Origin of the sequence: Pseudomonas sp. HMWF032, from assembly GCF_003060885.1 — a bacterium.
In the GTDB taxonomy this organism is placed as follows: domain Bacteria; phylum Pseudomonadota; class Gammaproteobacteria; order Pseudomonadales; family Pseudomonadaceae; genus Aquipseudomonas.
In genome coordinates this window covers 168,660-224,151 of record NZ_QAIG01000013.1, presented here as the reverse complement: position 1 = coordinate 224,151, position 55,492 = coordinate 168,660, and the positions used below count along the sequence as shown (strand labels likewise).

Annotated in this window: 55 protein-coding genes, 2 tRNA genes and 1 other RNA gene (2 of these 58 only partly in view); 25 read left to right on the top strand and 33 right to left on the bottom strand. The window is 59.3% G+C overall.

What is annotated here, in order from left to right; genetic code table 11:
• From trxA to DBR00_RS18735, 4 genes are all read left to right on the top strand, one after another.
• Positions 1-153, top strand: the final stretch of a protein-coding gene (gene trxA / locus DBR00_RS18750) for a thioredoxin TrxA (protein WP_108489119.1). 174 nt of this gene lie to the left of the window's left edge; 153 of the gene's 327 nt are visible here — the last part of the coding sequence; its start codon lies off the left edge, out of view; its stop codon occupies positions 151-153.
• 291 nt (positions 154-444) lie between these two features.
• Positions 445-1,704 (top strand): transcription termination factor Rho, encoded by a 1,260-nt coding sequence (gene rho, locus DBR00_RS18745; protein WP_108489120.1) that lies wholly within the window; start codon positions 445-447, stop codon positions 1,702-1,704.
• Between the two features lie 135 nt (positions 1,705-1,839).
• A complete protein-coding gene (ubiD, locus tag DBR00_RS18740) occupies positions 1,840-3,306 on the top strand; it encodes a 4-hydroxy-3-polyprenylbenzoate decarboxylase (protein ID WP_108489121.1) in 1,467 nt (488 codons plus the stop codon).
• Positions 3,306-4,274 carry a CDP-6-deoxy-delta-3,4-glucoseen reductase gene (locus DBR00_RS18735; protein WP_108489122.1) on the top strand — a complete coding sequence of 323 codons (969 nt, stop codon included), beginning with the start codon at positions 3,306-3,308 and terminating at the stop codon, positions 4,272-4,274. Before ubiD ends, DBR00_RS18735 begins: the two co-directional genes overlap by 1 nt.
• Positions 4,275-4,327: 53 nt before the next feature.
• On the opposite strand, the gene DBR00_RS18730 is transcribed toward DBR00_RS18735, so the two are convergent.
• On the bottom strand, positions 4,328-5,305 hold the full coding sequence (locus DBR00_RS18730; RefSeq protein ID WP_108489123.1) for an NADPH:quinone oxidoreductase family protein: 978 nt from the start codon (positions 5,303-5,305) through the stop codon (positions 4,328-4,330).
• Between the two features lie 156 nt (positions 5,306-5,461).
• On the opposite strand from DBR00_RS18730, the gene DBR00_RS18725 reads away from it, so the two are divergent.
• A complete protein-coding gene (locus DBR00_RS18725) occupies positions 5,462-5,878 on the top strand; it encodes a flagellar basal body-associated FliL family protein (RefSeq protein ID WP_256583078.1) in 417 nt (138 codons plus the stop codon).
• 23 nt (positions 5,879-5,901) lie between these two features.
• Here the strand turns inward: DBR00_RS18725 and DBR00_RS18720 are convergent, their stop codons facing one another.
• On the bottom strand, positions 5,902-6,351 hold the full coding sequence (locus DBR00_RS18720) for an EVE domain-containing protein (protein WP_108489124.1): 450 nt from the start codon (positions 6,349-6,351) through the stop codon (positions 5,902-5,904).
• 168 nt (positions 6,352-6,519) lie between these two features.
• Between DBR00_RS18720 and DBR00_RS21205 the strand changes: the two genes are divergently transcribed.
• Positions 6,520-6,651, top strand: coding sequence for a hypothetical protein (locus DBR00_RS21205; RefSeq protein ID WP_256583077.1), 132 nt, complete (start codon positions 6,520-6,522; stop codon positions 6,649-6,651).
• Positions 6,652-6,691: 40 nt separating this feature from the next.
• Here the strand turns inward: DBR00_RS21205 and DBR00_RS18715 are convergent, their stop codons facing one another.
• The 4 genes from DBR00_RS18715 to DBR00_RS18700 form a co-directional block, all read right to left on the bottom strand.
• On the bottom strand, positions 6,692-7,288 hold the full coding sequence (locus tag DBR00_RS18715; RefSeq protein WP_108489125.1) for a 5-formyltetrahydrofolate cyclo-ligase: 597 nt from the start codon (positions 7,286-7,288) through the stop codon (positions 6,692-6,694).
• A 49-nt stretch (positions 7,289-7,337) separates the two neighbouring features.
• Positions 7,338-7,516: non-coding RNA, 6S RNA (ssrS, locus tag DBR00_RS18710), on the bottom strand.
• A gap of 33 nt (positions 7,517-7,549) precedes the next feature.
• The gene (locus DBR00_RS18705; protein ID WP_108489126.1) at positions 7,550-7,864 is read right to left on the bottom strand and encodes a cell division protein ZapA; all 315 of its coding nucleotides are present in this window, start codon (positions 7,862-7,864) and stop codon (positions 7,550-7,552) included.
• The gene (locus tag DBR00_RS18700) at positions 7,864-8,070 is read right to left on the bottom strand and encodes a TIGR02449 family protein (RefSeq protein WP_108489127.1); all 207 of its coding nucleotides are present in this window, start codon (positions 8,068-8,070) and stop codon (positions 7,864-7,866) included. Before DBR00_RS18700 ends, DBR00_RS18705 begins: the two co-directional genes overlap by 1 nt.
• A 305-nt stretch (positions 8,071-8,375) precedes the next feature.
• Between DBR00_RS18700 and DBR00_RS18695 the strand changes: the two genes are divergently transcribed.
• The 5 genes from DBR00_RS18695 to DBR00_RS18675 are packed head-to-tail and all read left to right on the top strand — an operon-like array spanning position 8,376 to position 13,223.
• Entirely contained in the window at positions 8,376-8,930 is a 555-nt protein-coding gene (locus DBR00_RS18695; protein ID WP_108489128.1) for a YecA family protein, read from the top strand.
• Between the two features lie 49 nt (positions 8,931-8,979).
• Positions 8,980-10,314 (top strand): Xaa-Pro aminopeptidase, encoded by a 1,335-nt coding sequence (gene pepP, locus DBR00_RS18690; RefSeq protein ID WP_108489129.1) that lies wholly within the window; start codon positions 8,980-8,982, stop codon positions 10,312-10,314.
• A 3-nt stretch (positions 10,315-10,317) separates the two neighbouring features.
• Positions 10,318-11,505: a 2-octaprenyl-6-methoxyphenyl hydroxylase gene (gene ubiH / locus DBR00_RS18685; protein ID WP_108489130.1), complete on the top strand. Its 1,188-nt coding sequence runs from the start codon at positions 10,318-10,320 to the stop codon at positions 11,503-11,505.
• 3 nt (positions 11,506-11,508) lie between these two features.
• The gene (locus tag DBR00_RS18680; protein WP_108489131.1) at positions 11,509-11,991 is read left to right on the top strand and encodes a DUF4442 domain-containing protein; all 483 of its coding nucleotides are present in this window, start codon (positions 11,509-11,511) and stop codon (positions 11,989-11,991) included.
• Between the two features lie 14 nt (positions 11,992-12,005).
• Positions 12,006-13,223: a 2-octaprenyl-3-methyl-6-methoxy-1,4-benzoquinol hydroxylase gene (locus DBR00_RS18675; protein ID WP_108489132.1), complete on the top strand. Its 1,218-nt coding sequence runs from the start codon at positions 12,006-12,008 to the stop codon at positions 13,221-13,223.
• A 167-nt stretch (positions 13,224-13,390) separates the two neighbouring features.
• On the opposite strand, the gene dctM is transcribed toward DBR00_RS18675, so the two are convergent.
• The 5 genes from dctM to DBR00_RS18650 form a co-directional block, all read right to left on the bottom strand.
• A complete protein-coding gene (gene dctM / locus DBR00_RS18670) occupies positions 13,391-14,674 on the bottom strand; it encodes a C4-dicarboxylate TRAP transporter large permease protein DctM (protein WP_108489133.1) in 1,284 nt (427 codons plus the stop codon).
• Positions 14,671-15,303, bottom strand: a complete 633-nt coding sequence (locus DBR00_RS18665) for a TRAP transporter small permease (protein WP_108489134.1) — start codon at positions 15,301-15,303, stop codon at positions 14,671-14,673. Before DBR00_RS18665 ends, dctM begins: the two co-directional genes overlap by 4 nt.
• 126 nt (positions 15,304-15,429) lie before the next feature.
• Positions 15,430-16,419 carry a C4-dicarboxylate TRAP substrate-binding protein DctP gene (gene dctP / locus DBR00_RS18660; protein WP_108489135.1) on the bottom strand — a complete coding sequence of 330 codons (990 nt, stop codon included), beginning with the start codon at positions 16,417-16,419 and terminating at the stop codon, positions 15,430-15,432.
• Between the two features lie 288 nt (positions 16,420-16,707).
• Complete coding sequence (locus DBR00_RS18655) at positions 16,708-18,102, bottom strand: sigma-54 dependent transcriptional regulator (RefSeq protein WP_108489136.1); 1,395 nt, start codon at positions 18,100-18,102, stop codon at positions 16,708-16,710.
• Positions 18,099-19,913: an ATP-binding protein gene (locus DBR00_RS18650; RefSeq protein WP_108538098.1), complete on the bottom strand. Its 1,815-nt coding sequence runs from the start codon at positions 19,911-19,913 to the stop codon at positions 18,099-18,101. Before DBR00_RS18650 ends, DBR00_RS18655 begins: the two co-directional genes overlap by 4 nt.
• 161 nt (positions 19,914-20,074) lie before the next feature.
• On the opposite strand from DBR00_RS18650, the gene DBR00_RS18645 reads away from it, so the two are divergent.
• The gene (locus tag DBR00_RS18645) at positions 20,075-21,700 is read left to right on the top strand and encodes a methyl-accepting chemotaxis protein (RefSeq protein ID WP_108489340.1); all 1,626 of its coding nucleotides are present in this window, start codon (positions 20,075-20,077) and stop codon (positions 21,698-21,700) included.
• On the opposite strand, the gene rfbD is transcribed toward DBR00_RS18645, so the two are convergent.
• Genes rfbD through rfbB form a run of 4 tightly spaced genes read right to left on the bottom strand, consistent with a single transcriptional unit; the run spans position 21,697 to position 25,038 of the window.
• Entirely contained in the window at positions 21,697-22,563 is an 867-nt protein-coding gene (gene rfbD, locus DBR00_RS18640; protein WP_108489339.1) for a dTDP-4-dehydrorhamnose reductase, read from the bottom strand. The genes DBR00_RS18645 and rfbD overlap by 4 nt on opposite strands.
• Positions 22,560-23,105 carry a dTDP-4-dehydrorhamnose 3,5-epimerase gene (gene rfbC, locus DBR00_RS18635; RefSeq protein WP_108489338.1) on the bottom strand — a complete coding sequence of 182 codons (546 nt, stop codon included), beginning with the start codon at positions 23,103-23,105 and terminating at the stop codon, positions 22,560-22,562. The genes rfbD and rfbC overlap by 4 nt, the downstream gene beginning before the upstream one ends.
• A 2-nt stretch (positions 23,106-23,107) precedes the next feature.
• The gene (rfbA, locus tag DBR00_RS18630; RefSeq protein WP_108489337.1) at positions 23,108-23,974 is read right to left on the bottom strand and encodes a glucose-1-phosphate thymidylyltransferase RfbA; all 867 of its coding nucleotides are present in this window, start codon (positions 23,972-23,974) and stop codon (positions 23,108-23,110) included.
• Positions 23,971-25,038, bottom strand: a complete 1,068-nt coding sequence (gene rfbB, locus DBR00_RS18625) for a dTDP-glucose 4,6-dehydratase (RefSeq protein ID WP_108489336.1) — start codon at positions 25,036-25,038, stop codon at positions 23,971-23,973. The genes rfbA and rfbB overlap by 4 nt, the downstream gene beginning before the upstream one ends.
• 337 nt (positions 25,039-25,375) lie before the next feature.
• Here rfbB and DBR00_RS18620 point away from each other — a divergent pair, with 337 nt between their 5' ends.
• From DBR00_RS18620 to DBR00_RS18560, 13 genes are all read left to right on the top strand, one after another.
• Entirely contained in the window at positions 25,376-26,602 is a 1,227-nt protein-coding gene (locus tag DBR00_RS18620) for a lipopolysaccharide biosynthesis protein (protein WP_108489335.1), read from the top strand.
• 156 nt (positions 26,603-26,758) lie between these two features.
• Entirely contained in the window at positions 26,759-27,799 is a 1,041-nt protein-coding gene (locus DBR00_RS18615) for a dTDP-glucose 4,6-dehydratase (RefSeq protein ID WP_108489334.1), read from the top strand.
• A 56-nt stretch (positions 27,800-27,855) separates the two neighbouring features.
• Positions 27,856-29,343: an exopolysaccharide biosynthesis polyprenyl glycosylphosphotransferase gene (locus DBR00_RS18610; protein WP_108489333.1), complete on the top strand. Its 1,488-nt coding sequence runs from the start codon at positions 27,856-27,858 to the stop codon at positions 29,341-29,343.
• A 1-nt stretch (position 29,344) separates the two neighbouring features.
• Positions 29,345-30,277, top strand: coding sequence for a glycosyltransferase family 2 protein (locus tag DBR00_RS18605; protein WP_158271583.1), 933 nt, complete (start codon positions 29,345-29,347; stop codon positions 30,275-30,277).
• Positions 30,274-31,098 (top strand): NAD(P)-dependent oxidoreductase, encoded by an 825-nt coding sequence (locus tag DBR00_RS18600; protein WP_108489331.1) that lies wholly within the window; start codon positions 30,274-30,276, stop codon positions 31,096-31,098. Before DBR00_RS18605 ends, DBR00_RS18600 begins: the two co-directional genes overlap by 4 nt.
• Position 31,099: 1 nt before the next feature.
• Complete coding sequence (locus tag DBR00_RS18595; RefSeq protein WP_158271582.1) at positions 31,100-32,056, top strand: glycosyltransferase family 2 protein; 957 nt, start codon at positions 31,100-31,102, stop codon at positions 32,054-32,056.
• Positions 32,046-33,509, top strand: coding sequence for an O-antigen ligase (locus tag DBR00_RS18590; protein ID WP_108489329.1), 1,464 nt, complete (start codon positions 32,046-32,048; stop codon positions 33,507-33,509). Before DBR00_RS18595 ends, DBR00_RS18590 begins: the two co-directional genes overlap by 11 nt.
• Positions 33,506-34,762, top strand: a complete 1,257-nt coding sequence (locus tag DBR00_RS18585; protein ID WP_108489328.1) for a glycosyltransferase family 4 protein — start codon at positions 33,506-33,508, stop codon at positions 34,760-34,762. The genes DBR00_RS18590 and DBR00_RS18585 overlap by 4 nt, the downstream gene beginning before the upstream one ends.
• 105 nt (positions 34,763-34,867) lie before the next feature.
• Entirely contained in the window at positions 34,868-35,986 is a 1,119-nt protein-coding gene (locus tag DBR00_RS18580; protein ID WP_108489327.1) for an acyltransferase, read from the top strand.
• A gap of 29 nt (positions 35,987-36,015) precedes the next feature.
• The gene (locus tag DBR00_RS18575; protein WP_146180712.1) at positions 36,016-36,636 is read left to right on the top strand and encodes a CpsD/CapB family tyrosine-protein kinase; all 621 of its coding nucleotides are present in this window, start codon (positions 36,016-36,018) and stop codon (positions 36,634-36,636) included.
• 63 nt (positions 36,637-36,699) lie between these two features.
• Entirely contained in the window at positions 36,700-37,437 is a 738-nt protein-coding gene (locus tag DBR00_RS18570) for a polysaccharide biosynthesis/export family protein (RefSeq protein WP_158271580.1), read from the top strand.
• A 38-nt stretch (positions 37,438-37,475) separates the two neighbouring features.
• A complete protein-coding gene (locus DBR00_RS18565) occupies positions 37,476-38,603 on the top strand; it encodes a hypothetical protein (RefSeq protein ID WP_146180711.1) in 1,128 nt (375 codons plus the stop codon).
• The gene (locus DBR00_RS18560) at positions 38,600-40,117 is read left to right on the top strand and encodes a GNVR domain-containing protein (RefSeq protein ID WP_108489323.1); all 1,518 of its coding nucleotides are present in this window, start codon (positions 38,600-38,602) and stop codon (positions 40,115-40,117) included. The genes DBR00_RS18565 and DBR00_RS18560 overlap by 4 nt, the downstream gene beginning before the upstream one ends.
• 70 nt (positions 40,118-40,187) lie before the next feature.
• Here DBR00_RS18560 and DBR00_RS18555 read toward each other — a convergent pair.
• From DBR00_RS18555 to DBR00_RS18470, 18 genes are all read right to left on the bottom strand, one after another.
• Positions 40,188-40,263: transfer RNA gene (locus DBR00_RS18555), tRNA-Thr, on the bottom strand.
• A gap of 249 nt (positions 40,264-40,512) precedes the next feature.
• Positions 40,513-41,787 carry a methyltransferase gene (locus DBR00_RS18550; protein WP_108489322.1) on the bottom strand — a complete coding sequence of 425 codons (1,275 nt, stop codon included), beginning with the start codon at positions 41,785-41,787 and terminating at the stop codon, positions 40,513-40,515.
• A gap of 36 nt (positions 41,788-41,823) precedes the next feature.
• Positions 41,824-42,513, bottom strand: a complete 690-nt coding sequence (locus tag DBR00_RS18545; RefSeq protein ID WP_108489321.1) for an ABC transporter permease — start codon at positions 42,511-42,513, stop codon at positions 41,824-41,826.
• Positions 42,510-43,205: an ABC transporter permease gene (locus tag DBR00_RS18540; protein ID WP_108489320.1), complete on the bottom strand. Its 696-nt coding sequence runs from the start codon at positions 43,203-43,205 to the stop codon at positions 42,510-42,512. The genes DBR00_RS18545 and DBR00_RS18540 overlap by 4 nt, the downstream gene beginning before the upstream one ends.
• A 50-nt stretch (positions 43,206-43,255) precedes the next feature.
• Positions 43,256-44,008 (bottom strand): ABC transporter substrate-binding protein, encoded by a 753-nt coding sequence (locus DBR00_RS18535; protein WP_108489319.1) that lies wholly within the window; start codon positions 44,006-44,008, stop codon positions 43,256-43,258.
• A gap of 19 nt (positions 44,009-44,027) precedes the next feature.
• The gene (locus DBR00_RS18530; protein ID WP_108489318.1) at positions 44,028-44,801 is read right to left on the bottom strand and encodes an ABC transporter ATP-binding protein; all 774 of its coding nucleotides are present in this window, start codon (positions 44,799-44,801) and stop codon (positions 44,028-44,030) included.
• Between the two features lie 470 nt (positions 44,802-45,271).
• Positions 45,272-45,880: a hypothetical protein gene (locus DBR00_RS21200; RefSeq protein ID WP_108489317.1), complete on the bottom strand. Its 609-nt coding sequence runs from the start codon at positions 45,878-45,880 to the stop codon at positions 45,272-45,274.
• 35 nt (positions 45,881-45,915) lie between these two features.
• Positions 45,916-46,263, bottom strand: a complete 348-nt coding sequence (locus DBR00_RS18520; RefSeq protein ID WP_108489316.1) for a hypothetical protein — start codon at positions 46,261-46,263, stop codon at positions 45,916-45,918.
• 2 nt (positions 46,264-46,265) lie between these two features.
• Positions 46,266-47,804, bottom strand: coding sequence for a DUF3631 domain-containing protein (locus tag DBR00_RS18515; RefSeq protein ID WP_108489315.1), 1,539 nt, complete (start codon positions 47,802-47,804; stop codon positions 46,266-46,268).
• Positions 47,801-48,670 (bottom strand): toprim domain-containing protein, encoded by an 870-nt coding sequence (locus DBR00_RS18510; RefSeq protein ID WP_108489314.1) that lies wholly within the window; start codon positions 48,668-48,670, stop codon positions 47,801-47,803. Before DBR00_RS18510 ends, DBR00_RS18515 begins: the two co-directional genes overlap by 4 nt.
• Positions 48,671-48,770: 100 nt before the next feature.
• A complete protein-coding gene (locus tag DBR00_RS18505; protein WP_108489313.1) occupies positions 48,771-49,019 on the bottom strand; it encodes a helix-turn-helix domain-containing protein in 249 nt (82 codons plus the stop codon).
• On the bottom strand, positions 49,019-49,249 hold the full coding sequence (locus DBR00_RS18500) for an AlpA family transcriptional regulator (RefSeq protein ID WP_108489312.1): 231 nt from the start codon (positions 49,247-49,249) through the stop codon (positions 49,019-49,021). Before DBR00_RS18500 ends, DBR00_RS18505 begins: the two co-directional genes overlap by 1 nt.
• A gap of 103 nt (positions 49,250-49,352) precedes the next feature.
• Positions 49,353-50,465: a hypothetical protein gene (locus DBR00_RS18495; protein ID WP_108489311.1), complete on the bottom strand. Its 1,113-nt coding sequence runs from the start codon at positions 50,463-50,465 to the stop codon at positions 49,353-49,355.
• 99 nt (positions 50,466-50,564) lie between these two features.
• Positions 50,565-51,788 carry an integrase arm-type DNA-binding domain-containing protein gene (locus tag DBR00_RS18490; RefSeq protein ID WP_108489310.1) on the bottom strand — a complete coding sequence of 408 codons (1,224 nt, stop codon included), beginning with the start codon at positions 51,786-51,788 and terminating at the stop codon, positions 50,565-50,567.
• 175 nt (positions 51,789-51,963) lie between these two features.
• Positions 51,964-52,039, bottom strand: a tRNA-Phe gene (locus DBR00_RS18485).
• 354 nt (positions 52,040-52,393) lie between these two features.
• Positions 52,394-52,666: an oxidative damage protection protein gene (locus tag DBR00_RS18480; RefSeq protein WP_090379491.1), complete on the bottom strand. Its 273-nt coding sequence runs from the start codon at positions 52,664-52,666 to the stop codon at positions 52,394-52,396.
• On the bottom strand, positions 52,663-53,742 hold the full coding sequence (gene mutY, locus DBR00_RS18475; RefSeq protein ID WP_108489309.1) for an A/G-specific adenine glycosylase: 1,080 nt from the start codon (positions 53,740-53,742) through the stop codon (positions 52,663-52,665). Before mutY ends, DBR00_RS18480 begins: the two co-directional genes overlap by 4 nt.
• Positions 53,739-55,492 carry the 3' portion of an AsmA family protein gene (locus DBR00_RS18470; protein WP_108489308.1) on the bottom strand. The gene runs 481 nt beyond the window's last position, so the window shows 1,754 of its 2,235 coding nt (coding positions 482-2,235); its start codon lies beyond the right edge, outside the window; the stop codon is at positions 53,739-53,741. Before DBR00_RS18470 ends, mutY begins: the two co-directional genes overlap by 4 nt.

The following is a 55,492-nucleotide window of genomic DNA, read 5'->3' as shown; positions in this document are numbered from 1 at the left end:
CTGAACATCGACGAAAATCAGGACACTCCGCCGAAATACGGCGTGCGTGGTATTCCGACGCTGATGCTGTTCAAGAACGGCAATGTTGAGGCGACCAAAGTGGGTGCACTGTCCAAGTCGCAGCTGGCGGCTTTCCTCGACAGCAACATCTAAGTATTCGGCCAGCCGCTCTGTCGGGCCATGGCCCGTGCATGGCAACAGCGCCGCCTGCTCGTGAAAGCCCCGTGAAATGCGGGGCTTTTTTCTGCCTGAGTGCTGGACGGATCAATAAACCCGGTGTTACATTCGGCCTCGTTGCATTTCCTATGCAGCCCCCTGCAAGCCGTCGCCGACGGATTCCTCCGCGAATACCCTCGATACACACGGGCGATCAAATCGCCGCTCAGTGGCACGGCCTACCAAGCTTATTAGCTTATTTCCCTCCCTCATGATTACGTCATTCCTATGAATCTGACCGAACTCAAGCAAAAGCCGATCACCGAACTGCTGGAACTCGCCGAACAACTGGGCCTGGAAAACATGGCCCGTTCGCGCAAGCAGGACGTGATTTTCTCGCTGTTGAAAAAACACGCTAAAAGCGGTGAGGAAATCTCCGGTGATGGCGTGCTGGAGATTCTCCAGGACGGTTTCGGCTTTCTCCGCTCTGCGGATGCCTCGTACCTCGCTGGCCCCGATGACATCTACGTCTCGCCGAGCCAGATCCGCCGCTTCAACTTGCGTACAGGCGATACCATCGTCGGCAAGATTCGCCCGCCGAAAGAAGGCGAGCGCTACTTCGCGTTGCTCAAGGTTGACACGATCAACTACGACCGCCCGGAAAACGCCAAGAACAAAATTCTGTTCGAAAACCTCACGCCGCTGTTCCCCAACAAGCGTCTGGTCATGGAGGCCGGTAACGGCTCCACCGAAGACATCACCGGCCGGGTCATCGACCTGTGTGCGCCCATCGGTAAAGGCCAGCGCGGCCTGATCGTTGCACCGCCGAAAGCCGGTAAGACCATCATGCTGCAGAACATTGCGGCGAACATCGCGCGCAACAATCCTGAGTGCCACTTGATCGTGCTGCTGATCGACGAGCGCCCGGAAGAAGTGACCGAGATGCAGCGCACCGTGCGCGGCGAAGTGGTCGCGTCGACCTTCGACGAGCCGCCAACCCGTCACGTGCAGGTGGCCGAAATGGTCATCGAGAAGGCCAAGCGCCTGGTTGAGCACAAGAAGGATGTGGTCATCCTGCTTGACTCCATCACCCGTCTGGCGCGTGCCTACAACACCGTGATCCCAAGCTCCGGCAAGGTGCTCACCGGTGGTGTCGACGCCCATGCTCTGGAGAAGCCGAAACGCTTCTTCGGTGCGGCGCGTAACATCGAAGAAGGCGGCTCGCTGACCATCATCGCCACCGCGCTGGTGGAAACCGGCTCGAAGATGGATGAAGTGATTTACGAAGAGTTCAAAGGCACCGGCAACATGGAGTTGCCGCTGGACCGTCGTATTGCTGAGAAGCGTGTGTTCCCGGCCATCAACATCAACCGCGCCGGTACCCGTCGCGAAGAGTTGTTGACCGCTGAGGACGAACTGCAGCGCATGTGGATTCTGCGCAAGCTGCTGCACCCGATGGATGAAATTGCCGCCATCGAGTTCCTTACCGACAAGCTGAAAGCGACCAAGACCAACGACGAGTTCTTCCAGTCGATGAAGCGTAAGTAAGGCGTTCTTCGCCTTACAACAAAAGCCGGGCAAGCCCGGCTTTTGTGTGTCTGAAGGCTGGCTTTCCCTTCTGAAAGACCGAGTTCGGCGCTAAACTTTGCGCCCCTATTGCTCGGCCCGAAACGAGGCATCTGCATGCAGTATCGTGATCTGCGCGATTTTATTCGCGGTCTGGAGACGCGCGGCGAACTCAAGCGTATCCAAACGCCGGTTTCCCCTGTGCTGGAAATGACCGAAATCTGCGACCGCACCTTACGTAAAGGCGGGCCGGCATTGCTCTTTGCAAACCCCACGGGCTTCGATGTGCCGGTGCTCGGCAACCTGTTCGGCACGCCCAAGCGTGTGGCGCTGGGCATGGGCGCGGAAGAGGTCAGTGAGCTGCGCGAAATTGGCAAGTTGCTGGCCTTTCTCAAAGAGCCCGAACCGCCGAAAGGGCTGAAGGATGCCTGGAGCAAACTGCCGATCTTCAAGAAAGTGCTGAGCATGGCGCCCAAGGTGTTGAAGGATGCGCCGTGCCAGGAAGTGGTCGAAGAGGGCGACGACGTCGATCTCGCCAAGCTGCCGGTGCAGACCTGCTGGCCCGGCGATGTCGGGCCGCTAATCACCTGGGGCCTGACCATCACCAAAGGCCCGAATAAAGAACGGCAGAACCTCGGCATCTATCGCCAGCAGGTGATCGGCCGCAACAAGCTGATCATGCGCTGGCTCAGCCACCGTGGGGGTGCGCTGGATTTTCGCGAGTGGTGCCTGAAGTATCCGGATCGTCCCTACCCGGTGTGCGTGGCCCTCGGCGCTGATCCGGCGACCATTCTCGGTGCGGTCACCCCGGTGCCCGATACCTTGTCTGAGTATGCGTTTGCCGGTTTGCTGCGCGGCCACCGCACCGAGCTGATCAAGGCCCGTGGCAGTGATCTGCAGGTGCCGGCCAGCGCCGAAATCGTCCTCGAAGGGGTGATCCACCCCGGCGAGACCGCGCCGGAAGGCCCTTATGGCGACCACACCGGTTACTACAACGAAGTCGACACCTTCCCGGTGTTTACTGTCGAGCGCATCACGCGCCGGCAAAAGCCGATTTACCACAGCACCTACACCGGCCGTCCGCCGGATGAGCCGGCGATTCTCGGCGTGGCGCTCAACGAAGTGTTTGTGCCAATCCTGCAGAAGCAGTTTCCCGAAATCACCGACTTCTACCTGCCGCCGGAAGGCTGCTCGTACCGCATGGCGGTGGTGACCATGAAGAAGCAGTACCCGGGACACGCCAAGCGCGTCATGCTCGGTGTGTGGTCGTTCCTGCGTCAGTTTATGTACACCAAGTTTGTGATCGTCACCGACGACGATATCAACGCACGGGACTGGAATGACGTGATCTGGGCGATTACCACGCGCATGGACCCCAAGCGCGACACGGTGATGATCGACAACACGCCGATTGACTACCTCGACTTCGCCTCGCCGATCTCGGGTCTGGGCTCGAAGATGGGGCTGGACGCCACGCACAAATGGCCTGGGGAAACCACCCGCGAGTGGGGCCGGGCTATCGTGCAGGATGAGGCGGTCAAGCAGCGCGTCGATGCGCTGTGGTCTGAGTTGGGAATTGATTGATGAAAGTCACCCTGAACCCTTCAGGTGCCGTACTGGACGTGCAGCCCCGCGAACGCATTCTCGATGCGGCGCGACGACTGGGTTACGACTGCCCGCAGAGCTGCCGCAATGGCAACTGCCATATCTGCGCGGCGTTGCTGGTGGAGGGCCGTGTGCAGCAGGGTGGGGTCGAGCTGACCCAGGGCGAACTGTTCACCTGCCTGGCTGAGCCGCTGGAAGACTGTGTGCTGCACTGGGATGGTGTGCTGGCCCCTGGCGAGCTGCAGGTGCGTGAGCTGGCCTGCCAGGTGGTCGCGTGTGATGACGTGGGCGGTGATGTCTTTCGTCTGCGCCTGCAGACCCCTGCCGGCAAGGTGCCGCGATACCACGCCGGGCAATACCTGCTGCTGCAGCGTGATGGCGACGATTACGCGGCCTTCTCCCTGGCCTCAGCCCCGCATCGTGGGCGTGAGCTGGAGCTGCACGTGCTGGCTCGCGATGAGGTCACGGTTGCGCTGATCGCCCAGCTGCGCCGCAGTGGACTGGTACGGGTGAAGCTGCCGTTTGGCGACGCCCACCTGGCGGAGCTGCCGGATGGGCCGCTGGTGCTGATCGCTGCTGGCACCGGCATGGGGCAAATGCACAGCTTGATCGAACACTGCCACGCTGCCGGTTTCGTCCATCCGGTGCACCTGTATTGGGGGGCACGCCGTCCAGAAGACTTTTACGACCTGGAGCACTGGGCGCAGTGGCAGCAGGTGCCCAACCTGTTCCTGCATCAGGTGGTCAGCGACCCGTGTGGCTGGCAGGGACGTTGCGGCCTACTGCACGAGGCGGTGCGCGAAGACTTTCCTGACCTCAAGGCGCTGCATGTCTACGCCAGCGGCTCGCCGGCGATGGTCTACGCCACCCTGGATGCGCTGGTGGAAGCGGGTATGGATGCTCACCAGATGCGTGCGGATGTATTCGCCTACGCGCCGCGCGGCTGAAGCCTGCGCATAAAAAGGCCGCGTGATGGGCGGCCTTTTGCTACGCGTTGGGCTTAGCGTACGCTGACGACGACTTTACCCACTGCCTTGCGCTGACCGAGGGTGTTGATCGCCTCGGCTGCCTGTGCCAGCGGGAAGGTCTGCGATACCAGCGGCTTGAGCTTGCCTTCGGCGTGCCAGGCAAATAGTTGCTGGAAGTTGGCGGCGTTGTCCTGCGGCTGGCGCTGGGCGAACGCCCCCCAGAACACACCTACCACGGCCGCGCCCTTGAGCAAGGTCAGGTTGACTGGCAGCTCGGGGATGCGCCCGCTGGCAAAACCCACCACCAGCAGGCGGCCGTTCCAGGCTATTGAGCGGATTGCGGCGTCGAACAGGTCGCCGCCCACCGGGTCATAGATCACGTCTGCGCCCTGGCCGCCAGTGAGGCGCTTCACTTCGTCCTTCAGGCTGCATTCGCTGTAGTTGATCAGCTCATCGGCACCAGCGGCTTTGGCCACTTCGAGTTTTTCCGCGCTGCTGGCGGCGGCAATCACCTTGGCGCCCATGGCTTTGCCAATTTCCACGGCGGCCAGACCAACGCCACCGGACGCACCGAGTACCAGTAGGGTTTCACCTGGTTGCAGATTGGCGCGTTGCTTGAGGGCGTGCATCGAGGTGCCGTAGGTCATGCCGAATGCGGCGGCGCAGGCGAAGTCCATGCTCGGCGGAATCGGCATGACGTTGTAGCCAGGTACTGCCACTTCCTCGGCAAAGCTGCCCCAGCCGGTCAGGGCCATCACCCGGTCGCCAACTTTCAGATGGCTGACTTTTTCACCGACGGCCGTGACCACGCCAGCGGCCTCGCCACCCGGTGAGAACGGGAAGGGCGGCTTGAACTGGTACTTGCCTTCGATGATCAAGGTGTCGGGGAAATTGACTCCGGCCGCATGGACGTCGAGCAGCACTTCGTTCTTCTTCGCTTCGGGGCTGGCGATTTCTTCCAGCACCAAGGTTTCGGCGGGGCCGAAGGCTTTGCACAGCACGGCTTTCATCAGGCTTTCCTCTGCGGTTGATGGTCATGCAGTGTAGGGGTGGGTGTGCCAGGGTCAACGAGCATGGCTGCGCCTGATGAGTCAGCATAAGTTTGGGGCTTGGGCTGTGGGCAGACTCTGGCTATGCTAGGTGCAAATTAGCGAGGAATACTGCCTGTGAAAGCCTTGATTGCAATGCTGTTGGCTCTGTCCCTGCCTTTACTGGCGCATGCCTCGGGAGATGAAGAGCCGAAGGAGGGGGCGCCCGTGGCGCCCGTGGTCGCTTATGTCACATTGGTTCCTGCGTTAGTCGGCAATTTTGGTGAGGGCCCCAAGTTGAAGTTCTACAAGGCGGACCTTTCCTTGCGTGTTACTGGTGCGGATATTGAGGCCAAGGTCAAACACCATGAGCCGTTGATTCGTAATCAGCTGGTTATGCTGTTTTCGCAGCAGACTGAAGAGGCCATGGCGGCCTCTGGTGCGCGGGAGACGTTGCGTGCGGAAGCGCTCAAGCAGGTTCAGGCTGTTCTGACCCAGGAAGAAGGCAAGCCGCTGGTTGAAGATTTGCTGTTCAACAACCTGATTATTCAATAGATCGTCATTCCAGCCTGCTGCGTTCAGCGCAGAGCGAGAATGGCCGCCCATTCTTCAGCTTTGACGGGCATCACTGAGAGACGGCTGCCTTTTTGTACCAGTGGCAGTTCCAGCAAGGCGCTCTGAGCTTTCAGCTGTGCCAGTGGTATGACCCGTTTGAATGCATCAACAAACGCCACGTCGACGGCGCTCCACGGATTTTTCGCGGCGCTGGCTTTGGCGTCGAAGTAATGGCTTTCAGGCTCCAGCGCCGTCGGGTCAGGATAGTGCGCCGAGATGACTCGGGCGATCCCGGCAATGCCCGGTTCCGGGCAGCTGGAGTGGTAGAAGAAGAACAAATCATCCGGTTGCAGGCTGCGCACGAAATTGCGTGCCTGGTAATTGCGCACGCCATCCCAGCGTGTCTGCTTCAGGCGTTGAAGGTCGTGGATGGATAGTTCCTCGGGTTCTGACTTCATTAGCCAATAAGGCATGAACTTTGCTCCTGTGGGTCAGTCCGTTAACGGACTGGGTGTGCCGCCCGCTATCTATCACATGGGCTTGTTGCCCGAATGGCAGGGCGGATGGCCACCGTTGCGGGATCTATAACAATAATGGCTGCGGAAACACCGCGCGTTATGCCTTAAAGGGGGAGGCATTGAATGAAACGTAAACCAGATGTGTTGTGGGTGTTGGTGATTCTGTTCAGTCTGGGCGTGGTAACCACGGGTTACACCCAGAGCCTGTGGGAGCGCCAGCCTGCGCCGGTGGTGCAGCCCAAAGCGGCAGGCTAAGCCGGTTGTGTACCGCAGGGAGCGCGGTACCGCTACACCATCAATACCACGCCTTATCCGTTACCGTGCCTTGCAAGGGCACGTCCCAACTGGCCATGCTCAGCTGTTCGACCTGCTGACACTCATGCGCCAAGCCGAGTAATGTCGGTTTGTGCCAATTTTTGCGCAGTGCGCGATAGGCCAGGCTACGGTCATAAAACCCACCGCCCATGCCCAGGCGCGCGCCGTGACGGTCGAAGCCAACCAGGGGCAGTAGCACCAAATCCAGGGTCCAGATCTTGCGCTGCTGCTTGCGGTTGCGCCGCGGCTCGTCAATGCCGAAGCGGTTTTTCTGCAAGCGTTCGCCAGGTCGGATGCGCTGAAACACCATCTTGCTGCGTGGCCAGGGGCTGAGCACTGGCAGGTAGGTCGCCTTGCCGCGCTGCTGCGCCGCACGCAACAGTGGGCGCGGATCGATCTCGCCATCATTGGGCAGGTACAGGGCAATCTGCGTCGCACGGCGAAACAGTGGGTGCTGGGCGAGTTGTTGGTACAGTCCGCGCGCGGCGTGGCGCTGGGCCTGGCGGCTGAGTGCGCGGCGTTGCGCGCGCAGGTGTCGGCGCAGTTGCGTGCGACTCAGTGCAGAAGTATCGGGCATGGGCTTGGGCGGGCGCTGTGACCACGGCTGGGCAACAGGCTGAAAAGGGTGACTCCCCGACGTGCCGCTGTCGGTTTAGCCCTTGAACCCGAAAGTTCAAGGTGGAGGTTGCAGGAGGCGTTAAGGCTTTCCGTCAGGCGGACATGCACACCGGCCTCAACATGCAACCCCCGGGTTTGTGCGTATCGGCTCAGGGACATCACCAACTGGCGCACACTCCAGGGAGCGGCCGTTAGTATACCCGAAAGCGTCTGTGCGTAATCAGTTGGCTTGCTCATCGGCATCCCGCGCCAGAGCACCGTCGACGCGGTTGAGCAGACTGCGCACCTGTTCGCGGTTGGCGCCGGCCTGCTGATCAAGGTGTTGCTGTTTGTGTAGCAGGTCGTGGGTGATGTTGAGGGCGGCCATCACGGCAACGCGGTCGGCACCGATCACTTTGCCGCTGGAGCGAATCTCCCGCATCTTGCCGTCCAGGTAGCGCGCGGCACTCTCCAGATTGCTGCGCTCATCACTGGGACAGGCGATGCAATATTCTTTGTCCAGAATCTGGACGGTCAAGGTATTCGACTGGGTCATTAATCCTGCTCCAGGGCTTTGAGGCGCGAAATCATGGATTCGACCTTGTGCCGGGCCATTTCGTTCTTTTCAATTAACTGCGCGCGTTCTTCGCGCCAGGCCTTTTCGCTCGCCAGAAGCAGTCGGTTTTGCGCTTTGAGCTGCTCGACGCGCTGGATAAGCAGATCCAGCTTGGTCGTGAGTGCATGCAGATCGGCGTCTTCCATGGATTCTCTACTCGCGGGTATATGAGCGGGACAGACAAGGGGAAAAATAGCGTTTTTCGATCGTCTTAGACAGTGCCGAGCAGTGCATGCTGTGGATACTCGGCAGTTTGGTCAGTGTGGAACAGATTACTGCGCCAGCGCTTGATGTGTTTCACCCGGCGATCATCTTGTGGCTATGCGTCGCGGTGTTGGCAGGTTGGACATGCACGTTCCGCCGAGCACCTTGAATAGTCTTGGTGGGCTTGCCGGTGCTAGGATACGAGGCCTCCATTCTAGTGATTGCGCAGCGTTGCGCCTAGTTATCTATGCCTATCTCGAACTCCCCGTATTCTGCTTTTGCAACCCTGCTAGCCAGCAGCGGTTATACCGTTTCGCCTGCTGAGTTGCATGGCCTGTTGCTCGGTCGTAGCTGCGCCGGCGCCGGCTTTGAAATCGACCCCTGGCTGGTGGATGCCGCCGAGCTGCTCGGCGCTGCGCCGGAAGATACCGTGCGCCAGGCGCTGATTGGCCTGCAGGAAATGGTCAAGAACGAACTGTCCAGCAATGACGTCACCGTGGTGCTGTTGCTGCCCAGCGACGATGCGCCGCTTAGCGAGCGCGCTGTGGCTCTGGGACAATGGTGTCAGGGCTTCCTCGGTGGTTTCGGCCTGACTGCCCGTGACAGCGCTCTGAGCGCCGAAGCCATGGAAGTGCTGCAAGACCTCTCGGCCATTTCTCAGGTGCAGAACGCCCTGGACGAGTCCGATGATGGCGAGAACGACTACATGGAAGTGATGGAATACCTGCGCGTAGCGCCGCTGCTGCTGTTCAGCGAGTGCGCCAAACCAGTGGTCGCCGCGGCGAAACCGTCGCTGCATTGATTTGCATGACACCTGTTTTCAAGTAACCAGAAGTGGACTCAATCTGCCCATGATCAGCATCCCCAAGTCGGAATACGCCCGTCGGCGCAAGGCGCTGATGGCGCAGATGGAACCCAATAGCATCGCGATTCTGCCGGCTGCGCCGGTGTATATCCGCAACCGCGATGTTGAGCATATCTACCGTCAGGACAGCGACTTCCAGTACCTCTCCGGCTTTCCCGAGCCCGAAGCGGTGATTGCGCTGATTCCTGGGCGTGAGCATGGCGAGTATGTGTTGTTCTGCCGCGAGCGCGACCCCCTGCGTGAGCTGTGGGATGGCCTGCGTGCCGGCCAGGATGGCGCGATCAGCCAGTACGGTGCGGATGATGCGTTCCCGATTGGTGACATCGACGACATTCTGCCAGGGCTGATCGAGGGCCGTGATCGGGTCTATTCCTCCATGGGCACCAATCATGAGTTTGACCGTCAGCTGATGGAGTGGATCAACGTGATCCGCTCCAAAGCGCGCCAAGGCGCGACGCCGCCCAACGAATTCATCACCCTTGAGCACCTGCTGCATGACCAGCGCCTGTACAAGTCGGCGGCCGAAGTCAAAGTCATGAAGGAAGCGGCGGACATCTCCTGCCGTGCCCATGTGCGCGCCATGCAGGCGAGCCGTGCCGGCCTGTTCGAGTACCACCTGGAAGCCGAACTGGACTACGAGTTCCGCAAGGGCGGGGCGAAGATGCCAGCCTATGGCAGCATCGTCGCAGCGGGCAAGAACGCCTGCATCCTGCATTACCGCGAGAACGATGCACCGCTGAAAGACGGCGATCTGGTGTTGATCGATGCTGGTTGCGAGATCGACTGCTACGCCAGTGACATCACCCGCACCTTCCCGGTCAGCGGCACCTTCTCGCCGGAGCAGAAGGCCATCTACGAGCTGGTGCTGGCGGCGCAGGAAGCAGCCTTCAAGGAAATCGCCCCTGGCAAACACTGGAATCAGGCCCACGAGACCACCGTGCAGGTGATTACCGCCGGTCTGGTGGAACTCGGTCTGCTGCAGGGTGATGTGGCCGAGCTGATTGCCACTGAAGCCTACAAACCCTTCTATATGCACCGCGCCGGCCACTGGCTGGGCATGGATGTGCATGATGTCGGCGAGTACAAGGTCGGCGGCGAATGGCGCGAGCTGGAAGTTGGCATGGCCATGACGGTTGAGCCGGGCATCTACATCGCCGTGGACAACCCGGACGTGGCGAAGAAGTGGCGCGGCATCGGTGTGCGTATCGAAGATGATGTGGTGGTGACCAAGACAGGCTGCGAAATCCTTACCAGCGGCGTACCGAAAACCGTCGCCGAGATTGAAGCGCTGATGGCCGCCGCACGCAGTGTGGCGGCCTAGAGCATGTCACGCGTCGACATTGCGATTATTGGCGGTGGCTTGGTCGGTGCCAGTCTGGCGGTGGCCTTGCAAACGGAGGCCAAGCAGCGCAACTGGCGTATTTGCCTGATCGAGCCGTTCACCCCGGGCAATGGTTATCAGCCCAGTTACGACGCACGCTCCACTGCGCTGTCGTTCGGCTCGCAGCAGATCTACCAGCGGCTCGGCCTGTGGCAGCAGATCAGCCAGCGCGCCGAGCCGATCAAGCAGATTCATGTTTCCGACCGTGGCCGCTTTGCCGCTGCGCGCTTGAGCGCCGAGGAAGAAGGCGTGCCGGCACTGGGCTATGTGGTGGAAAACGCCTGGCTCGGTGAATGCCTGTGGCAGGCGCTGGATCAGCAGGTGGTGAGCTGGCGCAGCCCGGCTCAGGTTAACCGCATGCAGGCCCTGGCCGATGGCTACCGGCTGACCCTGGACGATGGCAGCGAACTGGAATGCAGCCTGGCGATTCTCGCTGAAGGCGGCCGCTCCGGGCTGCGCGAGCAACTGGGCATTGCCGTCAGCAACACGCCCTATGGCCAGAGCGCGCTGATCGCCAACGTCAGCCCGCAAGAGGCGCATAACGGCCTGGCCTTCGAACGGTTTACCGAAGAAGGGCCGATGGCCCTGTTGCCGCTGGCGGATAACCGCTGCGCGCTGGTCTGGACTCGCGCCACGCTGGAAGCCGAACGCTTGTCGATGCTGGACGATGCGGCGTTTCTTGCCGAGTTGCAGCCGGCCTTCGGTTATCGCCTGGGCAGTTTGCGCCAGGTTGGTACGCGGCATCTCTATCCACTGGCGCTGACGGCCGCCAGGGAGCAGGTGCGTCAGCATCTGGTGGTACTCGGTAACGCCGCGCACAGCCTGCATCCAATTGCCGGGCAGGGCTACAACCTGTCGTTGCGCGACACCCTGGTGCTGGCAGAAACGCTGCTGGACAGCAGCGCGCCCTTGGGCGATCTGACCACCCTGCAGCGCTACCTGAAGAGTCAGCAGATGGATCAGCAGCTGACCGTCGGCTTCTCCGACCAGGTCACCCGCCTGTTCAGCACTGGCCAGCCGCTGCTGGCTGCCGGGCGTAACCTCGGTTTGCTTGGCCTCGATCTTCTTCCTCCGGCGAAACGCTGGTTTGCCCGCCAGGCCATGGGCCTCGGCACCCGTTCGGAGTATTGAGTCATGTCGGCAAATAAATTGGCGCGCAAGGCGCGGCTGCTGCGTTGGGCGATGAACCTGTATCCGCCCTACCTGGGGGCTGGCGTACGGGTGCGGCAGATCAGCGCGGACTTCCGTCAGGTGCAGGTCAAGATGGGGCTGGGCTGGTATAACCGCAACTATGTTGGTACCCAGTTCGGCGGCAGCCTGTATTCGATGACCGACCCGTTTTTCATGCTGATGATCATGGAAAACCTTGGGCGTGAATTTATCGTGTGGGACAAGGCGGCGCGCATCGACTTTATCGCCCCCGGCAAAGGCCCTGTGTACGCCGATTTCAGCATCGACGAACACCTGCTCGAGGACATTCGCCAGCACACCGCCGACGGTGACAAATACCTGCCCGAGTTGCATGTAGAGGTGCGCGATGGCAGCGGTACCCTGGTGGCGCGGGTGCATAAAACTCTCTACGTGCGACTTAAACCGCGCGCTCGGCAGGCAGCCTGAACAAGGAATATGTGATGCAAGCGGATCTGATCATCGTTGGCGCAGGCATGGTGGGCAGCGCCCTGGCACTGGCCCTGCAGGATCAGGGCCTGGAAATCCTGCTGGTTGATGGCAGCCCGCTGAGCGTCAAGCCCTTTGATCCGCAGGCCGCCTTCGAGCCGCGAGTCAGCGCGCTGTCGGTGGCCAGCCAACGCATTCTTGAACGCCTGGGTGTGTGGGATGGCATTGCCGCGCGGCGCGCCTGCTCCTATTCCGAGATGCAGGTGTGGGATGGCTCGGGCACCGGGCAGATTCACTTCAGCGCGGCCAGCGTGCATGCCGAATCCCTGGGCCATATCGTCGAAAACCGCGTGGTGCAGGACGCGCTGCTTGAGCGCCTGCATGACAGTTCGATTGGCTTGCTGCCAGGTGCACGTCTGGAGCAGTTACGCCGCTCCGGCGAGGGCTGGTTACTCAGCCTGAGCGACGGCCGTGAGCTACGCGCGCCGTTGATCATTGCTGCCGACGGCGCCAACTCGGCGGTGCGCCGTTTAGCCGGTTGCGCCACCCGTGAATGGGATTACCTGCACCACGCCATCGTCACCAGCGTGCGTTGCAGCAAGCCAAATCAGGCCACCGCCTGGCAGCGCTTTACCGATGACGGCCCGTTGGCCTTTTTGCCGCTGGCCGGTCCCGAAGGTGAGCACTGGTGCTCGATTGTCTGGTCGGTTACGCCTACTGAAGCCGAGCGGCTGATGGCATTGGATGATGCGGGTTTCCGCCGCGCCCTCGGTTTTGCCTTCGAACATCGTCTGGGTGAGGTGCTGCAAGCTGACCCGCGCCTGTGTATTCCGTTGCGTCAGCGGCACGCCAAGCGTTATGTCGAGGATGGCCTGGCACTGATTGGCGATGCCGCGCACAGCATCCACCCGTTGGCCGGGCAGGGCGTCAACCTGGGCTTTCTTGATGTCGCGGTATTGGCTGAGGTGTTGCTGCACGCCGCGCAACGTGGCGAGCGTCTGAGTGATGTAAAGGTGCTGAGCCGCTACGAGCGTCGGCGCATGCCGCACAACTTGGCGATGATGGCGGCGATGGAAGGCTTCGAGCGGCTGTTCCAGGCTGATCCGCTGCCCGTGCGCTGGCTGCGCAACAGCGGCCTCAACTGGGTGGACGACCTGCCGGAAGCCAAGGCGCTGTTCGTGCGTCAGGCGCTGGGTTTGTCGGGTGACCTGCCAGAGTTGGCGCGGGTTTAACTCGTTAGCCCAGTGATGCGCGGTGCGCCGATGGTGGGTGACGCCGCACGGCGTGAACCTGGCCATGGCGCATGCCGCCAATCCGCCTGACAAAAAACTGCGAGCAAAAAAAGCCCGGCACCTAGGCCGGGCTAAAAGTGTGCAGGGAAGTGCACACAGAGTTGCTGTCAGCTCATGCCCAGCCAGTTTGGCAGTGCCAGGGATATTGACGGCACGTAGGTGATCACTACCAGGAAGCCCAGCAAAATCATCAGCCATGGCCAGGCAGCCTTGACCACGGCGGTCAGCGGCATGCCGGTCACCGCCGAGGTGACGAACAGATTGAGTCCCACCGGTGGCGTGATCAGGCCGATTTCCATGTTCACCACCATGATGATGCCCAGGTGGATCGGGTCGATGCCCAGTTGCACGGCAATCGGGAAAAGGATTGGCGCGAGGATCAGGATGATCGCCGACGGCTCCATAAAGGCGCCCGCCACCAGCAACACGATGTTCACCACCAGCAGGAACTGCCAGGGTTGCAGGCCCATGTCCACCACCCAGGCGGTAATGGTCTGCGGGATCTGCTCAGTGGTCAGCACGTGGGCGAAGAGCATGGCGTTGGCAATGATGAACATCAGCATGATGCTCAGCTTGCCGGACTCCAGCAGCACCTTCGGGCACTCGCGGATGGTCATGTCCTTGTACACGAACAGCGCCACTAAGCCGGCGTAGACCGCCGCCACAGCAGCGGCTTCGGTTGGGGTGAACATGCCGGTGTAGATGCCGCCGAGGATGATCACCATCAGCAGCAGGCCCCATACGGCTTTGCGTGCAGCGGTGAGGAACTCACGGAAAGTGGCACGTGGCATGGCCGGCAGGTTCATCTTCCGCGCGACGATATAGATCGCCACCATCAGGATTACGCCCAGCAGCAGGCCCGGTACCACACCGGCCATAAACAGCTTGCCCACCGACTGCTCGGTTGCCGCGGCGTACACCACCATGACGATCGACGGCGGAATCAGGATGCCCAGGGTGCCGGCGTTACACACGATACCGGCGCCAAAAGCCTGCGGGTAACCGGAGCGCACCATACCGGCGATGGCAATCGAACCGACGGCAGCCACGGTGGCTGGGGATGAGCCGGACAGCGCCGCGAACAGCATGCACGCCAATACCGCCGAGATGGCCAGGCCGCCACGGATATGGCCGACGCAGGCGTTGGCGAAATCGATCAGGCGCTTGGCCACGCCGCCGGTGGTCATAAAGGCACCGGAGAGCAGGAAGAACGGGATCGCCAGCAGGGTGTAGTGCTCACTGGTTTCGAACAGCTTGATCGCCAGCGAACGCACCGAGTCCGGGCTGAACAGCATGATGGTCAGCGCACCGGAGAGACCCAGCGACGCGGCAATCGGCACGCCGATAAACATCAGTAGGAACAGCAGGACAAAGAGGAACAGGATGGTCATGGCTTGTGCTCCTCATGCTCATTGATCTTCAGCGCGTCGGCGGCTTCATCGGCCAGGCCGAGGCCGGTCTGCTGGTTACGCAGGATGCGCACGAAGATTTCAAAGAAGCGGATAAACACCATGGCGTAGCCGAACGGCACGATGGCAGTGATGTGCCATTGCATGATGCCGTAGTGACCGAGGTCCTCGGCGCCGATGCCGGCGGTGAACAGGGTTTTCACCCAATCGAAGCTGGCCACGGCGATCAGCCCGGCATAACCCAGGCAGGCCATGCATGCGATCAGGCCGATAACCCGCTGCACCGGTTTGCTGGCCAGTTTCACCAGCGCATCCACGCCGATATGCCCGGCGGTGCGCACACCGTAGGCCAGGCCAAAGAAGATCAACCAGGCGAACAGCGCCTTGGTCAGGGCAATGCTCCAGGTCATCGACTGGGCCATGCCAAGAATGCTGTCGCCAATGGCGAAGAAAAACTCGCTGCTGCCTTCCCAGCGATCCGCCAGGTTGTAGAACAGCGTGTAGAGGTTGTTGAGGATCACGTAGACGAAGGTCACCAGCGTCATGGCGGCCAGCAGGAATGCGATAAAGCCTTCCTCGAAGTGGTCCCAGACGCGCCGCAAGGCGTTCATCAATAGAGTCTCCAGTGGTGAGGGGCAGCGTACCCAGGCAGCCGGCAAGGGGTGCCTGGGTAGTCGGCCAATCGCGCAGCAGCAAGGCTGCGCTGTGGTTGGGTGCAGGCCGTAGCCTGTTCCGCCTTACTGGTTGGCTGCGTCGGCAGCCTTGATCAGGTCGGCACCGATTTCTGCTTCGAACTTGCTCCACACCGGCTTCATGGCATTGCGCCATTCGTTACGCTGTTCTGGCGTCAGGGTAATGATTTCGGTGGTTTTGGCTTCGAGGATGCGCTGCTTGTCGCCTTCGTTGAGGGCGTCAGCCTGCTTGTTCACTTCGGCAGTCACTTCCACGATGATCTTGTCCAGCTCGCTGCGCACATCGGCAGGCAGGCCGTTCCAGAACTTGGTGTTGGTGATCAGCATGTAGTCCAGAACACCGTGGTTGGATTCGGTGATGAATTTCTGCACTTCATGCATTTTCTGGCTGTAGATGTTCGAGTAGGGGTTCTCGGCACCGTTGACCACGCCAGTCTGCAGGCCTTGGTAAACCTCGGCGAAGCTCATTTTGCGCGGGTTGGCGCGCACAGCCTTGAACTGCTCTTCCAGTACGGCAGAAGCCTGTACGCGGAATTTCAGGCCGCGGGCGTCTTTCGGCTCACGCAGCGCCTTGTTGGCGGACAGCTGCTTGAGACCGTTGTGCCAGTAGGCCAGACCGGTGATGTTTTTCTCTTCCATGGATTTCAGCAGTGCCTGACCTTCCGGGCTCAGCTGGAAGCGGTCAACGGCGGCCATGTCGTTGAACAGGAACGGCAGGTCGAAAATCTGGATTTGCTTGGTGTAATGCTCGAATTTGGCCAACGAAGGCGCGATCAGTTGCACGTCACCGAGCAACAGCGCTTCCATTTCCTTGCCGTCACCGAACAGCGAGGAGTTCGGGTAAACCTCGACCTTGACTTTGTCGCCCAGACGCTCTTCGGCGAGCTTCTTGAACAGCGCGGCACCCTGGCCTTTTGGGGTGTGGTCGGCGACCACGTGGGAGAACTTGATCACGATCGGATCGGCGGCCTGGGCCATACCGGCGATGCTCAGCGACAGGGCGCACGCGAGCGCCTTGGCAGTCAGTTTGAACATGGAATTTTTCCTATTGTTTTTGTAGTGCGTGATGCGCCTTAGCGCGGCAAGACAGACTCAAGTCCAGGCGGTCTGCCAGAAAGTGGCTGGCCGCTGGGCAGCGATTGCCTCAACCAGGGCGTGTGTGAGTCGCCTGCAGGAGCCTAGAGCAACGGCCATGCCAGCCTGCGGCGGATTGCCGCTGTTCAGGCTAGAGGCCAGGTTTGTCGGGGCTTGGCGCTGCTTGGGGAGAAGGCGGGCGGCTTGTGGCGGCCGCCGCCGGAGAGGCTATTGGCGGAATTCTGCCAATCATTCAGGGTTGTCTGGCGAGCTTCCGCCAGCGTCGGCGAAGCTCAGCCCATGCTTGCGCAATTTGTCGTGCAGGGTCTTGCGCGGCACACCGAGGGCTTCGGCCAGGCTGCGCAGCGAACTGTGTGAACGGCTCAGTTCGGCGCTGATCAGGCTGCGCTCGAAGGCCTCCACCTGGGCATTCAGGCCACCGCTGTTGCCGTCTTCATCGGGCATGGGCGCAGTGGCTTGGGTTTGCAGGTCGAGGTCCAGTTCCAGTCCCAGGGCAAAGCGTTCGGCGGCGTTCTGCAATTCACGCACATTGCCCGGCCAGGGGTGGCGCAGCAGGGCGGCACGCTGGCCCGGTTGCAGGCTGCGTTCGGTCAGGCCATGGCGGCTGCGGGCGGCCTCGGCGAAGTATTGAAACAGCATCAGGGTGTCTTCACCGCGTTCGCGCAGCGCTGGAATGCGCAGTGGGGCGACGTTCAGGCGGTAATACAGGTCAGCGCGGAAACGTCCCTGGTCAGCGGCCTGGCGCAGGTCTTCCTTGGTCGCGGCAATCACCCGGATATCCAGAGGAATCAACTGATTGCCACCGAGGCGTTCGACCACTCGCTCCTGCAGCAGGCGCAGCAGTTTGACCTGGACTTCCAGGCTCATGCTTTCGATTTCATCAAGAAACAGCGTGCCGCCATTGGCAAATTCGAACTTGCCGATGCGGCGCTTCTGCGCGCCGGTAAAGGCGCCCTGTTCATGGCCGAACAGCTCGCTTTCCACCACCGATTCCGCCAGGGCGCCGGCGTTGATCGCGACGAAGGGCCCGGCCCGGCGGCTGGACAGATCGTGCAGCGCGCGCGCCACCACTTCCTTGCCGGCACCAGTTTCGCCGAGGATCAGCACGTCGCTGTTGATCCCGGCCAGGGCGCCAATCTGTTCACGCAGGCGCAGCATGGCGGGCGACTGCCCCACTAAACGCGCCGACAGGGTGTGGCGATCGGCCAGGGCCATGCGCAGGCTACGGTTATCCAGTACCAGGCGACGCAGAGCCAGGGCGCGGCGCACGCTGTCGAGCAGGTCGTCGCTGGCGAAGGGTTTTTCCAAGAAGTCATAGGCCCCGGCACGCATGGCCTGCACGGCCAGCGGCACATCGCCGTGGCCGGTAATCAGCAGCACTGGCAGTTCCGGGTCCTGTTCCTGCAGTTGTTGCAGCAGCTGCAGGCCATCGATACCGGGCATGCGGATATCGCTGACCACCACGCCCGGCCAGTCGCGTTCGATGCGCGCGGCCACACCATGGGCATCGGCCAGGGTGCAGACCTTCAGCCCGGCCAGGTCGAGGGTCTGGCTCAGCGCCTGGCGCAGGTGGGGGTCGTCATCGATCAACAGCACCTGGGTGCGGGAATCGATCATGCTCATACGACAAAATCCTCTTGGGACTGGGTTTTGATGCCCTGATCCGCTGCGCGCAGGCGCAGGGTCAACTGGGCGCCACCGTTGGCATGGTTGGCCAGCAGCAGTTCGCCGCCCAGGGCGCGCATCAGGGTATCGCAAATGGCCAGGCCGAGGCCGAGGCCCTGGGCGCTGGTCTTGGTGGTAAAGAAGGGTTCGCGGGCGCGCTGCAGGGCTTCCTGGCTGAAACCGGGGCCATTGTCGCGTAGGTGCAGGTCAATCCCGCTGGCGGTGACTTCCGCGCTCAGCCACAGGCGGCGCGGTTGTGGTACTTCACTCAGGGCGTCGAGGGCATTGGCCAGCAGGTTGCCAAGCACCTGGCGCAAGCGGGTTTCCCCGGCCTGCACCCATAGCGTGGCGTCCGGCAGGTCGCGGATCAGTTCAACTTGCATGGCCTGCCGGCGCTTGGCCAGCAGTGCCAAGGCATCATCGATGGCGGGCTGCAAGGCCACGCTTTCCGGGGCGTGGCGGTCGCGGCGAGCAAAGGCGCGCAGGTGGGCGATGATCGAGGCCATGCGTTCGGTGAGTTGGCTGATCAGCTTGAGGTTGGCGCGGGCATCGTCGCTGCGCTGGTGGTCGAGCAGCACGCCGGCGTTGTCGGCGTAGCTGCGGATGGCCGCCAGCGGCTGGTTGAGTTCATGGCTGATGCTCGCGCTCATGGTGCCGAGGGCCGAGAGTTTGCTGGCTTGCACCAGTTCATCTTGTGCTTGAACCAGTTCCTGCTGGGCCTGTTCACGCTCCAGCACTTCCTGTTTCAGCCGGCTGTTGAGCCGCTCCAGGTCCAGGGTGCGCTCCAGTACGCGCTGTTCCAACTGCTGGCGCGCCTGGCTATCAAGGGCAATGCGCTCCAGGTAGTGGCGGCGACGTTGCATCAGCAGGCCAAGCAGCAGCATCAGCAATAACAGGATGCCGCCAGCCGCAACCAGAGCGGTGCGCACCGGGCGGTCGAGCAGGCTGCGTGGGGCGAGGATGCTGACGGTCCAGCCGGTTTCCTTGAGTTCGCGATCCTGGCGGATCCAGTTTCGCGCGTCCAGCTTGATCGGCGGCGGCGCCTGGGTCGGGTAGGGCAGGTTAGCGGCTATTGCGGCGCGCTCTGCGGCGTCCAGCGGGCGGCTGGCGGTAAACCGCCACTGGCTGTTGGACGTGAGAATCACCACGCCATTGGCATCGGTTACCAGCAGTTGTTCCGGGGTATTACCCCAGAGGGTTTCGGTGTGGTCGAAATCGACTTTGACCACCAGTGCGCCGAGGTTGCGCTCGCCATCGCGTACGGCTGCGGCGAAATAGTAGCCGCGTTTGCCTGACGTCGTGCCGAGGCCGAAGAAGCGCCCCTGGCGGCCAGCGATGGCCTCGCGGAAGTAGGGGCGGAAGGCAAAGTTGCGGTCGACGAAGGAGTCGGTCTGCTTCCAGTTGGAGGCGGCCAGGGTCTTGCCGTTGGGGTCCATCAGGTAGATCACGTCGGCGCCGGTTTGTGCGCTGACTTGATCCAGCAGGCGGTTGGCGCTGTCACGGGCGCTCTGCTGATCGGGCTGTTGCAGGGCCATGCGCAGGGCGGGTAAGTCGCCAAGAATTGGCGGTAGCACTTCATAGCGACGCAGTGTGCCGAGTAGATTGGCCACATACAGGTCGAGGGTCTGGCGATTCTGTTCGACCAGTACGCCGCTGTAGTAACGCTCGGCCAGTTGCTGCACAGGCCACAGCAGAGGTGTCAGCAGCAGCGCCAGGGCGGCCAGGCTGCGCCAGCGCGGACGGCTGGGGTGCGGGTGAGCGGTGGGCATGTGGTTACTCGATGTGGAGTCTCGGGTGGCTGTTATGCAATAAGCGGGCAAGCTTGCCGATATGGTCAATACTCACTGTGTCCGGCATCGCTCTGGAGTATTGGTGCCACTGTGCTGCGCCCGGCATGAACGGCTGCGCTTTAGTTTCTGGAGATATCCTGATGCTGGCTCAATTTACGGTTCGGGCGCGTTTGTTGATGCTGGCAGTGGTACCACTGCTGGTGCTGATTGTGGTCATCGGCATGGCGTTGTCCAACGCCAGCAAGCTCAATGACAGCTTTGATGAGCTGTTTGTTGATCGCATGCGGCCGATCAGTCAGCTCAAGGTGGTGTCCGATGCCTACGCCGTGGCGATGGTGGATGCGTTGCATAAGTACCGCTCAGGTGTGTTTGACCAATCGGCGTTGCGTAAGGCCTTCAGTGAGGCGCGCAGCCGTGGTGACCAGGCCTGGGCGCAATACATAGCGACTCGATTGACAGCCGATGAGAGTCGCCGGGTCGAGCGGACCAAGCCGCTGTTGCTGCAGGTTCAGCAACTGGCCGATCAGTATCTGGCCCAGGTCGATTCGGGTCAGTTGCGGGCTGCCGAGGCCGAGGTCTTCAATCGGACCTTGTACGACACCTTTGACCCTTTGGGTGGAGAGCTGGAGGGGCTGATCAGCCTGCAGCTGAGCGAGGGCGAGAGGCTCAATACACTGACCACTGAGCAGTACCACTCCATGCGCGATGTCTTTCTGCTGATTGGTGCGGTGGCATTGATTCTGGTGCTGGTGGCCGCCTTGCTGATCAGTCTGTCGATCATTCGCCCGCTGTCCGGTTTGCGTGGTGTGATCAGCGAAGTGCAACAGTCATCCAACCTGACCTTGCGGGCAGACACGCACGGGCGTGATGAGGTCTCCGATACCGCGCGGGCGTTCAATAAGCTGCTGGAGCATCAGCAGGCTCTGATCAGGCATTTGACCGATACAGCCATTCAGCTGGCCGCCGCTTCCGAGGAAATGAGTGCGATCAGTGCCCAGGTCAGCCATGCCGCCACGGCGCAGGGTGACCAGACCAATATGGTCGCCACCGCCGTGCATCAGATGAGCGTGGCGGTGCAGGAGGTGGCACGCAATGCGCAGTCCACCGCCACGAATGCGGCGGACGCAAACAAGGAAGCGCGCCAGGGCAGCGAGTTGGTGCAGTCCAACCTCACATCGATTCAGGGGCTGTCGACCTCGGTGGAAAAAGCCGGTGAGGTGATCGACACCCTGCACAGCCAGAGCGATGAAATCAGCAAGGTGCTTGGGGTGATCCAGAGTATTGCCGAGCAGACCAACCTGCTGGCGCTCAATGCGGCGATCGAGGCCGCACGCGCCGGTGAGGCGGGGCGTGGCTTTGCCGTGGTGGCCGATGAGGTGCGCAGCCTGGCCAGCAATACGCAGAAAGCCACCGAGTCGATCCGCAGCATGATCGATGCCCTGCAAGGCGGCGCGCGCAGTGCGGTGAGTGCCATGCAGCTCTCGCGCGAGCAGGCGCAGAACAGCGTCAGTCATGCCCGTGAAGCGGGTGAAGTGCTCAATCATATTGCCCATGCCATCGAAGGTATCGCCGACGGCAACGTGCAGATTTCCGCCGCTACCGAAGAGCAGACGGCGGTGGCCAATGAGATCAGCCAGAACATCAGCAGTCTTAACGACAGCATCGGCGAGGTGGTCAACGGCGCTGAGCAGAGCTCGATTGCCAGTCGCGATCTGGCGCAGCTAGCCACCGGGTTACAGCAGCAGATTCAGCGCTTCAGGGCTTAACTACGAGCTAGACATTGCTCCAGCGCGGCTTGCCAGGTTGGCAGTTGAACGTGCCAGTCCTGCTGCAGGCGGTTGCAGTCCAGGCGCGAATTAAGCGGGCGCTGCGCCGGGGTTGGGTAGGCGCTGCTGGGAATGGACTGCAGTGTGGCCACTTTTTTGCCCTGGCTGCGCAGGTGTGCGGCAATGGCACTGGCAAAGCCGAACCAGCTGGTTTCGCCCTGCGCGGTCAGGTGATACACGCCCCACGGGCCGGCCTGGCCGCTGCGCCACTGTTCGATCAGCAGCGCCGTGGCTTGAGCGATAGTGCCTGCCCAGGTTGGTGCGCCGATCTGGTCGTCCACCACCGAAAGACTTTCGCGCTCCTGCAGCAGGCGTTGCATGGTCAGCAGGAAGTTTTTGCCGTGCTGCGAATAGACCCAGCTGGTGCGCAGAATCAGGTGCATGCCGTTCACGGCCTGAATCGCCTGCTCGCCAGCCCGTTTGCTGCGGCCATAAACACTGAGCGGATTGGTGGCGTCGCTTTCGCGGTAAGGCACGGCGTGGTTGCCATCGAACACATAATCAGTGGAGTAATGGATCAGCGGAGCACCAAGCTCGGCGGCAGCCTCGGCGAGGATGCCGGGCGCTGTTGCGTTGATCGCGAAGGCCAGCTCCGGCTCGCTCTCGGCCTGATCCACGGCGGTGTGTGCGGCGGCATTGATGATCAACTCGGGGTGCAGGCACTGAACCTGCTGGCGAATCAGCTCGGGTTGAGACAGGTCCAGCTGCTCGTGGCCCAGTACCGTCAGTGAGCCTGCGCCTTGCAGGGTGCGCTGTAGTTCCTGACTGACCTGGCCATGCCGGCCGAGCAGGAGAATTCTCACGGGAAGACCTGCGCATCGATGAAGCTGAGGCCAGCCTGGTCCTTGGTCGACAGTTGCGGCGCATTTTCCAGTGGCCAGTCGATGGCCAGCGTCGGATCATCCCAGCGAATGCAGCGTTCATGTTCGGGGGCGTAGTAGTCAGTGGTCTTGTAGAGAAACTCGGCGAACTCGCTGAGCACTACAAAACCATGGGCAAAACCTTCCGGCACCCACAGTTGCCGCCTGTTTTCGGCGGACAGTAGGGTGCTCACCCATTTGCCGAAGGTGGGTGAGCTGCGCCGTAGATCCACGGCTACGTCATAAACTTCACCGGCGGTGACGCGCACCAGTTTGCCCTGCGCTTGCTGCACCTGGTAATGCAGGCCGCGCAATACGCCGCGTTGCGAGCGTGAGTGGTTGTCCTGGACAAACTCGCGCTGCAGGCCGGTGGCTTCGGCAAAGCTGCGAGCGTTGAAGCTCTCGAAGAAAAAGCCGCGCTGATCGCCGAATACCTTGGGCTCGAGAATGATCACGCCGGGTATTTCGGTGCTAAGAGCTTGCATGGTCAATCCTCGGCCAGCTTGAACAGGTAGTGGCCGTAGCCGGTTTTGCCAAAGGCTTTGGCCTGGGCCAGCAGTTGCTGGCGATTGATCCAGCCCTGCTGGTAGGCGATTTCTTCCAGGCAGGCGACTTTCAAGCCTTGACGGTGTTCGATGGTCTGCACGTATTGCGAGGCATCCAGCAGGCTGTCGTGGGTGCCAGTATCGAGCCAGGCAAAACCACGGCCGAAACGCTCTACACGTAGGTCGCCGCGCTGCAGGTAGGCATTGTTGACATCGGTGATTTCCAGCTCGCCGCGCGCCGAAGGTTTGACCGCCTTGGCGATTTCGACCACATCGTTGTCGTAGAAGTACAGGCCGGTCACCGCATAGCTGGATTTAGGGGCGGTGGGCTTTTCCTCGATGGAAATGGCCTTGCCCTGGGCGTCGAACTCAACCACGCCAAAGCGCTGCGGGTCATTGACCCAATAGCCAAATACGGTAGCACCCGAGGGCTCGGCTGCAGCACGCAGAAGTTTCTCGGTGAAGTGTTGGCCGTGAAAAATGTTATCGCCGAGGATCAGGCAGACCGAGTCGCCACCAATGAAGTGTTCGCCCAATACAAAGGCTTGGGCGAGGCCGTCGGGTGAGGGTTGTTCGGCATACTCGAAGTGCAGGCCGAACTGCTGCCCGTCACCAAGCATTTTGCGGAAATTCGGCAGGTCCTGTGGCGTTGAGATGATCAGGACTTCACGAATGCCGGCGAGCATCAGTACGGAGATCGGGTAGTAGATCATCGGCTTGTCGTAGATCGGCAGCAGCTGTTTGGACACGCCGAGGGTGATCGGGTGCAGGCGGCTGCCGGAGCCGCCTGCCAGAATGATGCCTTTCATTGTGCTGCTCCTTGGGGGGCGCCGAGGCGTTCGCGTTGGTAGCTGCCATCCTGCACGCGCCGACACCAGTCGAGGTTGTTCAGATACCAAAGCACGGTTTTGCGCAGGCCGCTGGTGAAGGTCTCGGCGGGTTTCCAGCCGAGCTCACGTTCGATCTTGCTGGCATCGATGGCGTAGCGCAGGTCATGGCCTGGGCGGTCGCTGACGAAACTGATCTGCTCTTTATATGAGCCGTTCTGGCGTGGGGCCAACTCGTCCAGCAGCACGCAGATGCTTTCCACTACATGCAGGTTCTTTTGCTCGTTGTGCCCGCCGATATTGTAGGTTTCGCCGACCTTACCTTCGCTCACCACCTTTAACAGTGCGCGGGCATGGTCTTCCACATACAACCAGTCACGCACTTGCTGGCCATTGCCGTATATCGGTAACGGCTTGCCATCCAGAGCATTGAGGATCACCAGCGGGATCAGCTTTTCCGGGAAGTGGTAAGGGCCGTAATTGTTCGAGCAGTTGCTGATCAGCACCGGCAGGCCATAGGTGCGCTGCCAGGCGCGCACCAGATGATCCGATGCGGCCTTGCTCGCCGAGTAGGGCGAGCTGGGGGCGTAAGGCGTGGTCTCGGTGAACAGATCATCTACGCCGTGCAGGTCGCCATACACCTCGTCAGTGGAAATATGGTGAAAGCGAAACGCTGCCCTGCGCGCCGGGTCCAGCAGCATCCAATAATGGCGCGTGGCTTCGAGCAATGCATAGGTGCCGACGATATTGGTCTGGATAAACGCCGCTGGGCCGTCGATGGAGCGGTCGACATGTGATTCCGCCGCAAGATGCATGATCGCGTCCGGCTGAAACTCGGCCAGCGCCTGGCTTACAGCTGTGCTGTCGGCAATATCCGCCTGCACGAAGCGATAGCGTGGATGATCAGCAACACTGGCCAGCGACTCGAGATTGCCGGCATAGGTCAGCTTGTCGAGGTTGAGTACCTGATGCGCAGTGTTGCTCAGCAGGTGACGAATCAGTGCTGATCCGATAAAGCCGGCGCCGCCGGTGATAAGGATGTGCATAGGCAGCGCCTGTTGTGTGGTTCGGCAGGGTGTGTCGGCTGAGCTGATGGTATCGAGCGAAATTCTATCTTTGAGTGTCAGGCGCGTGGTTGCTTAATTCGGTGCGCTCCATTCGCATTCTTATACTGTTCCTGATCATTAATATAACTTTCGCTGCTGCAATGTAGTGTGCATGCCTTGTGGGCAAGATGATAGGTTTATGGATTGGACTGTCAACCATGTGTGTTGCCGTAGTCGTTAAGTGCGTCATGGTTGTTCGCTTTTTTCTTTCTGCACTTTTGTGGGGCGTCAAGTCGGCCTGTGTGATGTGCGTTTTCAATAATGGATAGGCGGCTGAATGGAAAAGTTAGGGGGTGGGGTTTGGGTTTTACTGGGGCAGGCGCTGCAAAGTCTGGTTAATTTTGCCACTGTCATGGCATTGGGGTATTGGGCAGGGCAGGAGGAGTTGGGTGTTTTTGCGCTGGGTTTTTCATTTTGTTTTTTGGCGATTTCTCTGGGCGACACGCTCGTGGCTACACCCTACACCTACTTCCAGTCTCAGGAGGGCGAGGGGCGTCGCTTGTATTTTAGTGCGGCAATGCTGAGTAACTTGGCGTTAGTGTCTGTTGTTGTAGCGTTTTTCTGGATTGGACTGTGCGTCGGTCTCTACAGCCTGTCGGTGCTTGGTTTAGTGTTGCCGTTTGCTTTGATAGGGCTTGTTTATAGAGAGTTCTTTAGGCGTCACTTATATGTCGCCGATAAGTTGGCGCGCTCATTTAGATTTGATTTGCTTTCATCTGCCATTCAGTTCGGGTTAGTCTCGGCGCTGATTCTTTTTGAGGCATTGTCCGCAGTCACTGCATTTGCTGTTATCGCCTGTGCTTCATTGTTGCCAACGTTTTGGGGTGTATACCAAGAGCGTGTTTTTTGGGGCTGGCACTCTTGGGCTGATAGTTGGCAGCGTGCGCAGTCATTTGCGCGCTATGGGCGTTGGCTGGTGCTGGGCGGAGGTTGTCATGTCGCCAGTCTTCAACTCTACCCCTGGCTAGCCTTGCTGGGTGGTGGGTTGGCTCAGGTCGGTGGTTTTGCGGCATGTATGGCATTGACTAACCTGGTCAATCCGTTACTTGTGGGGGCTACCAATTATTTGCGGCCGCAATTTATGCGGCGTTATGCGCAGTATGCGGATAAGGGGTTTGTCGCTTATGTGGTGCGTTGGGGGGTGGTTTTTGCGTTGCCGGCGGTTGCGTATCTGTTAGTTGTCTTGCTGTTCGGTGGAAACTTGTTGGTTTTACTGTATGGCGATGCTTATTTCGCTGGCGCTAATGCGTTGAGTTTTATGGGGTTTGGGGTTGTTGCCATTGCGTTGTCAGCTCCACTGCAGTTGGCTTTTTTAGCAATGCGTGTGCCTGTAACAAATTTAATTTATCACGGTACGGCACTGCTTTTGCTGCTGTCGCTGGCTGCGGTTTTCACTGAAAACCTGTCATTGCCTATGTTGGGTATTTTTTATGGTGGCGTGAATTTTGCTGCATTTGCTGTTCTGCTTGTGCTGTTTTGGTGGCGAGTCCGGGCGAGATGTTAGGTGTGAGTCTGATAATAATTTGACGTCAATTTTTATTAGAGCGGAGACCGTTGGCGGATCAATTGCTTTGAATAATTAATTCTTTGTTCTGAAAAGGATTTTTACTTATAGAGGCGGGTGTGCACTCGTCCTGGTGGGTTCGGAGAGGGATTTAATATGCGCAAAATAGTGATTACGGGCGGTGCAGGGTTCGCGGGTTCACATATTGTTGATGAGGCCTGTTTGCAATATCCGGATGCGCGCATTGTGGTGCTGGATAAAATGACTTATGCCGGTGATGTAAGAAATATTTCCCATCATGTTTTCTCCAATCGGGTGCAGTTGCTGGTGGGCGATGTTGCCGATCTGGAGTTCTGCTGCAGGGCGGTAAAAGGTGCAACTCTGGTGATCCATGCCGCTGCCGAAAGTCATGTGGATAATTCATTTGGCAACTCGTTGGAGTTCACCCGAACCAATGTTTTGGGTACCCACAGTTTGATGGAAGCGTGCCGCCAGGAGCGTGTGGCCAAGGTGGTGCATGTCAGCACTGATGAGGTTTACGGTGAGGTGATGGATGGTGCAGCGGTCGAAGACGATGTGCTGCGTCCGACCAATCCCTACTCATCCTCCAAGGCTGCTGCAGAGATGATTCTGCGTGGTTACATTCAGTCGTATCACGAGCCAATCGTGGTTATCCGGGCAAACAACCTATATGGCATTCGCCAGTTTCCGGAAAAGATCATTCCTCGGTTCATTTGCCACATGCTGACGGGGCGTCGTCTGCCTTTGCATGGCAATGGCAGTAACCGTCGGCACTACCTCAGTACGAGGGATTTTGCCCGTGCTGTGTTGTTCATTGCCGAGCGCGGAAAGGTAGGCGAGACCTACAACATTGGTACGTGCGAGGAATATACCAACTTGCAAATGGCTGAATTGATCTGCGACTTTTTTGGTCGTGGAGTCGATGAGGTTGTAGATTTTGTGGCGGATCGTCCCTTCAACGATGCCCGCTACTCGATCTCCTGGGCCAAACTCGAGGCAATGGGGTGGCGGCCTCAACACAGCTTGCGCGATGACCTTGGCATGCTGGCTGATTGGTATGCCAGTAATCTGGATCGCTATGGCGAGTTGTTTGGTGTTGCAGATGCGCCCATCCCGCTGCAATTGGCTGTGCCTGGCGCTGCATTGTCTGATCTGAGTCTTGAGGCAAATACCTGATTGAGCGAGATCGGGTAGGTGTTGGGCTCAGGGAAGGCATATGCAACGGAGGCAAGATGATAGGTTCGAGTGAAGCGCCGGAGCGTTTTTCGCGTGAGCGCCTGGGGCAGTTTCGCCGGCGTAAAGGGTCTGCGTCTGGGCATTCCGTACGACGTTTCGACGCGGCTGCGATGTTGCGGGTGGAGTTGCTGCTATTGCGGGCGATACACGGGCTTTGTGGCGTGTTAGCTGTCGCAGTCGGCTGCGGGCTGTGCGTGCTGGCGGGGCTTGAGGTGCCGAGCGACTGGCGGTTCTGGGGTGTTTTCCTAGGTGTGTTTTTCGCCTGTATGCCTGTGCGGGCCTACAAAAGTCTGGGCCAGCCAACGGTGGCGCGGGCGCTGCTGGTGGTTAGTGCATTGCTTAACGTTGTATTGGCCATCGGCCTGTTGCAAGTGCTTTTGCTGCTGGCCGGCCGACCATTGTTGCCGCCGCCGCTACTCTTCGGACTCTTTTCGTTATTACTGTTACTCGCGCTGCTTGGCCGCCTTTTGTTGCAGCGGTTTGCACATCGCTGGGCGCGTAAGACGCGGCTGGTGGTAGTGGGAGCTGGTGAGCAGGGCGTGATCATTGTTCAGCATATGGCCCAGCATGAGCCGGATATAGACGTGATTGGGTTTATTGAGGACCGTCAGTCGCGGATCGATCCGGCGATCTTGCCTGTTCCTTTGCTGGCCAGTACGGCTGAGCTGGGGTGCCTGCCCAGAGACATCGATGGCGTTGTGATTGCCCTGCCTAACAGTGCAGGGGCGCGGGTTAATGAACTGGCCAGTCTTCTGCGCGCTCAGTTGGGCAGCGTTTATCTGGCTCCGGAAGTGCCGGTGTTGCGTCATACGTTTGCCCGCTGGCCCAAGCAGGGGCCGCATAAAATGATGTTGCTTGGCATGAATCGGCTACCGGTGGAAGGTCGCCTGGTCAAGCGGCTGTTTGATATAGCTTTTGCGGCATGTGCCTTGTTGGTATTTTTGCCGTTCGGTCTGCTGATTGCCCTGGCAATCAAACTGGAGTCGTCGGGGCCAGTGTTGTTCAAACAGCAGCGCTATGGTCTGCGCAACCAGCTGTTCGGTATCTACAAGTTCCGCAGCATGACCTTTGATCCGCTGGGTGAGAGCAAGGAAATCCGCTTGACGGAGCGCGGTGATAGCCGTGTGACACGGGTAGGCGATTTTCTACGGCGCACCAGTCTCGACGAGTTTCCGCAGTTTATTAACGTATTGCTGGGGCATATGTCGGTGGTAGGGCCGCGCCCTCATCCGCCAGGGGTTAAAGCCGGTGAGCGTACCTACGAAGCGGTCGTGGCGGACTTTGTTGAGCGTTACAAGGTGCGGCCAGGTATTACCGGTTGGGCTCAGGTCAATGGTTTGCGTGGCAATACCTTCACCGAGGAGCACCTGACAGAGCGCTTTTCTTACGACATCCATTACATCCAAAACTGGTCGCTTGAGTTGGACCTGTGGATTGTGCTGAAAACCGTGTTCGGTGGTTTGGGTGGCAAGAATGCATTCTGAAATGACAGAGCGCCTTGCGCGTACCAGTGTTGTGGTACTGACCTTGAATGCCCAGGACTACCTGCCTGCCTTGCTGGCCGCGTTCGCGGTGCTACCTCAAACCGTGCATCGCGTACTGTTTATCGACTCGTCGTCCACTGATGCCAGTGCGGCGCTGATTACTGCCGCCGGGCATCAGTTACACAGCATCAAACGCAGCGAATTTGGCCATGGGAAAACGCGTAATCTGGCTCTTCAGCTGTGTGCCGATAGTGAGTTCCTGGTTTATCTGACGCAGGATGCCTGTCCGAGCGGCACTGACTGGCTGGAGTGCCTGCTACAGCCCTTCGAGGATGACGCTGTTGCCCTGGTGTATGGCAGGCAATTGGCTCGCAGCAATGCCAGCCTGTCGGAGCGCTTTGCCCGTGAATTCAATTATCCGGCCACAGCTGAGCGCAGCATGTTGGCTGACTTGCCGGCGCGCGGCATCAAGGCCGTGTATTGCTCCAACTCTTTTGCGGCTTATCGACGTGCTGCTCTGGCGGACGTCGGCGGCTTTCCCGAGCGATTGCCACTGGGGGAGGATATGGCGGTGGCGCTGCGCCTGCTGCAACGGGGCTATGCCCGGGTTTATCAGCCACTGTCATGTGTCGTGCACAGCCATGACTACAGCGTATGGCAAGAGCTCAAGCGCTATTTCGATATCGGTACGTTGATGGCAATGGATGATGAACTGCGCAATGTGCGCCTGGCCGCGTCGGGAGAGGGCTTGCGGTTTGTACGCGCTGAGTTGGCCGCTGCCTGGGCACATAGCCGTTTGGCTGAGGTGGTGGGTATTTTCATTCGCACCTTCGGCAAGTACTGCGGTTTCGCATTGGGATTGCGTTACCGATACCTACCAGTGGGCCTGCGTCGACGTTTGAGCATGCATGCTTTCTTCTGGAGTGAGTCATGAGCATTGCTGTGGTGGGCGGCACTGGTTTTATTGGTCAGGCCTTGCGCGCACAGGCGCAAACGGCGGGTTGGCGCTTTATCGACCGGAGTGCCGCCTTGGCAAGTGATGCATGGTTGGAGGGGGTTGGCTGTCTGATTAATTGCGCATTCGATAGCGCTCTGAAAGCACAACCTTACAGCTCTGACCGTGATGTCGATGTGCACTTGGCCAGCATGCTGCAGCGTCATCCTCAGGTCCATTATCTGATGCTCAGCTCGCGGATGGTGTATGGCCCGGCCGGCCATGATGGTCGATTGCACGAAGCGTTGCAGCCACAGCCGTTGAATCTGTATGGCCGCGCCAAATGGACCAGCGAGCAAGCGCTGCGCGTATTGCTCGGCGAACGTCTGACGGTGCTGCGGCTGAGCAATGTCTGCGGTTATGAGCCAGTGCCGGGGCGGCGTAGCTTCTTTGCCATGGCCATGTCCAGCTTACGTGACCAGGGGCGTATTGTGCTGGACATGAGCCCTTTCGTAGAACGTGACTTTCTACCGGTGGAGGTTCTGGCCGAGGCATTGGTGGGAATTGCCGAGCAGCCCCAGGCGGGTTTGTTCAATCTTGGCGCAGGTCATGGGGTGGCCTGTGGGCGGGTCGCGCAGTGGTTGATCGAAGGGTATGGCGGCGGTGAGTTGCTGGTTAACAACCTTCGCGAATATGACCCGTTCTGGCTGGATATCCGCAGTGCTAGCGAGGCTTATGGCTTTGTCGGGGTTAGCCCCGCGTTCGTGCGTGACTATTGCCTGGGTTTGGGGCGGCGCATGCGAACAGGGTTGGAGTCCTAATATGAGTTGCTTGACCGTCTCTATCGTCAACTACAAAACCGCGCAATTGGTCGTCGAGTGTGTCGACTCGCTTAAGCGGTTTGCTCCGCTGCGTGCTCGTCTGGATATCGTGGTAGTCGATAACGCATCTCAGGATGGCAGCTTATCGGTGATTGCCCAGGCCCACCCGGATGTTCGGCTGATTGATGCAGGTGCCAACCTGGGGTTTGCGGGAGGCAATAATTTAGCGTTGCGCGCTTGTCGCAGTGATTATGTGTTGCTGCTCAATAGCGATGCGCTGGTGGAGGCCGGTACGCTCGATGGCCTGCTGCAGGCGCTGGAGCAAAATCCACAGGTGGGAGTGGTGAGCCCGCGGGTGGTGAATGCCGATGACGGGGCTGACCAGGACTACCCCAGCCGCTTCCCCAGTCTGCCGGAAATGTTTCGGCGCGCCTGGCATGGTCCGCAGTACCCCGCTGCAGGGCACACCGAGCCTTTGGCTCTAGAGCGTTTGCACGGTGCCTGCATGCTGCTGCGCGGTGAATTGCTGGGCAATGTGGGGCTGCTCGACGATGGTTTTTTTATGTATGACGAGGATGTCGACTGGTGTGTGAGGGCGCGTAGTAAGGGCTGGCAGTTATGGTTGCTGCCGCAGTTGCGTGTATTGCACCACGGCGGTAAGTCATCCGGGCGGGCACCGAGTGGGAGACGGGCTCAGCTCGAACTCAGCAGTACGGCCCTGCGTATGCGTTATGAGCTGCGCCGCAGCCGTTATCGCTTGTACCGCAAGCACCGCAGTATTGCCGAGCTACTTCTGCTCAAGGGTTTGACCGATCTCGCCATGCTGTTCGCCAGCTTGCGTTTGCTGCTGCGTTGCATACGACCGCAGCAGCGTCCGGCAGCCCTCGCCTTGCTGCGAGCTAACCTCCAGGTGATGGCGCTAAACCCCTTCGTCAAGGTGGATAGGCATGGTGCTTAAGTCACTGCTGCAGCCGGCCAGCCTGAGCTGGCGGGGCGTGGTATTGGCCGTGCCGTTGGGCTTTGTTATGGCTTTGTTGACCGTGCTCTATCCCTTGCCGGGTATGGTGCTTGCAGCTTCCCTGGGCGGTTGCCTGCTGCTGAGCAAGCAGCCGCAGTATCTGCTGGTATTGTTTGTGATCAGTCTGGCCATTCCCATCCAGAAAAGCCTTGCCGGTCTACCTCTAAACGCGGCGGACGGGCTGCTGGTGGTCTGGGGGGGGCTCTGGTTGTTGATGCTGCAGCGCGAGCAAGCGCCGCTATTTCAGGACATCCGGGTGCCTATCGTTGTATGGGCCATTCTGCCGTTTCTTCTGGCCAATCTGTTGGCTCAGATCGGTTCGATTGCCCAAGGCAGCAGCTTGAAACAGGTGCTGCGCATCGTTGAGTGGTTTGTCGTGCTCCCCATGTTGCTGTTGGTATTTCGTCCGGATGAGCGTTTCTGGCGTTTTGCCGCGGTAACCATGCTGTTGGTGCCTTGCCTGTTTGCCATCGATGGCTTGTATGAGCTTGCTAGCAATGGTACGCGTCTGACCGGCATGCTGGGGATCCCCGTGCCGATCCCTGAAGGAGACATGGCGCAAATTCGCCACACCTTTGATATTTCCGGGCGGGCCGGCAGTGCGTTTGGTGGCGCGCAGGGCTTGGCTATGTATCTGGTGATGAGCATGAGTGTGGCCATTGCCTTTCTTTTCCGTGCGCCACGGCCCGGCATGCGCCTGCTGGCCGGGTTATGCCTACTGATCTGTCTGGCCGGGCTTGCGGCAACCAAGTCTCGCGGCGGCTTACTCGGCGGTCTGGCTTTGCTGCTGGTCATGTTGTTGGTCATGCGGCCAGCGCTGTGGCGCTGGTTGGTGCTGGTTGGCGGTATCGCTGCATTGGTCATCGTACTGACTGTGGCCATGTTGCCAAATTGGGATGGCAGTATTGCCGGGCTGGTTCCTGGCCGTCCGGAGGCGGTGCTTGATCGGCTGATTATCTGGGGGGTAGCCCTTGAGGTGTTTCAAGAAAACCCACTATTTGGTGTGGGGTTGGGCAACTTCCGCGATGAGTTTTTCTCCCGCGAGGTGTGGCTCAACGTTGAGTTAGGTTATCCCTCGCTGCATGCCCATAACACCTACCTGGAAATTCTTGCCGGCACCGGTCTGTTCGGCCTGCTGGCCTACCTGGCGTTCTTGCTGATGATGGCCCGGCATTTATTAAAGCGTTGGCGGGGGCGCCAACAGGATAATTCATCGGTTTTTACTCTGGCGGCTATCGGCACCCTGGCGGCTTACATGGTGTTCGCCATGGTCGACATGCTGCTGTTGCAGAACATGCATTTCCTGCTGGTGCTGCTCCTGTCTTTGGGGCTGAGCAATCCAGATGCGGCGGCTGTGGGCATGGCTGTAACTGTGCATGAGGACGCACGATGAGGGTGTTATTGCTGGTCGAGACGCTGTCCATTGGTGGCTTGCCGAACTACGTGCTGGAGTTGGCCAGGGCCTTGAGTGAGCGTGGTGACCAGGTGGCTCTGGCGCATGGTGGTGGGGTGGTGCCAGAGTACTTGGATTGCCGGGGGGTTGAGTTGCTGGCGCTCAGCCCGCAGGGTTTTGACCATCCCTATGACCTGATGCAGAGCCTGCAGGCGATTCGTAGCTGGCGTGCCGATGTACTGCACGTACATTTATGCAGTGTCTTGCCGCTTTTGCAGGCCCTGCCGTCGTTGGGGATTCCTTTGCTGCGCTCGTTTCATGACTACACCTCGATGTGCTTGCGTCGTGGTCGTCGGCGTTTCCCCGGCGATCGTTGCCCGCGTGCGTTGGGCTGGTCCTGCATTACGCAGGGCTGTTTGATCGGTGCCCCAAAGCCCGGTAGTCGAGTGCCTGGGCTGCAGAATCTGCCAGCAAAAATGGCTGAAAGAGACCTCTATCAAGGATTCTCGGGTGCCGTTGTCGGTAGTCAGCATATGCGTCGAGTGCTGCTGGTTAACGGCTTTGAAAATGCACGCGTACAAGTGGTGCCTTATTTCAGCCGGTTTGATCAGCAAGCCCAGGGGTTGGCCTCGATGGGTGAAGCCAAGGCGACAGGCGTGCCTGGTCGTGAGCGTCCATTGCGCCTGTTATTTACCGGTCAGGCGGTCAAGGGCAAAGGCCTTGAAGTGTTAATCAAGGCCCTTGCACAGGTGCGGGGTGATTGGCGCCTGAGCGCTATTTCGTCTGGTCCGCGCTTGGCGGTTGCCAAAGCCATGGCCCAGCGCTACGGCATTGCCGGGTATATCGATTTTATTGAGTGGTTACCGCAGGAGGCGTTGGCTGGCCATTACCGCGCGGCAGATCTGTTCGTGTTGCCATCGGTGTGGGATGACCCGGGTCCCCTGGTTGGTATTGAAGCCATGTCATTTGAAACGCCAGTCCTGGCCTTTGCGGTCGGTGGCATTGCCGACTATGTGCACGACGGTAAAACCGGGTTGCAGGCGGCTGCGGTTTCTGTGGCGGCGCTGGCACAGGGTCTCCAGCGAGCCCTGGATGGGCATGTTGATTTGCTGGCCCTCGGCCGCGCAGCACGGGAACTGGTCGCGCAGCAGCATTGCCGTAGTCGCCATGTCGATCAGCTGCAACAGCTTTATCGGGATGTTCTGGCAAGTCCTCAGCAGGCCGGTCCAGTGCTTGTTGAGGCGTGTAAGTGAACAGGGGCCAAGGAGAGTGAAGATGCTGCCAAGTCGATCAATTGACGGGATAGTGTTCGGGCAAGGTTGCCTCGGTAAAGGACAGCTGTTGCTGCCGGGATCGCCATGACGGCCATTTTCCGAGAGTTCGCCAGCGTCTATAGCAAGGCATTGGCCAAGCCGGTTGTGCATGCTGGCGAACTGTTGAGTGTGCAGCGCCTGCGCGGTGTGGCGGTGCTTATGGTGCTGCTGGTGCATGTTGAGGACATTGCCCGCAAGCTGCCTGGCTGGGCCGACTTTCATAGTGCCTACGCGCTCAATATCGGCTATTCGGCCCCGGATATGTTTTTCGTGATCAGCGGCTTCATCATGACTTACATAACCTTCACCACCCCTTTCAAGCCGCGCCGTTGGCTGATCAGCCGGTTTATCCGGATTTTTCCGATGTATTTCTTCTTCACCAGCCTGGTGGTCGCCTTATGGTTATTCAATCCGGCGATGACCATGGGCTCTGGCGAGCATGACTGGTGGTCAGTTGCCCAGTCATTGTTGATGTTGCCGCAAGCGGATCTGCCGATTCTTTTTGTCGGCTGGACCATTGAGCATGAGTTGGTGTTCTACGCCACGGTTTTTCTGGTAGCGCGCTTTCTGACATACAACTGGCTTGCCTCGGTGCTGGTGCTGATGTCGGTGCTGGCTTTTGCTAAGTGGTTACTGCGTGAGTATTCGGGCGTGGATTTCTGGGATTTCCACATCCTGTCGCTGTATATCGCACAGTTCGCGATGGGTGCCTGTATCTACCGCTTCTGGTCGACCAGCGACTATTCGGGCTGGCTACTACCTTGCGTGCTCGGCGTGGTGCTGGTGGCGGCCGCTGCTGTGGCTGCTGACTCGGGCACCATCAATCGCGAGCAGCCGCTACGGGTGCTGTTGTTCGGTGGTGCCTACGCAATGTTCCTGCTGGCATTACTCAATCGTGAAAAGCGTATCCGTGCCTCGGGGCGCATGCCGAGTGTGCGTGATGGTTTGGTGCGTGCTGGCGACGCGTCGTATTCGATCTACCTTTCTCATCCTTTCGTGCTGGCATGTTTTGGCAAGCTCTTCCCCTATCTGGAATTGAGTCAGCCATTGGGCTGGCTGGTCGTTCTGGGTGCAGGGCTGGCGACACTGCTGGTTGGTCAACTCACCCACGTATTTATCGAGAAACCCATCATAGAGGTGGGTAAACGGCTGTCGCGCGGTTAGCGTCCTCAGCGAGCTCAAGGGATAGCAATATGAATGCAGTCAATCCTCAAGCAGTACCTCAACCTCTAGTGGGAGATGGCCGTCTGGCGTTGCCCATGCAGGAGCTAATGGCTCGGGTTCTGCGCGAGGCGCGCCAGCGCCAACTCAGTCAGCTGATGATTGTTGGTGTGGCACGTCGGGTCGGTGCCACGTTTATTGCCCAGCAGGCGGCTGAAGAGTTGGCGGCAGCCTTTGGTCAGGTACTGGTGGTGGAAGTGCGTGCTGACGTGAGTGATGACGAAGGTCTGGATGGCGACTTGGAGCGCTTGCGGATTCCGGGCCAGGCGGTCGCCAGAGTGAGCCTGTCGCTGAATACCTGCCTGCGCTTGTTCGGTCTCGGCGGTGACGATACGCAAGAGGTCTTCGGCCATTTGCGCGAGCAATTTGCCCTAGTGTTGTGGGACATGCCTCCGCCGACGGTTTCTCCCGTATCGATGGTGGCCGCCAACTGTATGGATGGCGTCGTGCTGGTGGCTCATGCCAACAGAACCCGTCGCCAGGTCGCGCGCTATGTCAGCCAGCGCTTGCAGGAAAGCGGTGGTGAGCTGCTTGGGGTGGTGCTCAATCGGACTCTCAATTTTATTCCGGATTGGCTGTATCGCTGGTTATAGGGCGTTACCGCAGACCATCGGATCTACGTTGCTAAGGAAGAGTTGCTTATGTGGGGAATGGGCTTGAAATGCAGCCTTGTGTTGTTGGCTGCCGTATTGGCTGCAGGCTGCAGCGCGATCAAGGTCAATCACTTGCCGGGTGCTGAAGGCTTGCCTCTGGTTGGCGGTGATGGCGTTGTTCCCGAGCTCGAGTACCTGATCCGCCCTGGCGATGATCTGGAGATAAAGTTCTTCTACACCCAGGAGCTCAATGAAGCGATCAAAGTGCGCCCTGATGGCTACATCACGCTGCAATTGATTGATGAGCTCAAGGTCGCCGGCATGACGCCCAAGCAGCTGGATGCTGTGTTGACCGATAAGTACTCCAAGCACTTGAAAGATCCCTCTATTGCAGTGATCGCGAGATCTTTTAAAGGCTTTCGCGCTTATGTCGGTGGTGAGGTCTCTGTGCCTCAGGTGGTCTCACTGGACGGTGGGATGTCGGTTATTCAGGCCATCTACCGCGCTGGCGGTACGCTACCTACCGCCAATATGGAGTCGGTTATCCTGATTCGCAAAGGCCCCAACGGTGAGCCAATCCCTTATCACCTGGACCTCAGTGATGGAGCCGTCGAACAGAGCAAGGTCGACTTGCAGGTGGCGCTATCGCCTTCCGACGTTATCTATGTACCGCGCTCGCCCATTGCCAATGCCAATCGCTGGGTTCAGCAGTACATCACCGATCTGGTGTTGTTCAAGGGTGTCCAGCTGGGCTTTGGGGTGAGTTATGTGATCGAGCATGACAAGGACGACAATGACTGATGAATAGCCCTACTCTTGCCCGCATCTTGCGTCAGTTGGTGCTGCTGGTGGTGCTGCTGTGCAGCACAGTAGCTAGCGCGCAGGCATTGTCCATCGGCATCAATGCCATGTGGATTCCCGGCGATGAAAGCAGCTTGCGTGCACGCTTCCAGAAGGCCAGGGCGTTGGGTGTCAGCCAGGTCCGGCTGGATTGGGAGTGGCGTCAAGTTGAGGCGGTGAAAGGGCAATACGATTGGCAGGCGCTCGATACTTTGGTGCGGGTGGCCTATGAAGAGCAGATCGAATTGTTTCCGATAGTCCACTATGCGCCAGCGTGGGCCCTACGGCCAGAAAGCAAACCTGATGAGATCTACCAGATGGCACCCGCAGATTCGGCTTTTGCCGACTATGCGCGCTTCCTGAAAGCCTCCATCGAACGCTATGGCCCGAACGGTAATTACCCGCAAACATTCACCCCAATCGTTTACTGGCAAGTCTGGAACGAGCCGAATATCAAGCAGTTCTGGGGGCCAAAACCCGATGCGCCGGCTTTCGTGCGCTTGATGCGTGCGGTGCATGAAGAGACTGCAGGTGTGCGTAAGCAGATCAAACTGGTACATCCAGGCTTGTCGAAGTCCGATCTGATTTTCTTCTGGCAATTGTGGGAGGGCGACGTTGCCTATGGCGAGACCTTCGACATCATGGCCGTGCACCCCTATCTGTTTCATTGGTGGGACGGGATACGCGACCCTGAAGATATGGATCGTGATGTGAAACGTTATGCCGAGCTCGGCGTTGTGGGCAGTCACGATGATCCCGGCTATCTGGGCAAGGTCTTCAATCTGCAGTTGATGATGGACCTCAAAGGCTATCCAGATAAGCCCATATGGATTACCGAGATAGGTTATTTCGTGGCTGACCACCGCTTGGGTGTCACTGATCAGGAGCTTAGTGAGCGCCTGATGGCCACCCTGGAGTTTATCCAGCAGCGTCTGACATCTGCGCCATACGGTCATGGCGTGCGTGGTGATCTGGCGGCTAACGTAGAGCGTGTCTACTGGTTTGCCCTGGAAGACTACCCATCGCCGGATGGCCTGGGTTCTTTTGGCTTATATCGTGCTGATGGCAGTCAGCGCCCAGCTGCCGAGGTTTTCCGCCGTAAAGCTATGCAGGTAAATGCCCGATGACTATTCGTGACATTCTTAATATTTTGTTCAAGCGTAAGTTGGTTGTTGGTTGCTTCTTTCTGGCGGCGTTACTCGGTGGCTTTGCCGGTCTCAAGCTGATCGCTCCGACCTACGAGTCCACCGCGCGTCTGTTGGTGAGAATCGGCCAGGAAGATATCTACATGCCCGTACTGGCAACCAGTCAGTTTCGTACGCCGATGATGTCGGTTGTGCGTGAAGAGCAACTGCATTCAGAGTCGAGCATCCTTACCAGCGGTGACCTGGCGCAGAAAGTGGTGTCTCAGGTGACCCCCCAGCGCCTGTTTCCGGGTATCGATGTGGAGCACCCCTGGTATACCCCAAAAGGGGTGCTGCAATTGGGTCGTGATATCTATCGCGGTCTGGAGGACTACTTCTTTCCTCTTTCCAGTGACCGGACCCTGGAAGGCCAGGCGGTGAATCGCTTTCTGAAGGACCTCAATGCTCAGGCTTTAAAAAGCTCCAATATCATCGAGGTTTCGCTACGCAGTAAATCGCCGGAGTCGGCGATGCTAGGCGTCAATGAACTGGTGCGCCAGTACCTCACCGAGCGCGTGAGGATCTACCAGCGTGAGCAGGCCGGATTCTTTACAGAACAGCTGACGCAGCTTGATAGTCAGCTGGCAGAAACCGAAAAAGCGGTAAACCGTTTCCGTACCGAGAAGCAAATTGTCGACGTGGACAAGCAGCGTAGTCAGCAGATTGAACGCATTAATGAAGTCCGCAAGCACATCGACAGCTTTAAGGTCTCTGTTAGCCAGTCCGAACGTCAGATTGAGGTTCTTCGCTCGCAGTTGGCCTCGGTGCCTGCCACAACCCAGTTGAGCGGTGCCGAAACGTCCAACGGATATGCCATTAGTGAACTGAGCAAGCAACTGGCGGATTTGCAGCGCCAGGAGGCCGATATTGCGCAGCGCTTCTCTGATAATGATCCACGTCTGCGTTCCCTGCGCGAGGAAATCGCGGTGATCAATCGTTTGCTGAAAAGTCAGGAAGGGCAGCGATACACCTCATCAGAGCGTGGCATCAACCCACTGCATGCACGCTTGCGTGATGACCTGATGCAGCATGAAGCCCTGCTTGCCGGCTATCGCCAAGCGCTGGAGAACTGGCTGCAGCTTGAGCGGGAGACACGGGCGCGTATGGACGACCTAAATGGCCAGGAAGCGCAATACAAGCATTTAGTCCAGCAGCTGCAAGTACTGCGAGAAACGCGTCAACTGTACCTGGAGAAAACCGAGGAAACACGATTTCTCTCGGCACAGGCTGCCGCCAAGATTGGTAATGTATCGGTAGTTAACTGGGCCACTGTCAGCAATCGCCCGGTCAGCCCCAAGCTGTGGCTGGTACTAGTGGGCGTGCTCGTTGTTGGTCTGATTGGCGGTGTTGGCTTGGCATTTGTCGTAGAGTTTCTGGATGACAGCTTAAAGTCCGATACCGATGTAATGCGTTACTTAAAACTGCCAGTGATCGCCAAGGTGCCCGAACTGGTTTGAGTCCAGAGGTCGGTGAGCCAGCATATTCAGTGTAAAAAAAAGCCCCGCATCGCTGCGGGGCTTTTTTATATGGTGCCGGCACCAGGAATCGAACCCGGGACCTACTGATTACAAGTCAGTTGCTCTACCAGCTGAGCTATACCGGCCTTTGAGGGTCGCCATTATATCCATTCATTTGGCCGAGTAAAGCCATCTGTGTGCAGTTCTGTGTTGGCCTCGTTATCAGTGGGCGATGGCTTATGCACATACGCAGTGCATTTGGTACGAGCGTGCGCAAACTTTGTGCGCTGGTTCGCTGTATTTGCTAACGGTATGTTTTTAAAGGAAATACTTTTTAGATCAAAAAATGTCCAGTTAATTGGTGGCGTGAATTGGCGAGCGTTTGCGTGATTTGCTCAGAATCTGTCAACAGAGTTATCCACAGAAGCTGTGGGCAACTGATGTTGGTGTTCGGCCAGTAACAGCAGGTTTCGCGGGCTTTGCTCGGTTGCGCAGAAGGTGCCCAGGCGCACGTTATAGCCCTGCTCCTGAAGAAACAGTGCGCGATCTAGCAGCAGCCAGAGTTCCAGTGGGCGACGGAATAATCCGCGTAAGAGTTCCAGGTTGCGTACTTCGGCCAAGCGTTGCCAGCCTTGTTGCTCCAGGTGCGGCCAGTCATCTCGTTTTGGTGCCGGCAGCTGTTTCAGTGTGGCAAGGTCGCGGCAGTAATCAGCAAAGGGTTTGTCCAGCCAGGCAGCCGGCACGGAGGGCGTAGGTAGATATTTGTCGATACCGCGGAGTTGGCGTTGCAGTATGTCGAAGGCCAGGCGGCGGGCCATGGATTGGTCGCGCTGACGACGTATACGGGCGCCAGCTGTGACGGTTTCACTCATGGGTAAGCCGAGGTCATCGATGGACAGCTTCAGCGCGGATGCCTGGGCGTTTGCGGACAATGCCTGGTAGTGGGTGCCGTTGATACGGTTATAGCAGCAGGGGGCGAAGGCCAGTTGCTGGCAGCCAATCTGGCTGGCGAGTTGCAGCAGGCGTATATGCAGTTCACCACAGGCGTGCAGTGCCACCGGGCAGTGGTGTGCCTGCAAGCGTCTGGCAGCATTCTCAGCCAGTACATCCTGTTGAATATGGGCGGCGCTGATGCCGAGCTTCTGGCTGAGCAACTGGCCGCTGTTGACCAGGTGTGCGTCGTATTCCAGGCAGGTCAGGGTGCCGCCGTCGTGCGCCAGCCGGCGTCCGAGGTGGCCCTTGCCGGCACACCAGTCCAGCCAGTGCTGCGGCGCGTGGGTAAAGCTCAGGCTGCGGGCGAAGGCGTCGATCTGCTGCCACTTGCGTCCCGGCACATCATTGCTAAGGCGTGGGGGCAGAGCGGTGCCTGGTTGTCGAGGTAGTTCACCGATCAGGCTTAGCATGTGAGCCTGGGCGGCCAGTTGCGGGAATGGCGCGGGTGCGGGTAACCGATGCGGCTGATTATGTGCAGCTTCTGCATGCTCCAGGCTTTGCGTCCTGAGCCAGGTGGCCAGTTGCGGGTATTCAGCTTCCCACGGCAGGCCGGTGTGGTACACGAACGGTCGTGGTCGCCAGAGTGCCTGGTGCTCGACCAGAAAACGATCAAGTACGTTGAAGCGCTGCTGCAGGTCAGCGTTTTGCAGGGCTGCGGGGCTTGATGAGGCTGGCATGAGCAATACCGCCCGAGGGGCTAGGCCCTCGGGTAATCAACGGCCCTGGCAGGCGTCGACGCGCAGCCAGCGCTCCAGCAGCTTGAACCCGCGCACCAGCAGGAAGGCGATCAGCAGGTAGAACATTCCGGCCGCGAAGAATATCTCCACGGGCAGGTAGGTGCGGGCAATGATCGTGCGGGCCATGCCGGTCAGCTCCAGCAGGGTCACGGTGCTGGCCAGCGCGCTGGCCTTGAGCATCAGGATCACTTCATTGCTGTAAGCGGGCAGGCCGATGCGCGCGGCGCGTGGCAGGATGATGTACAGCATTGCCTGGGCTCTCGACATGCCCAGTGCGCGCGCTGCTTCGATCTCGCCCGGTGGCACTGCCTGGATCGCGCCACGCAGAATCTCGGCGATATAGGCCGCAGTGTGCATGGTCATGGTCAGGACGGCGCACCAGTAAGGGTCGCGCAGGTAGGGCCAGAGTGGACCTTGGCGTACTGCATCAAATTGCGCCAGGCCGTAATAAACCAGGAACAGTTGCACCAGCAATGGTGTGCCGCGGAAGAAGAAGATATAGCCGTAAGGCAGGGCGCGCACATACCAGTGCCGTGAGGCGCGTGCGATGCCCATCGGTAGCGCCAGGATGAGTCCGGCGATAACGGCGATGGCTACTAGTTCCAAGGTCAGCAAGGCGCCTTCTGACAGGCGTGGCAGCCACTTGATGATCACTTCCCAGTTCATGAGGCACTCCTGATAAAGCCACGGCTGGCACGTTTTTCGAGGAAGTGCATGCCGATCATCGCCAGTACGGTCAGGCCCAGGTAGATAAAGGCCGCCACCATATAGAAGGTGAAGGGTTCCTTGCTTGCAGTCACGGCGATTTGTGAGCGGCGCATGATCTCTTCCAGGCCGATCACCGAGACCAGTGCAGTGTCCTTCATCAGGATCATAAACAGGTTGCCCAGGCCGGGCAGGGCGATGCGCCACATCTGCGGCAGGATCAGCCGCCAGAAGATTCGTGGCTTGGACATGCCCAGCGCCTGGCCGGCTTCGCGATGGCCTTTGGGTATGGCCAGTATGGCGCCGCGAAACACTTCGGTGGCATACGCGCCGAAGCAGATGCCGAGGGCGATGGTGCCGGCGACAAAGGCATTCAGCTCAAGGCTTTCGATGCCGAGCAGGTCCGCCAGGTTGCGCATCAGTTGCACGGTGCCGAAATAGATCAGCAACACCCAGAGCAGCTCGGGAATCCCGCGCACGATGGTTGAATAAGTACCGCCAAGCCACTGCAGCGGCTTGTACGGAGAAGTCTTGGCAAGGGCACCGAGTAGGCCAAGCACCAAACCCAGGCACAGCGCGCTGAGCGCCAGCTTGATGGTCATCAGGGTGCCAGCAGCCAGGGCCGGGCCGAATCCGTAGAGGTCGAAATTCATAGAGGCTCAGAAGCCTGCGCCGCCCTGGAGGGCGGCGCAGTGCCGGCAGCTTAGTAGATGCTGAACGGGAAGTACTTGTCGTTGATCTTCTTGTAGGTACCGTCAGCCACGATCTCGGCCAGGGCGGCGTTCAGCTTGTCACGCAGGGCGTCGCCCTTGCGCACGGCGATACCGATCTTGTCGTTGTCGAATACCGGATCACCCTTGAATTCGAAGCCTTTACCGGCATCACTCTTCAGCCATTCCCAGTTGACGAAGGTGTCAGCCAGTACGCCATCCAGGCGGCCCGACGACAGATCGAGGTAGGCGTTTTCCTGGGTGTCGTACAGTTTGATATCAACCACGCCGTTGAGGTTGTCTTCCAACCAGGTGCCGGCGATGGTCGCACGCTGTGCGCCAATAACCTTGCCTTTCAGGCTGGCTTTATCGGTTTTGAAATCGCCGCCTTTGGGCGCGATGAACTGCAGCTTGTTGGTGTAGTAAGGCGAGGTGAAGTCAACGGCGGCCTGGCGCTCTTCGGTGATCGACATGGACGCGATCAGGAAGTCGAATTTCTTCGCGTTCAACGCCGGGATGATGCCGTCCCAGTCGGAGGTGACCACTTCGCACTCGACCTTCATCTTGGCGCACAGCGCTTTGCCGATTTCTACATCGAAACCACCGACCTGGCCGCTGGCGTCAATCAGATTGAAGGGTGGGTACGCGCCCTCGGTGCCCAGTTTCAGTTTGTCAGCAGCGACGGCGCTGGTGCCGAAGGCCAGAGTGGCGGCCGCGGCCAGCAGGATCTTCTTATAGTTCTGCATGCGTAGTTGCTCCGTGTTTTCAGTGGTTGCTGGACATGAATTGTTTGCAGCGCGCCGAATTCGGGTTTTCGAATACCTGTTCAGGAGAGCCTTGTTCTTCGACCAGGCCCTGATGCAGGAACACCACTTCACTGGACACCTGGCGAGCAAAGTTCATCTCGTGGGTAACCAGCAGCATGGTGCGGCCTTCTTCGGCGAGTGCGCGGATCACATTAAGCACTTCTTGTACCATCTCCGGGTCGAGGGCCGACGTGGGCTCATCGAACAGGATGACTTTCGGCTGCATGGCCAGGGTGCGGGCAATGGCTGCGCGTTGTTGCTGGCCGCCGGAAAGCTGATTGGGGTAAACGTGGCGCTTGTCGGCAATACCGACCTTGGCCAGCAACGCTTCGGCCATTTCGATGGCTTCAGCCTTGCTCTTGCCGAGTACACGGCGCGGTGCCTCGATGATGTTATCGAGCACGCTCATGTGCGGCCACAGATTGAAATTCTGAAAGACAAAGCCGATCTCGCTGCGCAGGCGATTGATCTGGCGGTTGTCAGTGGCAACCAGGTCGCCATTCTTCGTGGCTTTGAGTTTGAGCTCCTCGCCAGCCACGATGATCTGCCCCTTGTGTGGGTTTTCCAGCAGGTTGATGCAGCGCAGAAAGGTCGATTTGCCGGAGCCGGATGAGCCGAGGATGGAAATCACATCGCCGTCGCGAGCGGTGAGGGAGATGCCCTTGAGCACCTCAAGGTCGCCGTAGCGTTTGTGCAGATCGCGAATTTCCAGCGCAGGCGTGGCCTCGGCCATGGGGTGTCCTCTTCTTGTTCGGGTGCGCTCAGGCGTTGTCTGGCCTTCCTGGCGAGGCGTCAAGCTAGCATAGCGTTTCGCTGGCCGCCAAGCCGTTTACCGGCCGTGCCCGGCTTGGCTGGTTACGGTGTCGCCTGGCTGCAGTTGGCTGTCGCGCGTGCACAATTTCTGCTGGCGCCTATCGGCTTTGGGGTGCGAGTTGAAATACAGGCATTAAAAAACCCCAAGGAGGTTTAGCTCGCTTGGGGTTTTCCGGTATTAGTGGTGCCAGGGGCGGAACCAAACCAAAGGCTATAGGCTGCGTAATCACTGAGTTTTGCAGTTTTGGTAGCGACTTAATGCCCCTAAAAATGCCCCTAAAACTAAAAGTACCCACCTAGCGAGCTGGCTTTATTGCTGGTGCTTCCCAGGCCATGCCGGTTCGGCGCGTATGGTATGCGCCAGGCTGAATAGCGGCAAGTGCGGTCTATTCAGGGGGTAATGGCGTCGATCCTTATCCCGAGCTTTTGCATTGCTGTGACGGCATCTGCCATGGCCTTTTCTTCGATGCGCGTGAGCTTTTCGATGCGCTTGGCAAAGGTCATGCGGTGCATGCCTTTGGGGCGACTTATGTATTGGGCTGGGAAATCGAATGGCCCGGCATCGCAGCCTAATTTATGGCGCAGCGCCCAGGCTTGATTGAGTGCCCTGTCGCCTTTGCTGGCTTGCTGGCATGGATAGTTAAGGCGCAGGCAATAGCGGCAGGCAAATACGCTGCCGCCATATAACTTGGCCACGCGCCGACCACAGCACGGACAATGCAACCACGGACGTTCCCCGCCAAGGTGGCAAGGTGTCCAGGTGATTGTCACCGGGTAATCATGCTGGGTCGGTTCGCTGCCACGGCTTCGGCTTTGATAGCGCAGGCGCATGCTTTGCCGGTTCTCAATGGCAATGCCGATGCTCGCCACCTTTTCGCCCCGTCGCCACCATTCCCACTGAAAAGACGCGCCCTGCCGCAAAAGGTTTTTACGTTTTAGGGCGCTGATGTTCAGCGTGCGGTAATCGTCTGTGCTGTCTTTTTCGCGTTGTCTGGCCATCGGCGTGAACCTAAATCAATTGGCAAAATGCTTTTTTAATCATCGCGAGCCATCGGCCAAGCCGGGTGTGTGCGGATCAATGCCGCTACCTGGCGTGGATGGCTGCGGTGCTGTTCGCTCAAGTCGTGGCGATCAATAAAACCCTGTGCGAGCAAATAGCCCGGTGTGCAGTTCAGGTAGCGCGCCACGCTGTTTAACCAGCGCATAACCTCCGCTGTTGGCGGGTAATGCTGGGCGCGCACTTCGGCAAAAAGTGCGTCACGGTGTTGGCGGACAAACTGGCGCACGTTGTCGGTGATGCGTTCACCAGGGCGCAGGCGTAAGCGCTCGCCATGGATTTCGACGGCCAGGCCAGCGCGGTGCAGATAGTCCAGGGCGGCCATGGTTAAAAATCCTCGAAGTCGTTGCTGGCTTGTTTGTCTTGCACCGGGGGGTGCAGAGCCGCAACAACGCCACAAGCCTTGTGGTTACTGGCTTTCAGGCTGGCAGAAGGCGCAACAGCGGGGTGCGGTGTTGCGCTTGTGGATTGGCTGCAAGGCCCGTGGTTGCTGGGTTGTGGCGGTGTTGCGGTTGCGTTGGGAGTGTCGTTGCAAAGGTAGCGCTCAAACGCCTCGGTGAACTGCTCCAGGCGATAGCCTTTAGGCGTTTTGCTGCCGATGCGCACGGTGTTGGATGTGATGGCAAATTCGCCCAGGCGTTTGGCGAGCTGGTGCGGGGTCATGGGCTTGCCCCGGTTCCAGGTTGCCCAGGGTGATTCGTCATTCTCGGCCAGGGCGTCCAGCAGGTCGGCGGTTGATAGCCTGTCGGTGTGGCGGTTATCGAAAGCCTCCCGTATGCCGGTCAGCAACTCGGCCCCGATGCTGGGCGTGTCTTCCTCCAGGCCATGCAGGGCCAACGCTGCGGAACGTGCAAGGCGTGGCCAGTCACCTCCGGCCATTTCGGCCACGGCTAACAGGGGTTCCCAGCAGTCGTTGGCGCGATCATTCAGCCCCTCGATTTCGGCGGGCCTGGCCTTGCGTACCGCCTCCCGGTTGTCGATGGCAAAGCGGGCCAATCGGCCGCCCAGTTGCGCAAACTCCAGTGCATTGGCATGGCGGATTTTTACCGTGCTTTCACCGGTCTTTTTGCGCCGCAAACGCAGGGGAATGCTGCGGTCTGCCAGGGTGTCGGCAATCTTGCCAATGCCGCACAACGCCTTAGCGCCCCATACGTTGAAACGGGTTGGCGTGTGCTCATCACCCACGCAGCGGATCACAAACGCACTGTCACGGGTAAAGCCTGCATTGAGTATGCCCCGCGCTTCCTCATGCTCGGCCAGAAAAGCGTCCACCTCGTCGATTAGCAGTGTGGGTTGCCATAGCTCAATGGCGCGAAACAATGCCGCCGGGGCGATATTGGAAACGGCAAGCGGGCGGCAACAAAGGCGCGCCAGTACGCCAAGCAATACGGTTTTGCCACAGCGCTTTTCCGGTGCGGTGATATTGGCAATCGGGGCCACGTCCACCACGTCGATAAACCAGGTAAGTGCAGCCCACAATGCGGCGGCGTGGATGGTGGCCGGGTCTGCGATCACATGGCGCTTGGTGATGCTCGCTAACGCGTCCAGCAGGGCGGCACCATTTACCGGCTCGTGCCATAGCGTGACTTCGGGGAATATCTCGCCATCGGCTGCGGTGTTGGTTGCGCCTTGCTCGTTGGTGAGTTTGTCCAGGTCGGCCACGCTGACTGTTTTAGTTTCCTTGGCCTGCTGGCGTATGCGTGCCCAGCGTGCTGGCTCGGCTTTGCGCACCTGGCGCAGCAGGGCCAGCACTTCACGTTCAAACAGTGCGCCGGGGTCGTCTTTGAGCTTTGCCAGTGCCTCGGTTATTGGGTCGGGCACAGTGCAGGGCGCGGGCACCAATGGACTATCGACGGTTGCAGTCATTGCGCAGCCCTCCAGTTGGCCAGGTCGTTAAAGTCGGACAGCGCCAACGGTTCGGCCCCTGACCACGGCGGCATCACCAAGCCACAGCCAATAGTGGCGGCGGCTTTGATGGCGGCAGTGCGGCCGGGGTTGCCCTCGGTCATGCGGTCGTCGTCACCGGCCATAATCAGCACGGCGTCACGGTGCTGGCGCTGTAAGCGTTGCGCGACGGGCAGCAGGTTTCCGGCATTCATGGCGCAGGCCACGGCGGCCCCGGTTTCAGCGTGCAAGGTTGCACCGGTTGCCCAGCCCTCGCAGATGTACAGCGCTTGGCCGGGGGTTATCAGGCCAAGGGGCGAATAACACGCGCTGACCATGCCGCCCGACAAAAAACGCTTGCTGCCGTCCGGGTAGATGCGTTGTACGTTGACCACTTGGCCGTCATGCACCAGCGGCACCAGCAAGGCGTCACCGTGCTGGCGCAGCGCATAGGGGCGCACAGCTTTGCGGGTTAGATACAGGTGTGCAGGGTCGGCGCGGCGAGCATCGCGCCATAGCCGGTTGGCATAGTCTGCTGCGGCTTGCTGGCGTTGGCGCTGCTCGTTGGCCCGTTGTTGCCGGGCTTGATTGATGCGCTCGGTCAGCATGCGCGCTTCGCTTGGGTTGGACGGTTTGCGGCTGCTCCAGGTGTGCGAGCCACCGGCCTTCCAACTGCCAAACACGCCCGAGGCGATGCCATCGGCAAACAGCAGATACCAGCCATTCAGGGTGCCGGGCTTGTCGCCAGGCACGCGGAAGCGATGAATCATGTTGTCTGGTATGGGCAGCCAATCCAGCGGCCCGAAAGCCCCCTCCAGGGCTTGGCGAAATTGGCTTACACAGTCCATGGCAAACCTCCCCGGTTATAGGTGACTGTGCAGCGGTTGGCTTTTTCTGGGCACGCCGATCCCGTTGCCGCCAAGTGGCAGCGTTGAAAACTGGTCATGGTTATTCCCCGGTTTGGGTTAGGTAATACAACGCGATGCCGTGGTGGGTGCGGCCCTGTTCGTCGGTCATGCTGATGCGCTGTTTACTTATCGGATTGCCGCGCTCTTTAAGCTCTTTGATCCTGGCTGCGGGCATGAGGATATTTAGTTCGCGCCTAGCGGTCAGGGTATCTATGGGGCCAAGTTGCAGGCGGGCTAACAGGCGGTTGCGTTGGGCGCTGGCGCTGGTGTTGCCGTGGCGAATGTCCATTAGGCCACCTCGCCACGGCTGTCGGCTATGCGGGCGTCGCACCAGGCTTGTATCTCGCTTAACTGCCAAACCACTGACTTTGGGCCAAGGCTGATTTGCGCGGGGAAAGTGCCTGCGGCTATGCGCCTATAAATCTCGGAAGTGGAAAAAGTTGTTAGGTTTTTCACTTCACGCAATTTGATGAATCTGCGCGAGTTCTCTGCGTTTACTGCTGGGGCTGGTATGACCATGTTATCGCCTCCTTGGGCGGTGTTGGGAACATGGACATAGGTTGACTCGTCGCTTTCTCGGAGTCGTTGCAACTGCAAGTGCGGGTTTTGCAATTGCAAAAAATCAGCCTTCGGTTGGCCTTGTGGCGTTGCCTTCTTGCACTTCGATTGCTTTGGCTATGGCATCTGAGGTGGCGTCTTTAGCAGCAGCGTTGGCTTTTGCAAAAAGATCGTTTACCTGGCGCTCACCAGCACCATGCCAGCCTTTTTGCGCGATAGCTTTTGCAGCGCTCCCTTGGTTGTAGTTAGGGCGTTTACGGTCAAGAAGTAGGCTCAGAAGTCCGGCGATTGTTAGCAAGTACGGCCGATGATTGTTACTAGGTTGGTTGGCAGCCGGCTTGTTGAACCATTGCGAGGCGCTCTCGGCATTACTCTCGGTTGCTTCAGCGGCTTTAGTAAGTGCCTTTTCCGCCTGCTCGGCCCTTGCGTTTGCTTCCGCTAATGCCTGTCCTAACCGATCTATCACGGCTGCTTGAGTCTGGTTTTGAATCTGGTGAAGTTGAGAATCTGCTTCCTTGCTCTTGGTTAATTCAGCTACGTTAGTTAGTGCCTTTTCCGCTTGTTCGGCTCTTGCGTTTGCTGCCGCTAATGCCTCTTCTAATCGCTTAATTTTTGCTGTTTGAATTGGGTTAAGTTCTGACTCAGCAAATTTTTTATCTTCGTCGCGCAATTGCAGTTGAAGGCAATTTAATTGCGAATAAAGTTTTTGAATTTCGGTTCTTGTGTCTGCGGACTGCTTATTCTCTCCATTCATTTTACTTGCGAGCGCTTCAACCTCTGCGCGTTTGAAAAGTGCGGATAGATGGTACATGGAGGTTTTTGCGCACCAATCAAGTTCCATCTCTTGCGTGTGGTCATCGCTGCTGGGGAGGGCTTCAGTGATTTCTTGAACTAGTGCAAGACCGAACAGATTTAAAACCCTTTCCTTAGGCTCGCCACAGTCTAAAAGCTCTATCGGATTTAAAACTTTCTGCTTGCCAATGCCTGATACAACCGAGTGCGCAAAATCAGCGGAAACGCCGTCAAGGCCAGAGCTTTCGATATATGCAGCACATTGCCCAGACTCGCAGAGTTGTAGCAAATTCCAGTCACTTATCTTGGTTTGGGTTAGCGTTTCTAACCAGTCCACAGCCTGAGATAAGGTTAGCCAATCCAGCAATCTATAAAGCTTGTCCATTCTTTTGCCTTCCCAAGGCGTGCCCATTGTTAAAAAGTTGGCTAGCCAGGCGGATGGGTGTCCGCTTTTCGCCCCGTCGGGCTAGGCCAGCCAAAACCGTTAAGCCTTGCGCTTGATGCTCACCACGTTGCCGCCCGAGCAAATTGCATCTATTGAATCAGCCCACGCTTGCATCATTTCCCGGCGCTGTTCCAGGTAGGTGGCGTGGTTGTAGGTGTCGCGTATTTCGTCGGCATCGCCGTGGGCAAGCTGGCGTTCGATCCAGTCCCGGTTATAGCCGCGTCCGTTAAGTTCGGTACTCAGTAGGTGGCGGAAGCCGTGGCCGGTTTGCCGACCTTCGTAACCCATAAGGCGCAGCGCCTTGTTGATGGTGTTTTCGCTCATTGGGCGTTCGCTGCTTTGCTGGCCGGGGAATAACAGCGGATAGCTGCCGCTGATGGCCTCCAGGCTGCGCAGGATGGCCACGGCTTGGCGGGGCAGGGGCACCACATGCGGGCGGCGTGCTTTCATGCGTTCTTTCGGGATCGTCCAGGTGGCCGAATCAAGATCAAACTCAGACCAGGGCGCAGTGCGTAACTCGCCTGGGCGCACGGCGGTCAGCACCAGTAGGCGAATGGCGCAGCGGGTTAGGGTGCTGATGCGGGTGCTGTCGATTTTGCCCAGCAACTCGGGCAGTTCGGCAAAACTGACGTGGGGATGATGGCGGGCGGCTTTGGCGGGTGCGGCCACTACGTCCAGGTCGGTGGCTGGGTTGTTGTCCACCATGCCGCTGGCCAGACCAAAGCGGAAAATCTGGTGCAGCCATTGGCGAATCTTGCCAGCAGCATTGAGCGTGCCCCGTGCCTCCACCTTGCGCACCAGTTCGACCAAATCGGGGCGGGTGATGGCTTTAACAGGGCGGGCACCGATGCCGGGTATCAGGTCGTTTTCTAAATACAGCTTGGCTTTATAGCGGGTGCTTTCCGCCCAGCGTGGGGCGTTATAGGCGAACCACTCCCGCGCCAGCGTCTCGAACGTTTGCCCGGTGGCTCTCTGCGCCTGCTTGTCGGCTTTCTTCTGCTCGCCTGGGTCGATGCCATTGGCAAGCTGTTCGCGGGCCTCTGTGCGGCGTTGGCGGGCCTTCTGTAGGGGCACGGCCGGGTATGCCCCTAACGCCAGGCGTTTCTCCTTGTCGGCATAGCGGTATTTCAACCGCCACAGCTTGGAACCGCCGGGCATGACTTCCAGGTAAAGCCCTTGGCCGTCTGTGAGCTTGTAGGGCTTATCCAGTGGCTTGGCCACTTTAATGGCTGAATCGGTCAGGGGTGTGGCTTTGCGCGGCATGGGCGCACCTCCGTAGGGGCATGAAAAATGACCGAACCGGCGATGCCCCCAACAATGCCCCTAAAACTTAGGGCTTACAAGGGTGGGGTAGAGAACTGCGGGCAATAAAAAACCCGCTCTAGGCGGGTTTCTTAGGTGTTTCCGGGTGGTTTTGACATCACCGGAAAACTATAGATGGTGCCCAGGGACGGAATCGAACCGCCGACACGGGGATTTTCAATCCCCTGCTCTACCGACTGAGCTACCTGGGCCAACGGGGCGCTATTAGACGGATTTGAAGGGTGGGTGTCAAGCGCGAGTTTGAAAAATATTTAATTATTACGGGCGGTTAGGTTCGGGTGAGGGTTGCGCGGCACCTTGCGATGCGCTGAATGGATAAGGCGTTATTCACCCTGCGGTCTGGGTGATGAGCGCGTGAGGGGCTTTAGTCGCGATTTCTGGTGGGGCATTTCGCCGCTAAAACGCCTCCCACGGGTGAGGCGTGTAGGGTGGGTAACGCTTTGCTTATCCACCCTCTCGGTGTGGTGGATGGATAAGGCTTCATCCACCCTAGGCCTGCTGTTAGAGCCGTTCGCCGCTAAAGCGCCTTCCACGGTTCGCCAGGGTTACTCGCTGGGTGGCACATAACCTTCGGCCTGGGCGTATTCCTCGCCGGAGAGGAATTTGTCCATCTCGGCCTGGAGGAATTTGCGGTCTTCGGCGTTCATCATGTTCAGGCGGCGTTCGTTGATCAGCAGGGTCTGGTGCTTCTGCCATTCGTCCCAGGCTTGCTTGGAGACGTTGTTGAAGATGTCCTCACCTTTGGCGCCCGGATACGGCGGGCGGTCCAGGCCGGGGAGTTCCTGCTTGTGTTTGCGGCACTGTACGGTGCGGGTCATGGTGTTTCTCCAGTATTCGGTGCTGTTGCGAGTGCATCGGCCGCGCGCTTCAGCAACTTCTTCACTGGGGCGGCAAGGCCCAGGCGCGGCGGAGTGGCGAGGTTATACCAGAGCCAGTCAGCCTCGGCCACGGCAGTTGGCGCGGCGTCGACCTGCACCAGCCAGGGCTCGATCGTCAGTTGGAAGTGGCTGAAGGTGTGGGTCAGGTCGCTCAGCTCGCGTTGCGCGCCGAGTTGCAGGCCATGCTGGCTGGCGAGTGGGGCGATGGCTGTTACTTCGTCCAGTTCCGGCAGGCTCCACAGGCCGCCCCAGAGGCCGCTGGATGGGCGGCGATAGAGCAGCACCTCGCCGTGGTGGTTGGCGAAGATCGGCATCAGTGTGCGTTTCTGCGGCAATGTCTTGCGCGGCTTGGGGATCGGGTAGCGGATTTCCAGGCCCAGCAGGTGTGCCTGGCAGCCGCTCTTCAGCGGGCAGAGCAGGCAGCTCGGCTTGCTGCGGGTACACAGGGTGGCACCGAGGTCCATCATCGCTTGGGTGTAGTGGTTTATCCGGGCGTGCGGGGTATAGCGCTCGGCCACATCCCACAGCTGCTTGGCCACCTTTGGCTCGCCTGGATAGCCTTCCTGCGCGACGTAGCGCGCCAGTACGCGTTTGACATTGCCGTCGAGGATCGGCGCGCGCAGGCCCATGCTGAGGCTGGCGATGGCGCCAGCGGTGGAGCGGCCGATGCCGGGAAGTTCGGTGAGCTGGTCGACATCGCGGGGGAACTCGCCGGCATGTTCGCGCATAACGATCTGCGCGGTTTTTTGCAGATTGCGCGCGCGGGTGTAGTAACCGAGGCCCGTCCACAGGTGTAGCACTTCGTCTTCCGGGGCTGCGGCCAGGTCATTAACCGTCGGCAATGCGGCCATAAAGCGGTCGAAATAGCCGAGTACGGTGCTGACCTGAGTCTGCTGCAGCATGATCTCTGAGACCCACACGCGGTAGGGTGTGATGCCCTGTTGCCAGGGCAGGTCCTTGCGCCCGTGGCTGTCGTACCAGTTCAGAACTGCGGCGGAAAATTGCGCGGGGCTCATCGGTTGAACAGGCCCTTGAGTGCGTCTTTCAGTTCGGGGCTGACTTTGTCGCCGAGTTTTTCTTCGATCTTCTCGCTGAGCTTGTTGCCGGCCAGCTTGGCGGCGACTTTGCCCAGGCCGTCCTGATCCAGGCGGCAGGCCTTGCCACCCATTTCCAGTGGGCCGCGGCAGCGCACCGGCCATTCGATGCCGACATAGCGTTCGTTGACCTGGCAGGCCGGGTCAGGCATTTCGCGCTGATCGCCAATGACGGTGATACCGATGCGGTAGTCAAGGCCGAGGATGCGCAGGTCCAGGTCGCCATTGCCGCTGACTGCCAGGCCTGGAATGGCGGCCTTGAGGTCCGGGTTGTGGGCGACGCCATTGTGTAGGCTCAGGCTGCCTTGCAGGGTTTTGAAGGGCGTGTCCCTGCCGCGCGGGTCGCTGCTCAGGGATTTGCGGTTGAGCGTGGCGATGCCGCGACACAGTTGCTGTTCGAGGTTGGCGTCGACCAGCACGCCGTCATTCAGCTGGAACCGTGCATCACCTGTCAGTCCTTCAACCCAGGCGCGCTGGCTATTGCCGCTGGTGGTCAGGTTGGCGTTGAGATCCAGCAGGCCTTTGACCGGCGAAGGCTGGTCGGACTTTTTCAGAAATGGCTCAAGCGGAATGCCGCTGACACTTTTGCGTACGCTGAGCAGCGGGATGGCTGGGCGTGCATCGATGCTGGCTTGGGCGTTGAAACTGCCGTTGCCGATAGTGCCGCGCACATCCTGCAGGGTCAGCAGGCCACCTTTGCTTTGTGCCTTGGCGCTGAAGGTGCTGATCACCTGCTGTTGGACGATGAGCTGATCCAGGCCGAGGTCGAGTTGCACGTCGAGCTTGCGCAGCAGGTCGAGTGGCAGCATTTCGCTGCTGCTCCAGGCTTGCTGGGTCGGTGCGTCAGGCAGTGGTGTGCTGCCGCTCTGTCCGGCATTGGCGACGCTGGCCTTGACCTCGGCCTTGCGGGCGGAACCGGCATCCTTGGCGTCCTTGGAGGGCGCGGGCAGGTAGCGATCGAGGTTCAGCTGGTTGCCCTTGAGCTGCACGCGCAGTGCCTGCTTGGTGAAATCGGCAATTGCCAGCTGGCCACTGAAGTGGCTGTCATCCAGGGTCAGCTTGAGGTCTTCAAGGGTCAGGCTGTTGTCGGTGCCGCTGAGGCGGGTGACCAATTCGAACTGGCTGAGGGTCTTGTCATCGTTCATCGGCGGCAGTTTCTGGCCGATGGTGGCGAGGAATTCACGCAGGTTGAGTGGAGCGATGGACAGGCCGCCGCTGAGTTTTGGCTGCTTGTCGAGGTCGCGGACTTTCAACTCGCCCAAGGCGCGCAGCTGGTTGCCGGAGAGTTTCAGGCCGTTCCATTCGGCGACCTGGGCGGCCAGGTCGACCAGCAGTTGGCCTTGCGCGGAGTAGGTCAGGGTCTGGCCATCGAAGGGTTCGCCGGAGACTTCGCCGGAGAGTTTGGCGTCTTCCAGTTGGTAGCGTTTCAAGGCGCGGTCGAAGCGCAGTTCGCCTTGCAGTTCGCTGCGCGCGCGCAGCACCGGTTTGTTGAGGCCGAAGAAGGCGCTGAGTTTGACCGGGATGCTTGCACCTTCGCGAATCGCTCCGGTGGTCAGTTGGATGCTTTCGGCGCTGAATTGCTGGCCTTTTTGCGCATCGTGGTAGTCGATGCGTGCGCTGTTGACGATCAGGCTGTCGATATCCAGCTTCAGTGGCTGGCTGCTTTCGCTAG

Coding starts and splice junctions, on each gene's coding strand:
- rho (WP_108489120.1), top strand. CDS start 445: ATGAATCTGACCGAACTCAAGCAAAAGCCGATCACCGAACTGCTGGAA.
- ubiD (WP_108489121.1), top strand. CDS start 1,840: ATGCAGTATCGTGATCTGCGCGATTTTATTCGCGGTCTGGAGACGCGC.
- DBR00_RS18735 (WP_108489122.1), top strand. CDS start 3,306: ATGAAAGTCACCCTGAACCCTTCAGGTGCCGTACTGGACGTGCAGCCC.
- DBR00_RS18730 (WP_108489123.1), bottom strand. CDS start 5,305: ATGAAAGCCGTGCTGTGCAAAGCCTTCGGCCCCGCCGAAACCTTGGTG.
- DBR00_RS18720 (WP_108489124.1), bottom strand. CDS start 6,351: ATGCCTTATTGGCTAATGAAGTCAGAACCCGAGGAACTATCCATCCAC.
- DBR00_RS21205 (WP_256583077.1), top strand. CDS start 6,520: ATGAAACGTAAACCAGATGTGTTGTGGGTGTTGGTGATTCTGTTCAGT.
- DBR00_RS18715 (WP_108489125.1), bottom strand. CDS start 7,288: ATGCCCGATACTTCTGCACTGAGTCGCACGCAACTGCGCCGACACCTG.
- DBR00_RS18705 (WP_108489126.1), bottom strand. CDS start 7,864: ATGACCCAGTCGAATACCTTGACCGTCCAGATTCTGGACAAAGAATAT.
- DBR00_RS18700 (WP_108489127.1), bottom strand. CDS start 8,070: ATGGAAGACGCCGATCTGCATGCACTCACGACCAAGCTGGATCTGCTT.
- DBR00_RS18695 (WP_108489128.1), top strand. CDS start 8,376: ATGCCTATCTCGAACTCCCCGTATTCTGCTTTTGCAACCCTGCTAGCC.
- pepP (WP_108489129.1), top strand. CDS start 8,980: ATGATCAGCATCCCCAAGTCGGAATACGCCCGTCGGCGCAAGGCGCTG.
- ubiH (WP_108489130.1), top strand. CDS start 10,318: ATGTCACGCGTCGACATTGCGATTATTGGCGGTGGCTTGGTCGGTGCC.
- DBR00_RS18680 (WP_108489131.1), top strand. CDS start 11,509: ATGTCGGCAAATAAATTGGCGCGCAAGGCGCGGCTGCTGCGTTGGGCG.
- DBR00_RS18675 (WP_108489132.1), top strand. CDS start 12,006: ATGCAAGCGGATCTGATCATCGTTGGCGCAGGCATGGTGGGCAGCGCC.
- dctM (WP_108489133.1), bottom strand. CDS start 14,674: ATGACCATCCTGTTCCTCTTTGTCCTGCTGTTCCTACTGATGTTTATC.
- DBR00_RS18665 (WP_108489134.1), bottom strand. CDS start 15,303: ATGAACGCCTTGCGGCGCGTCTGGGACCACTTCGAGGAAGGCTTTATC.
- dctP (WP_108489135.1), bottom strand. CDS start 16,419: ATGTTCAAACTGACTGCCAAGGCGCTCGCGTGCGCCCTGTCGCTGAGC.
- DBR00_RS18655 (WP_108489136.1), bottom strand. CDS start 18,102: ATGAGCATGATCGATTCCCGCACCCAGGTGCTGTTGATCGATGACGAC.
- DBR00_RS18650 (WP_108538098.1), bottom strand. CDS start 19,913: ATGCCCACCGCTCACCCGCACCCCAGCCGTCCGCGCTGGCGCAGCCTG.
- DBR00_RS18645 (WP_108489340.1), top strand. CDS start 20,075: ATGCTGGCTCAATTTACGGTTCGGGCGCGTTTGTTGATGCTGGCAGTG.
- rfbC (WP_108489338.1), bottom strand. CDS start 23,105: ATGCAAGCTCTTAGCACCGAAATACCCGGCGTGATCATTCTCGAGCCC.
- rfbA (WP_108489337.1), bottom strand. CDS start 23,974: ATGAAAGGCATCATTCTGGCAGGCGGCTCCGGCAGCCGCCTGCACCCG.
- rfbB (WP_108489336.1), bottom strand. CDS start 25,038: ATGCACATCCTTATCACCGGCGGCGCCGGCTTTATCGGATCAGCACTG.
- DBR00_RS18620 (WP_108489335.1), top strand. CDS start 25,376: ATGGAAAAGTTAGGGGGTGGGGTTTGGGTTTTACTGGGGCAGGCGCTG.
- DBR00_RS18615 (WP_108489334.1), top strand. CDS start 26,759: ATGCGCAAAATAGTGATTACGGGCGGTGCAGGGTTCGCGGGTTCACAT.
- DBR00_RS18610 (WP_108489333.1), top strand. CDS start 27,856: ATGATAGGTTCGAGTGAAGCGCCGGAGCGTTTTTCGCGTGAGCGCCTG.
- DBR00_RS18605 (WP_158271583.1), top strand. CDS start 29,345: ATGACAGAGCGCCTTGCGCGTACCAGTGTTGTGGTACTGACCTTGAAT.
- DBR00_RS18600 (WP_108489331.1), top strand. CDS start 30,274: ATGAGCATTGCTGTGGTGGGCGGCACTGGTTTTATTGGTCAGGCCTTG.
- DBR00_RS18595 (WP_158271582.1), top strand. CDS start 31,100: ATGAGTTGCTTGACCGTCTCTATCGTCAACTACAAAACCGCGCAATTG.
- DBR00_RS18590 (WP_108489329.1), top strand. CDS start 32,046: ATGGTGCTTAAGTCACTGCTGCAGCCGGCCAGCCTGAGCTGGCGGGGC.
- DBR00_RS18585 (WP_108489328.1), top strand. CDS start 33,506: ATGAGGGTGTTATTGCTGGTCGAGACGCTGTCCATTGGTGGCTTGCCG.
- DBR00_RS18580 (WP_108489327.1), top strand. CDS start 34,868: ATGACGGCCATTTTCCGAGAGTTCGCCAGCGTCTATAGCAAGGCATTG.
- DBR00_RS18575 (WP_146180712.1), top strand. CDS start 36,016: ATGAATGCAGTCAATCCTCAAGCAGTACCTCAACCTCTAGTGGGAGAT.
- DBR00_RS18560 (WP_108489323.1), top strand. CDS start 38,600: ATGACTATTCGTGACATTCTTAATATTTTGTTCAAGCGTAAGTTGGTT.
- DBR00_RS18550 (WP_108489322.1), bottom strand. CDS start 41,787: ATGCCAGCCTCATCAAGCCCCGCAGCCCTGCAAAACGCTGACCTGCAG.
- DBR00_RS18545 (WP_108489321.1), bottom strand. CDS start 42,513: ATGAACTGGGAAGTGATCATCAAGTGGCTGCCACGCCTGTCAGAAGGC.
- DBR00_RS18540 (WP_108489320.1), bottom strand. CDS start 43,205: ATGAATTTCGACCTCTACGGATTCGGCCCGGCCCTGGCTGCTGGCACC.
- DBR00_RS18535 (WP_108489319.1), bottom strand. CDS start 44,008: ATGCAGAACTATAAGAAGATCCTGCTGGCCGCGGCCGCCACTCTGGCC.
- DBR00_RS18530 (WP_108489318.1), bottom strand. CDS start 44,801: ATGGCCGAGGCCACGCCTGCGCTGGAAATTCGCGATCTGCACAAACGC.
- DBR00_RS21200 (WP_108489317.1), bottom strand. CDS start 45,880: ATGGCCAGACAACGCGAAAAAGACAGCACAGACGATTACCGCACGCTG.
- DBR00_RS18520 (WP_108489316.1), bottom strand. CDS start 46,263: ATGGCCGCCCTGGACTATCTGCACCGCGCTGGCCTGGCCGTCGAAATC.
- DBR00_RS18515 (WP_108489315.1), bottom strand. CDS start 47,804: ATGACTGCAACCGTCGATAGTCCATTGGTGCCCGCGCCCTGCACTGTG.
- DBR00_RS18510 (WP_108489314.1), bottom strand. CDS start 48,670: ATGGACTGTGTAAGCCAATTTCGCCAAGCCCTGGAGGGGGCTTTCGGG.
- DBR00_RS18505 (WP_108489313.1), bottom strand. CDS start 49,019: ATGGACATTCGCCACGGCAACACCAGCGCCAGCGCCCAACGCAACCGC.
- DBR00_RS18500 (WP_108489312.1), bottom strand. CDS start 49,249: ATGGTCATACCAGCCCCAGCAGTAAACGCAGAGAACTCGCGCAGATTC.
- DBR00_RS18495 (WP_108489311.1), bottom strand. CDS start 50,465: ATGGACAAGCTTTATAGATTGCTGGATTGGCTAACCTTATCTCAGGCT.
- DBR00_RS18490 (WP_108489310.1), bottom strand. CDS start 51,788: ATGCCGCGCAAAGCCACACCCCTGACCGATTCAGCCATTAAAGTGGCC.
- DBR00_RS18480 (WP_090379491.1), bottom strand. CDS start 52,666: ATGACCCGCACCGTACAGTGCCGCAAACACAAGCAGGAACTCCCCGGC.
- mutY (WP_108489309.1), bottom strand. CDS start 53,742: ATGAGCCCCGCGCAATTTTCCGCCGCAGTTCTGAACTGGTACGACAGC.